Here is a 57,671-nt window from a genome sequence, read left to right as displayed (position 1 = left end):
AGCCAACCGTTATCGCAAATACAGAAGGATCCAGAACAACACCATCTGTTGTAGCATTCACAAAGACAGGTGAGCGTCTGGTAGGTGAGCCTGCAAAACGTCAGGCAGTAACAAACGCAGAGAAAACAATCTCTTCCATCAAGAGAGAGATGGGTACAGATTACCGTGTAACAATTGATGATAAGAAATATTCCCCACAGGAAATTTCCGCTATGATTCTTCAGAAACTGAAAAAAGATGCTGAAGGATACCTTGGAGAGTCTGTTACAGAAGCAGTTATCACTGTTCCGGCATATTTCAATGATGCTCAGCGTCAGGCAACCAAGGATGCTGGTAAGATTGCAGGCCTTGATGTAAAACGTATTATCAACGAGCCTACAGCAGCAGCTCTTGCATATGGTCTTGACAATGAGAAAGAGCAGAAGATCATGGTTTATGATCTTGGTGGTGGTACATTCGATGTTTCCATTATTGAGATTGGTGATGGAGTTATCGAAGTTCTGGCAACAGCTGGTAACAACCGTCTTGGTGGTGATGACTTTGACCAGAGAATTACAGACTATATGCTTTCTGAGTTCAAGAGAACAGAGGGCGTTGACTTAAGCAACGATAAGATGGCTCTTCAGAGACTGAAAGAAGCTGCTGAGAAAGCTAAGAAAGAGCTTTCTTCCGCAACAACAACCAATATCAACCTGCCATTCATCACAGCAACAGCTGAAGGACCGAAGCATTTTGATATGAACCTTACAAGAGCTAAATTTGACGAACTTACACACGATCTTGTTGAGAAAACAGCAGAGCCGGTTCGCCGTGCACTTTCTGATGCAGGACTTACTGCTTCTGATCTTGGACAGGTGCTTCTGGTTGGTGGTTCTACACGTATCCCGGCTGTACAGGATAAAGTAAGACAGTTGACTGGCAAAGAGCCAAGCAAGGCCCTGAACCCGGATGAGTGTGTTGCACTTGGTGCTTCTATCCAGGGGGGTAAGCTTTCCGGTGAGGCTGGTGCAGGTGACATCCTTCTTCTTGATGTTACTCCACTTTCCCTGTCCATCGAGACAATGGGTGGTATTGCAACACGTCTGATCGAGAGAAATACAACAATCCCGACCAAGAAGAGCCAGATTTTCTCCACAGCAGCTGATAATCAGACCGCTGTAGATATCAATGTATTACAGGGTGAGCGTCAGTTCGCGAAAGACAACAAGTCCCTTGGACAGTTCCGTCTGGATGGAATCCCGCCAGCACGTCGTGGTGTTCCGCAGATCGAGGTTACATTCGATATTGATGCCAACGGTATCGTAAATGTATCTGCTAAGGATCTTGGAACAGGTAAAGAGCAGCACATTACAATCACAGCTGGTTCTAACATGTCCGAGTCTGATATTGACAAGGCTGTTAAAGAAGCTGCTGAGTTCGAAGCTCAGGATAAGAAACGTAAAGAGGCAATTGATACAAAGAACAATGCAGACTCCATGGTATTCCAGGTTGAGAATGCACTGAAAGAAGCAGGCGATAAACTGGATGCAAATGACAAAGCTTCCGTAGAGGCTGACTTAAATGCATTAAAAGATATCCTTGTTAAATATGCAAATACAGATGAGATCGGAGATGCTCAGGTCGCTGAGATCAAAGCTGCTCAGGAGAAGATGATGGAAAGTGCTCAGAAGCTTTTCGCAAAGATGTATGAAGCACAGAACCCACAGGGTGGTGCTGGTCAGGCAGGCCCTGGACCGGACATGGGAGGAGCTTCCCAGGGCGGTAACGAGGCTGGTTACGGCGATGATGTTGTAGATGCTGACTACAAAGAGGTTTAATTGAATAATAAGTTCCAATATTTCGGAACATGAAACTACAGCCCGGTCATGATTCATGACCGGGCAGTGGTGGTGAAAGACATATTACAGGAAATGCGCCGCTGGCGTCTTCCATAAGATAACCAAATACAAAAAGTTAGGAAAAGAAAGAAATCATGGCTGATAAAAGAGATTACTATGAAGTCTTAGGCGTTGATAAGAGCGCCGATGACGCTACATTAAAAAAAGCATATCGTCAGCTTGCCAAGAAGTATCATCCCGACGTAAATCCGGGAGATAAGGAAGCTGAAGCGAAATTCAAAGAGGCAACAGAGGCTTATAGCGTCTTAAGTGACCCGGACAAGAGAAGACAGTATGATCAGTTTGGTCATGCCGCTTTTGAAAACGGCGGCGGTGGCGGAGCAGGCGGTTTCGGCGGCTTTGATTTCTCCGGCGCAGACATGGGGGATATCTTCGGAGATATTTTCGGAGATCTGTTTGGAGGCGGCGGAAGCCGCAGACGTGCCAATAATGGACCTATGAAGGGGGCAAACCTGCGTGCACGCGTGAACATCACCTTTGAGGATGCTGTATTTGGCTGTGAGAAAGAACTTGAGATTACTCTGAAAGAGGAATGTACTTCCTGTCACGGTTCTGGAGCTAAGGCTGGTACCTCACCGGTTACCTGTCCGAAATGTAATGGTGAAGGACAGATCGTTTACACCCAGCAGTCCATGTTTGGCATGGTTCGTAACGTTCAGGTGTGTCCGGATTGTCATGGGACAGGTAAGATCATCAAAGATAAATGCCCGGATTGCCGTGGTACCGGATACATTTCCAATCGCAAGAAAATTAAGGTATCTATTCCGGCTGGTATTGACAATGGTCAGAGTATCCGTATCCGTGATAAAGGTGAGCCTGGCACAAATGGAGGTCCGAGAGGCGATCTGCTGGTAGAAGTAAATGTAGCACGCCATCCGATTTTCCAGAGACAGGATATGAATATTTACTCTACTGCACCGATTACTTATGCACAGGCAGCGCTTGGCGGCGAAGTCAAACTGAATACAGTAGATGGAGAAGTTCTCTATGAAGTGAAACCAGGAACTCAGACAGATACCAGAATCCGTCTGAAGGGCAAAGGTGTTCCGTCCCTTCGAAACAAGAATGTTCGTGGTGATCACTACGTAACTCTGGTTGTTCAGGTACCAACCAACCTGAATGAGGACGCGAAAGAAGCTCTCCGCAAATTTGACGAGGCATGCGGCAATCGTCCTGCAGGCAGTGCCGGCGATAGCACAGAAAAGTCCGAAAAGAAGAAAAAAAGCTTCATGGACAAATTAAAAGAGACCTTTGAAGAGTAAAAAATCAGTTTTTCCATAAAAGAATAAAGAAAAGGGGAGATATCCTCTTTTCTTTTTTTGTTACTTATTGTATATTAAAGGATAGCCGCAACGTTACTGTCCGTGCTGCTGGTCAGAAAATGAGCAGTAACATCGCAAGAGTCCGGAAAGGAGTTTTGCCTTGAAAACAAAGAAAAGAGATTTGTTAAACCGATATATTCCCCTGTGGTCTATTGTACCTCTTGTGACCATCATGGCAGTGAATTGTCTGATTTACTGGGGAAGCAGTGCGCTTACAGCTGGCAGGTATCACTTTGATTTTACGATGGCATTTGACAGGGAAGTTCCTTTACTGCCTGTATTTGTGTGGTTTTATATTCTGGCATTTCCATTCTGGGCTGTGGGGTATTTGCTGGCGGCAAGGCGTGGTAAGGATATGTTTTACCGGTTTGTTGCCACAGATCTGACCATACATTTTATTTGCTTTATCTGCTTTATTTTAATACCGACCACCAATATAAGACCGGAGATCCCAGGAAATACCCTTTCGGAAAAGATTCTCGCTCTGGTATATTCCCTGGATGGCGGGAACAGTCCTTCTAATTTGTTTCCCTCTATCCACTGCTATGTGAGCTGGATGTGCTGGAAAGGTGTGGAAGGCTCAGAGAAGGTGCCGAAATGGTATCAGAGATTTTCTCTGGTATTTGCAATTCTGATCATTATCTCTACCCAGGTGCTGAAGCAGCATTACATTGTGGATGCAGCAGCGGCGTTGCTTCTGGTAGAGTTTTTCTGGAGATTTTATCAGAAAGGGCAGCGACATAAGTGGGTTGTGCATGTTTTTGCACATAAAAAGAAGTAACATGGACATAAAAAAACAGTAATTGGTCAGGTGAATTGAAAAATCAGAATAAAGTAACAGATAACAACCGTTTCGAAAGATGTTAAAAAATACCATATTGTGATTATGAAGAAACAGCTTTCAATAAAAAAGATTGGAGAAATAGTATGAAGTGGAATCGCTTTACCATCAAAACAAAAACAGAAGCAGAAGACGTTATCATCTCTGCCCTTGCAGATGTTGGAGTTGAGGGCGTAGAGATTCAGGACAAACAGCCCCTTACCGAGACAGATAAAGAGCAGATGTTTGTGGATATTATGCCGGAAGGTCCAGCGGATGATGGAATCGCCTATCTGAATTTTTATCTGGAAGAGGACACAGAAACTGCGCCTGTTCTCGAGAGAGTACGTGCTGTCCTTGAAGAAGTACGCGGATACATGGATATCGGCGAAGGCACCATCACAGAATCCCAGACAGAGGACAAAGACTGGATCAATAACTGGAAGGAATATTTCCATCAGTTCTATGTAGATGACATTCTTATTGTTCCATCCTGGGAAGAAGTGAAGGAAGAAGATAAAGATAAGATGATCCTTCACATTGATCCAGGTACAGCTTTTGGAACTGGTATGCACGAGACAACCCAGCTGGTAATTCGTCAGCTGAAGAAATTTGTGACAAAAGACACCCAGATGCTGGATGTTGGAACCGGAAGCGGTATTCTTGGAATTGTAGCTTTGAAGCTGGGCGCTGCTCATGTTGTGGGAACTGACCTTGATCCCTGTGCAATTCCGGCAGTGGCAGACAATAAAGAGGCTAACGATATTAAGGATGAGACTTTTGACATGCTCATTGGAAACATCATTGATGATAAAGAAGTTCAAGACACGGTTGGATATGAGAAATATGACATTGTAACGGCTAATATCCTGGCAGATGTACTGGTGCCTCTCACACCGGTTATCGTAAATCAGATGAAAAAGGGTGCTTACTATATCACCTCTGGAATCCTGGATGTGAAAGAAGAAGTAGTGGTAAAGGCAGTGAAAGACGCCGGGCTTCAGCTGGTTGAGGTAACCCATCAGGGAGAATGGGTATCTGTCACAGCCAGAAAGGAATAATTATGCAGCGCTTTTTTGTGGAGTCTTATCAGGTCCTGGAGGAAGAACACAGGATCACTCTTACAGGTCCGGATCTGAACCATATGAAAAATGTTCTGCGCATGCGCATTGGTGAGGACGTTTGGATCAGCGATGGCAGTGAGAAGGAATATCACTGTACCATAGAAGAATTTCAGGAGGACAGCGCAGTTCTTCATATCCTTTATGCCCAGGAATCCCAGTATGAGCTCCCAAGCCGGATTTATTTGTTCCAGGGACTTCCTAAAGGGGATAAAATGGAACTGATCATTCAGAAGGCTGTGGAGCTTGGCGCTTACGCTGTTGTTCCAGTTGAAACAAGGAGATGTGTGGTGAAGCTGGACGCAAAGAAAGCGCAGAAGAAGGTTACCAGATGGCAGCAGATTTCCGAGAGCGCAGCTAAGCAGTCTAAGCGTATGCTAATCCCGGAAGTGAAAAATGTAATGAACTGGAAAGAAGCACTTGCCTTTGCAAAAGGACTGGATGTGGTTCTGATTCCTTATGAGCTTGCCCAAGGTATGAAAGAGACCCGGGAAATCCTGGCGGCAATTCAGCCTGGACAATCTGTGGGGATTTTTATTGGCCCGGAAGGCGGTTTTGAGGAGGAAGAAGTGAGAGATGCCATGGAAGCCGGAGGGAAACCGGTGACCCTGGGAAAAAGAATCCTGCGCACAGAGACAGCAGGTATGACCATGCTGTCTATTCTGATGTATACGCTTGAGTCTGTTTAAAAATATTTTAGCAATCTGCAAGACGTGCCAGAGTCTGTTTGAAGAATCATTTCTGCAATCTGCACGCCCCACTTTGCGGTATACTTCACCTGAATTCGGCTGCCGCAGCTCGCTGCTGCGCCCTTATCCGGGTAAAGGCTTCCGCAAATTGTGACGCACATCTTGCAGAAAGTCTTTTTTTAACATGCTCTGGAAAAAAGAGGAAAAGTAAGAAATGGAAGCATATTTTGATAACTCCGCTACCACAAGATGTTATCCTGAGGTGGCAGAGATTGTAGTAAAAACAATGACAGAGGATTTTGGAAACCCTTCTGCAATGCATTTAAAAGGTGTGGAAGCGGAAAAGTATGTCCGTGAAGCTGCACAGACACTTGCCAAAATTCTCAAGGTAAATGAAAAAGAGATCATTTTTACCTCTGGCGGAACAGAGTCAAATAATCTGGCCTTGTTTGGCGGAGCGGATGCAAATAAAAGAAGCGGAAACCATATTATCACCACCTCAGTGGAGCATGCAGCTGTAGGACAGCCCGCAGAGCGCCTGGAACAGATGGGATATGAGGTGACGATAGTACCTGTAGATCACAGGGGTGTGGTTCAGTTGGAGGCGTTAGAAAAGGCTTTGCGCCCAGATACGATTCTGGTATCTACTATGTATGTAAACAATGAGGTTGGTGCCGTGATGCCAGTAGAAGAGATTGCAAAACTGGTTCATGAGAAAAGCCCGAAGGCTCTGTATCATGTAGATGCGATCCAGGCATTTGGAAAATACCGTATTTATCCCAAAAAGGCAGGAATTGATATGCTCTCTGTGAGCAGCCATAAGATTCACGGACCTAAGGGTGTAGGATTTTTATATATCAATGAGAAAGCCAGGATTCAGCCTCAGATCTTAGGCGGCGGCCAGCAGGCCGGTATGCGGTCCGGTACAGATAATGTACCTGGAATTGCAGGACTGGGTGTTGCTGCAAAGATGGTCTACACGGATTTTGATAAGAAAATTGAGCATATGTATCAGCTGAAGGAACGCCTTGCAGAAGGTTTTCTGAAACTTCCTGATGTTCGTCTCAACGGAATGGAGATAAGAGAAGGTGCACCTCAGATCTTAAGCGCCAGCTTTCTGGGCGTGAGAAGCGAAGTGCTGCTTCATACTCTGGAAGAAAAAGGCATTTATGTTTCAGCCGGAAGCGCCTGCTCCAGCCACAAAAGAAAAGCTGCCGGAACCTTAAGTGCAATGGGAATGGAAGCAGCCCAAAGAGAAAGTACGCTGAGATTCAGTTTTTCAGAGGAAAATACATTTGAAGAAGTGGATTATGCATTGGAAGTGATCGGGCAGGTACTGCCTATGCTTCGGAGATATTCCAGACACTGATGCAGTGAGGAAAAGAAGAATGAAATGCAGCGCCGGGGAAAGTCCGGCAGCCGCATAACATAAAGAAACAGGAGGAAATGAAATGATATTTCACGCATTTTTAATAAAATACGCAGAAATAGCCATCAAGGGTAAAAATCGATATCTGTTTGAAGATGCCCTTGTGAAGCAGATGAATATTGCTCTTTCTAAGATAGAGGGCGATTACCGCGTTGTGAAGGAGCAGGGCCGTGTTTATGTATTCTGCCCAGAGGAATACGATTTTGAGGAGGCTGTAGCTGCATTAAAAACAGTATTCGGTATTGTTTACATCTGTCCGGTTGTGATTTACGAAGACAAAGGATTTGAGCAGATGCGCGCTGACGTTGTAGAGTACATGAAGAATGTACATCCGGATTATCACGGCACCTTCAAGGTATATACAAGACGTGCAAAGAAGTCCTATCCGGTAAATTCCATGGAAGTAAGTGCAAGAATCGGTGAAAGCATTCTGGATGCTTTTCCGGAGGCAAAGGTGGATGTACATCAGCCTGAACTTACTGTTTCTGTTGAGATCCGTGAGAAAATTTATGTATATTCCAAGAGCATTAAGGGACCTGGCGGAATGCCGGTTGGAACTAATGGAAAGGCAATGTTGCTTCTTTCCGGCGGAATTGACAGCCCGGTGGCAGGATATATGATCGCAAAGCGAGGCGTTAAGATTGAAGCCGTTTATTTCCATGCTCCGCCATATACCAGCGAGCGTGCGAAACAGAAGGTTGTGGACCTGGCGAAGCTGGTGGCAAAATACAGTGGACCGATCAAGCTTCATGTAGTAAATTTCACAGATATTCAGCTGTACATTTACGATCAGTGTCCACATGATGAGCTTACTATCATTATGCGTCGTTATATGATGAGAATTGCAGAGCATTTTGCAAAGAAGGATAACTGTCTTGGACTTATTACCGGTGAAAGCATTGGACAGGTTGCAAGCCAGACCTTGCAGAGTCTTGCAGCGACGAATGAAGTGTGCACATTACCGGTATACCGTCCGGTGATTGGGTTTGATAAACAGGAAATTGTAGAGCGTTCTTGGGAGATTGGAACTTATGACACTTCTGTTCTTCCATATGAAGATTGCTGTACTATTTTCGTCGCAAAGCATCCGGTTACAAAGCCGAATCTGAATGTGATCCGCAAGTCAGAGGAGAAGCTGGCTGAGAAAATTGATGAACTGATGGAAGCGGCACTTAGCACTGCAGAAGTGATTGAGATCCAGTAAAAAAGTCGAAAAGCACTCAGAAACTGCATGAAATCATCGAAAAAAAAAGAGGAACTGTGAACAGTTCCTCTGACAATCGAATATTTAATTATTCAACTGTATATTTGTCGATGATTTCCATAACGCTGTCAAGAGCAGCTCCGTCAGCATGGATATTGAGGTCGATCGGTTTGGATAAATCCAGGCTGAAGATACCCATGATAGATTTAGCGTCAATCACATATCTTCCGGATACCAGGTCGAAGTCGCAGTCAAATTTGCTGATCTCGTTTACAAATGCTTTCACTTTATCAATAGAGTTAAGTGAGATTTTTGCTGTTTTCATTGTGATATAACCTCCCTTGGATTGTTAGTAGTTTGCTTTACAGTACTCATATTACCTGTAGGCAGGATAAAAGTCAAGGTGAAAAAAGAGAAAAAATGGCAGCAGAATTAGTGAAAATGTATAAAAAATTTACAACATTACTGTGTACTGGTAATATTCCGCGGGATGCTTTTCGTGAATGAAATTTACAGAAGATCCGGGAAGTGCGGCACGAAATCACGTATTTGCATGAATTCTGTGCACCGCGGAGAAATTATCCTGCATGGTGTGGACAGTACTAGTTTTGGAGGAAAAAATGAAAAAAAAGGTTGCATTACACAATCTTGGATGTAAAGTAAACTCTTATGAGCTGGAAGCTATGCAGCAGCTTCTGGAACAGGCAGGGTATGAAATTGTACCTTTTGAACCAGGTGCTGATGTTTACGTAATAAATACCTGTACGGTAACAAATATTGCAGACCGTAAGTCCCGTCAGATGCTTCACAAGGCGAAAAAGATGAACCCGGATGCGGTGGTAGTAGCAACAGGATGTTATGTACAGACTGACGAGGGAAAACTGGAAACGGACGAAGCAGTAGATCTGGTACTTGGAAATAACCAGAAAAAAAATATTGTGGAAGTTCTGGCTGAATTTGAAAAAGAACACCAGCGTCAGGCTCATATTATTAAGATTAACCAGACAAAGGAATATGAAGAACTGGAAATCAGCCGTACAGCTGAGCATGTACGTGCTTATATTAAGGTGCAGGATGGCTGCAACCAGTTTTGCACCTATTGTATCATTCCCTACGCAAGAGGCCGCGTGCGAAGCAGGGAAAAAGAGAATATTTTAAATGAAGTGCACAAGCTGGCCAAAGCTGGCTACAAAGAAGTGGTGCTTACAGGAATTCATCTCAGTTCCTATGGAGTGGATTTTCCTGAGGACAAAAAAGAAACTTTGCTTTCTCTTATTCAGGCAGTAAATGAAGTGGAAGGAATTCAGAGAATCCGCCTTGGCTCCCTGGAACCGGGAATCGTCACAGAAGAATTTGCAAAAGAACTGTCTTCTATGTCAAAAGTCTGCCCTCATTTTCATCTTTCCCTGCAGAGCGGATGCGATACGACTTTGGAGAGAATGAACAGACGATACAGAAGCGCGGAGTATAAAGCAAGATGTGAACTTCTTCGCAATTATTTCGGAAATCCGGCGCTGACAACAGATGTGATTGTAGGCTTTCCAATGGAAACAGAAGAGGATTTCCAGGCCTCTTATGATTTTGTGAAAGATATTCATTTTTATGAAACCCACATTTTTAAATATTCCCGTCGCCATGGAACTAAGGCTGCGGCTATGCCCGGGCAGCTGACAGAGGCAGAAAAAGCTGTGAGAAGTGACAAAATGCTGGAGCTGCACCAGAAGCGTGCTGCAGAATATGAGATTTCTCTTCTTGGAAAGACTCTGGAGGTACTTCTGGAGGAGGAAGTGGAGATTGATGGAAAAGCGTATTATCTGGGACATTCCAGAGAATATGTGAAAGTGGCGGTGCTGAAAACGGAGGAATACGGTGTAAATGATATTCTGGCGGTGAAAGTGGAAAAAACTTTGCAGCCACATATTCTGCAGGGAGAAGAAATACAGGTTCTGTAGGGCGTGGCCAGTAACATAATTATTACTGTTCACTGGTAACGTTCCGCGAGATGTTTTTTGTGAACAAAGTTCACAGAAAACCCGCGAATCTCAGCGCGAAGCGGGTTACTGGGCAGGTCGTGACCAGTAACCACACAATTGCGGAAATGACAGGCAATGCAAAATTAGGATTGTAATTTACACGTAATTATATTAAAATAAAAAAGAAATAATCGTAAGGACGTGAGAAAAATGGCAGAAAATAATCTGGGAAGTACACAATATTTCAGAACAAAACCAGATCAGGAGCTTGAAGTAAAAGAAATCCTGGACCTGGTTTACAACGCAATGGAAGAAAAAGGCTATAATCCTGTGAATCAGATCGTAGGTTATATTATGTCCGGTGATCCGACTTATATCACCAGCCATAAGGGTGCCAGAAGCATGATCATGAAGGTTGAGCGTGACGAACTTGTTGAGGAATTGCTGACCGAGTATATTAAGAACAGATCCTGGGAATACTGATTATGAGATTAATGGGATTAGACTACGGTTCCAAGACGGTGGGCGTTGCCGTCAGTGATCCACTGGGACTTACCGCACAAGGTGTGGAGACTGTCTGGCGCAAGCAGGAGAATAAGCTTCGCCAGACGATGGCACGGATTGAAGAACTGATTTCGGAGTATCAGGTAGAGCGTATTGTACTTGGATATCCGAAGAACATGAATAATACTGTAGGCGAGCGGGCGGTGAAATCTCTTGAGTTTAAAGAAAAGCTGGAGAAGAGGACTGGCCTGCCTGTTGTGATGTGGGATGAACGACTGACTACGGCAGAAGCGGAGCGTACTTTGATGGAGACCGGTGTCAGACGTGAGAACAGGAAGCAGTTTCTCGATCAGATGGCTGCGGTTTTGATCTTACAGGGATACTTAGACCGAATGAATATGAATAAGGACGAAAATAATGGAGAAAATTAAATTTCAATCTGAGGATGGGATTATAGAATTTTTTGTGGAAGAACAGACTACAGTTGCAGGAATCACTTATCTTCTGGTTTCCGATTCACAGGACGATGAGGCAAATGCCTATATTATGAAAGATGTTTCAGAAGAGGGAAGCGAAGAAGCCAGCTATGAGATGGTAGAAGATGATGAAGAACTGGTGGCAATTTCCAAAGTATTTGAACAGATGTTGGACGACGTAGATCTTGAAATGTAATAATTTGCTGGGCAGATCGTGAACAGTGATGCGAAATCATGCTTTGCATGTTATTTTGTGCATCGTGAAGCGTGTAACTGTGAAGTTACTGAACAGTTACCAGCCGAAACAAAATAAAGTCGCTTTATCCTGGTAGCGTGAGTTTGGAGGATAAAGTGCGCAAAATGGAGGATAGATTGATTGAAGACGGAAAATGAAATGAACAACAACGGGCAAAGGACTCCGGCAGCCGGAAACGGAACAAGAAAACCAAATTTCAGACATAAAAATTACAGATATAAGGCACAGCCGAAAAAGGAAGGAAAAGATGGTCAGAAACAAGGACAGGATAAGCAGACTAAGGGGAATTATAAACCTCAGTTCCGCGGTCAGGGCAAGCCTGCCTTAAAGAGACCACGTAAAACTAACAATGGCTCCAAGCTGAAGATCATTCCACTTGGTGGTCTGGAGCAGATTGGAATGAATATTACAGCTTTTGAGTATGAAGACAGTATAGTGGTAGTAGACTGCGGACTTGCTTTTCCAGAAGATGATATGCCGGGAATCGATCTTGTAATTCCGGATATTACCTACCTGAAAGAGAATATTTCCAAGGTGAAAGGATTTGTGATCACCCATGGTCATGAGGATCATATTGGTGCGCTTCCATATGTACTGAAGGAAGTAAATGCACCGATCTACTCCACCAAACTGACTCTTGCGCTGATCAGCAACAAGCTGAAAGAGCATAATCTGACTAAGACTACCAAGTTAAAAGAAGTAAAACACGGTCAGGTGATCAATCTTGGTGATTTTGCTATTGAATTTATTAAGACGAACCATAGTATCCAGGATGCATCTGCACTGGCTATTTATTCTCCTGTGGGAATCGTGGTACACACAGGTGACTTCAAGGTGGACTATACCCCTGTATTTGGAGATGCCATTGATCTGCAGAGATTTGCGGAAATCGGACGAAAAGGCGTTCTTGCCCTTATGTGTGATTCTACAAATGCGGAACGTCCGGGCTTTACCATGTCTGAGCGCACAGTTGGTCATGTTTTTGACAATCTTTTTAATGAATATAAGACTGCAAGAATCATTATCGCAACGTTTGCTTCCAATGTAGACCGTGTACAGCAGATCATCAATACCGCATACCGCTTTGGACGTAAAGTGGCAGTAGAAGGCCGCAGTATGGTAAATGTTATTACCACTGCCGCAGAACTTGGCTATCTGCGTGTTCCTGACCAGACTCTGATCGAGATCGACCAGGTAAAGAACTATCCGGATGAGCAGCTTGTTCTGATCACTACAGGAAGTCAGGGCGAGTCCATGGCTGCTCTTTCCCGTATGGCTGCTAATATCCACAAGAAGATTACCATTAAACCTAATGATGCAATTATTTTCAGCTCTCATCCGATTCCAGGTAATGAGAAGGCTGTATCCAAGGTTATCAACGAGCTTTCCATGAAAGGTGCAAAGGTTATTTTCCAGGATGCACATGTATCCGGACATGCCTGCCAGGAGGAGATTAAGCTGATCTACTCCCTTGTGAAGCCGAAATATGCAATTCCGGTACATGGTGAATATCGTCATCTGACTGCCCAGAAGCTTGTTGCAGAGGAACTTGGATATTCCAAGGACAATATTTTTATTCTGAAATCCGGAAATGTTCTGGAGATTGATGAGAATAGTGCGGCTGTTACTGGTTCCGTACACACAGGTGCAATTCTTGTAGACGGTCTTGGAGTCGGAGATGTTGGTAATATTGTACTTCGCGACAGACAGCATCTTTCCGAAGATGGTATTATGATTGTTGTCATGACATTAGAGAGACACAGCAATGTGGTACTGGCAGGACCGGATATTGTTTCCAGAGGTTTTGTGTATGTAAGAGAGTCAGAAGACCTTATGGATCATGCAAGAGAAGTGGTGGAGCTGGCTCTTGACGGATGTCTGGATAAAGGTATCACAGACTGGAGTAAGATTAAGGCAGCAGTGAAGGATGCACTCAGCGACTACGTATGGAAACGTACCAAGAGAAGTCCGATGATCCTTCCAATCATTATGGAGGCATAAGCAGAGGCGCGATGAACGAGATAAAAGACTGTATAGATGCACTTCTTGCAGCTGTACAGAACAGTGAAGAATATCAGGAATTTGAGAAATACAGAGATCTTCTGAAGGAGAACCCGGAGCTTATGGACCGTGTGAATGCATTCAGAGGAAACAATTTCAGACTACAGAATGAAGCAAACAGAGATGAGCTGTTCCGGGGAACGGAGCAGCTCAACAGAGAATCCAGGGAGCTGCGCAGAGATCCCCTTGTAAACGCATTTCTTGATGCGGAGCTTGCTCTTTGTAAACTTGTGCAGAAGATATGCAGGACACTTACAGAGGGAATCAATCTGGACATTCCTGAGTTATAAGGAGGAAACATGGGTAATACAAGAGATCAGGTGGGAAAAGCAGGGCTTTTTGTAGCTGGTGGAATTTTTCGTACTGCTTTTTACGTCTGTGTTGCAGTGCTGATTTTCTGGATTGGCAAGTCGGCCTATCAGTTTGGCTACAATGTTTTTAACCAGCAGGCAGTCAGCCCGGGAGCAGGTCAGGAAGTGACAGTTGTGATTCCGGAAGGCTCATCCACGTATGATGTAGCCAAGATCCTGAAAAGCAAGGGACTGATCGACGACAGTCTGGTGTTCTTTGCACAGGAGAAACTTTCTACATATAAGGGACAGATGCAGGCTGGAACTTATCTGTTAAGTACAGCTTACACTCCTACACGTATTATGGGTATTCTTGCTGGTGATGAGGAGCAGACTGGTGTTACGCAGGATAGTGCCACAGCAGCTGATACAGCGGCCCAAACAGATACTCAGACTACAGATGCAGGAACTGATACAGCTGATACCCAGAGTGCAGATGGTACAGCAGATACTCAGGCAGCTGATGGAACTGCAGGGGAAGGAGAGTCCGGACAGTGATCGTAGAGGAGAGAATGCGCACTTACATCAATTCTCTTGATATGGGGAATACTCCTTTTCTGGAGGAACTGGAAAAAGAAGCACTTGCAGGAAGGGTTCCCATTATCCGCAAGGAAATGCAGAGCTTTCTGAAAATGTTTCTTGCAGCAACCCGGCCGATGAAAATACTGGAGGTCGGAACGGCAGTAGGTTTTTCCACTCTGCTGATGTGCGAATATGGACCTGAGAATCTGAAAATAACAACAATTGAGAATTATGAAAAAAGGATCCCTATTGCCAGAGAGAATTTCAGGAAGGCAGGACGGGAATCCCAGATAGAGTTCCTTACCGGGGATGCAGGAGAGATCCTGAAAGAACTTACTGGAACTTATGATCTTATTTTTATGGATGCTGCCAAGGGGCAGTATATTAACTGGCTGCCGGATGTGCTTCAATTAATGCATAAGGGCAGCGTTCTTGTTTCTGATAATGTTCTTCAGGAAGGGGACATTATCGAATCCCATTATCTTGTAGAGAGGCGCAATCGTACCATTTATAAGCGCATGCGTCAGTATCTCTATGAACTGAAACACAATCCGCTTTTGGAGACCTCCATTCTTCCGTTGGGAGACGGGGCATCCATCAGTGTAAAGAAAGAGGAGTTATATGCGTAAACCAGAATTATTAGTTCCGGCAAGCAGTCTTGAAGTTCTGAAGATTGCCACGGTTTTCGGAGCAGACGCTGTTTATATCGGAGGAGAGGCTTTTGGTCTTCGAGCCAAGGCCCGCAATTTTTCAAAAGAAGAGATGGCTCAGGGAATTGCATTTGCTCATGAGCATGGTGTAAAAGTCTATGTGACAGTGAATATTCTTGCGCATAATTATGATCTGGCTGGTGTAAGAGAGTACCTGAAAGAGCTTAAGGAGTTAAAACCGGACGCCCTGATCATCGCTGACCCTGGTATTTTCACCTATGCCAAGGAAATCTGTCCGGAGATTGAGCGTCATATCAGTACCCAGGCAAATAATACAAACTACGAGACTTATCGCTTCTGGTACAAGCTTGGAGCGAAGCGTGTGGTAACTGCCCGTGAGCTTTCTTTAGAAGAGATTCGCCAGATCCGTGCCAATATTCCAGATGATATGGAGATTGAGACTTTCATTCACGGAGCGATGTGTATTTCCTATTCCGGACGCTGTCTTCTCAGCAATTTCCTGGTAGGAAGAGATGCCAATCAGGGATCCTGTACACATCCGTGCCGTTGGAAATATTCCATTGTGGAAGAATCAAGACCCGGGGAGTATATGCCGGTTTATGAGAATGAGCGTGGTACTTACATTTTCAATTCCAAGGATCTTTGCATGATCGAGCACATGGATGACATTCTCACAAGCGGAATCGACAGTTTGAAGATTGAGGGTCGTATGAAGACAGCTCTTTATGTAGCAACTGTTGCACGTACTTACCGCAAGGCTATTGATGATTACCTGGAAGATCCGGCCAAATATCAGGCAAACATGTCCTGGTATCAGGAGCAGATCGCAGGCTGCACTTACCGTAAATTTACAACTGGCTTCTTTTATGGCAAACCAAGCGAGGAAGCACAGATCTATGACAATAATACCTATGAGAAGGGATATACCTATCTGGGATTTGCAGAAGCTGTAGATGAGAGAGGCTATGTGCAGATTACACAGAGAAATAAGTTTACAGTAGGAGAGATGATCGAGATCATGAAACCGGATGGAACCAATCTTCTGGTTCCTGTAAAAGCTATCTATGATGAGGAGGGCAATTCCGTAGAAAGCGCTCCCCATCCTCAGCAGAAGCTGTTTGTAGATCTTGGCGGTGGTGCAGAAGTTTATGATATTCTCCGCCGTAGTGAAGCATAAGTCTGAGAGCAATTCAGAAAATAATCATTACTGTTCACTGGTAACGTTCCGCGAGGTGTTTTTTGTGAACAAAGTTCACAGAAAACCCGAGAATTGCGGCGCGAAATCATGCGAATGCATGATTTCTGTGCATCGCGAAGCGCGTTACTGGTCACGGAGTGAACAGTAACAAATAAGCACAGGGGTAAAACTCGCAGAGCGTGTTTTACCCGTTTTCAGGAAAAAGCGTCCGCAATTTTTGCAGGGCGTTTTTTTCAATTCTGGATACATAGGAGCGGCTGATGTGAAGGTGCCTGGCGATTTCCCGCTGCGTCTGTTCCTTTTGCCCAAAGAGACCGAAGCGGCAGCAGATCACCTCATATTCTTTGGAAGACAGTACAGACTTCATGGAATCCAGTACATGACGGATATCTTCTCTGGTGGAATATTCTTCCACAACGTCCACTGCCGGTCCTTCCATTACATCCAGAAGACTGATCTCATTGCCTTCTTTGTCTGTACCAATGGGTTCATACAGCGAGATTTCCCGGGAATGCTTCTTGCGGGATCGGAATAACATAAGCAGTTCATTGTTGATACACTTTCCTGCATATGTGGACAGCCGGGCTGTTTTTGTGGAATCAAATGTGGAGATGGCTTTCATCAATCCAATGGTGCCAATGGAAATCAGATCGTCCAGTTCTACATCTGTTCCCTGATATTTTTTTACTACATGGGCAACAAGCCGCAGATTACGTTCTATGAGAATATTTTTTGCTTCCATATCGCCCCTTTGGTACTGCTGAAGATAATACTGTTCCTCGGCCATTGTCAAAGGTTTTAAAAATGTCTTCAAATCGCTACCTCAAAGGGGATTTCTATATAGTCTATGAAAAATACAGGCTTTAAGTGCCTGGCTGCCTTTTTTTACTGCGGAAAAAATCGCGGCAGGATTCTTTTTATATTTTACATTGAAATAAAGGGTGAAAATCATTATAATAATGTCAGAGTAACTGCCTGGAGCGTGTTTGAAAAAGGCTCTGGTTCGAAAGAGGCAGTGACAGCGAGTAACAGGATTACTGTTCAACGGCAATGTTCTGAGAAGCGTGTTGCTGTGAAGGTTGTGGACAGTAACAAGAACACGAAAGACGTAAGGTGAATGATTTTGAAAAAAAAGATCGAACAGCTTTTAAACGGAAAGTTTGAATATGAACAGCCCCAGCTCCTTTTTTCCAAGGAGAAGATTTCCCTGACCATGAAAGCAGGGGAGACGAAGAGAGGGGAAGTGTACGTTGGAACAGAGGATAATCAGAAGATCCGCGGTTATGTTACTTCTTCCAGCCGCCGGGTGGTGCCGGGAATGGACCATATTTCCGGAACTACTGTGCGCCTCCCGCTTGGAATTGATACGGTAGGACTTGCCCCCGGAGAAAATCTGAAGGGATGGCTGTGTTTTACTACAAATATTGGAGAGGCCCGTCTTCCTTTTGAAATTGAGATCGAGAAAGAGGAAATTCGCAGTTTTTCAGGTGTGGTAGGGAATCTGGATGAATTTGTAAAAGTTGCACGGGATGATTTTAAAGAGGCATTCCGTATTTTTAAAGACGCCAGCTTCGTCAGAATTCTGGAAAATGAGGATCAAAAGATCCAGACACTTTATTATGGTCTGTCCAGACAACCGGTGACGTATCAGCATTTGGAAGAATTTCTCATTGCCGCAGGCAAGAAGGAAAAAGTAACCATAAGTGCCAGAGAGGTGGGCAAAGAATACTATGAGCTGAAAGACTCTTTGAAAGAATCTTTTTACATTCAGAGAAGCGGATGGGGACATCTGCGCCTTGATGTGGAAGCTGTTGGAGATTTTCTGGAAGTTCCCCGCAAGGTGGTAACAGACGAAGATTTTATTGGAAGCCATTATGAAGTGGAATATCTGGTGCACAAGGAGAAATTAAGACAAGGCAATCAGTTTGGCAAAATTATAGTAAAAAGCCCTTATCAGGAGATTACTTATACCGTTGTTGCATCCACAAGTGGTAAACTGGATGTAGATATCCGCCTGACTCAGGAGAAGAGTAAACTGGATCTTCAAAAAGACTGTCTGGCCTACCTGTGCTATGAGACTGCTGTGGCAAGCTGTCTTGCGGGAAAGGAGAATCCAGGTGTCAACAGCTGGATGGATTTTTCCACCTGGAGTGCAAGCAGCCACTATATTCTGAACCAGCTTCACCAGTCCGGATGTGATTATCCGGAATACCAGATGTATGAGGCCTTTCTTCTTTACATGGAGAACCATCATGAGGAAGCAAGAGTTCTTCTGGAAAGCTATCAGGATAAATCCTATACAAGAGATGATCTGGAGTTTGCTGGAATTTATCTGTATCTGTGCACGCTTACCGGTTTATATAAGGACAAGGTTCACGCCCTGTCCAGAATCCGCAATTTTTACATGCAAAAAAGTGACAGTTTTCCGCTTTTATGGATCCTGCTGAAGCTGGATCCTGCATACAAGGAGACTCCGTCCAAGGCATTATTTGTGCTGGAAGAGCAGTTTGGCAAGGGCTGCAGGAGTCCGTTCCTCTATCTGGAAGCATGGAAGATCATCTGCAAGGACATGACTCTTCTTCACAGGCTGAACAGCTTCTGGGGGCAGGTATTCCGCTTCGCGGCAAGAAGAAACCTTCTTACAGAGGAGCTGGTAATGCGCCTTGCATATCTTTCCGGATATGAGAAAGATTATAACGAAAGTATTTATCAGGCATTGGCAAAGGGCTATGAACAGTATTCTTCAGAGGATACCCTGGAAGCCATCTGCAAATATGTGATGAAGGGAAACCCAAGAAAGACCGAATATTTCCGCTGGTTTTCCCTGGCAGTGGAGCATGGGCTGCGTCTTACAAGACTTTATGAGTATTATGTGGAGACTATGGACACTTCCAGACGGATTGAGCTTCCAAAGGCTCTTCTCATGTATTTTACTTACAACAGCGATTCCCTTGGAGATTCCAAGCGGGCATTTATTTATTCCTGCATTATTGCAAATAAGGAAAAAGAGCCGGCAGCATACCAGCGCTATATGTCAGGTATGCGGGATTTCGCCAGGAAAAAACTGGCTGAGGGCAAAATGAATGAGAGCTATGCTGTCTTATATCAGGAGTTTCTGATGGAGCCTCGCACAAAAGAGGCGGCAGATTCCATTGCGCAGAAAATGTTTACCCACCGCCTTTATTTTGATGATAAAAAAGTCCGCTATGTGATCGTTCGTCACAGTCAGATGGAATCAGAGGAGACTTATACCTGTGTTCAAGGCGTAGCTTATCCAAGAATTTATACAGAAGATGCTGCTATCCTTTTTCAGGATGACAAGCAGCGCAGATACAGTGCTACTGTAGATTACAGCTTGAAGAAGACCATGGATGAGGATGGGGCAGTGAGAAAAGTTCTTGCCCTTGGCGTGGACGAGCCAGGTGTGCTTCTTCATTATTGCGAAAGCCATGAACTGGACAAAGATAATCTGGATATTTTTCAAAGACTGGTCAAATCCGATGCTTTTTGCATGGAGTATAAGCAGAAGGTACGTCGCAGGATTCTGGATTATTATGCAGAGCATGTATTTGGCGAAGATCTGGATCAATATTTAAAGCAGATGGATTATCGGGAATACGCCCGTGTGGACAGGCAGAAGCTTCTGGTGGTCCTTATAAGCCGCGGCCTTTTTTCCCAGGCACAGGCCATTGTGGAGGAATTCGGCTATGAGGGCGTGGACATGCGAAGCCTTCTGAAACTGGTGAGCCGCATGATCGTGCGCTGCGACATGCTGGAAGATGAGGAACTTCTGGCTTTGGCATCTGATGTTTACAGAAATGGATTTTATGATGAGGTGATCCTCACATATCTTATGAAATATCGTTTTGGACCTGTGGATGAAATGTTTTCCATCTGGAAAAGTGCTGTGGGATTTGAAATGGATACCTATGATCTGGAGGAAAAAATCCTTCAGCTTCTTATGTTTACCACGGATTACCGCAAGGAGGGAGAGCATGTTCTGGAATCCTACATTCGCCATTCCGGAAGGGAGTGGATCGTAAGCGGATATCTGACCCATGTTTCCTATGGCATTTTTGTAAAAGAATACACCATGAGTCCTTTTGTGAAAAACTGTCTGTTGAATGCATATATGCAGAAATGGATGGTAAATGAAGTCTGCTATCTGGCTTTGTTTAAAGAGCTTTCCAGGGAAAAGAGCAGAAAAGAGGCTCTTCTTACCATAGAAAAAGAGCTTCTGAAAATGTGCATGGACAAAGAAATGGTATTTTCTTTCTTCCACAGACTTCCACCGGAAATTCTGAGCCTGTATCAGATGGATGATAAAACATGTGTGGAATATCACACCAGCCCGGAGGCGAAGGTAACCCTTGTATATGCTTTGGATACCGGACTTGGACGTGCGCTGGAATATAAGACAGAGCCTCTTAAGAATGTATATGAGGGTATTTTTACCAAGCCGTTTACCATGTTTTACGGGGAAATTTTGCATTATTATTTTTCAGAGGAATGTAATGGACAGACCAAAAGAACGCCAGAGCGGGTACTTGGAATGAGTAAGGTGGAAGGTACACCATTCAGCAAGTACCAGATGATTAATCAGATTTTGTCTGCGCGGAAACTGGACAAGCATCATGAGGTGAAACAGGGACTGAAGCAGTATTTCCGCCAGGAACAGTATGTAAAAGAAATGTTTGTCATTACAGAAGAGGACTGAATATATGAATGAAATTCGTGATTTGATCATAGGAATTGATTTTGGAAAAGATTATTCCCAGATCTGCTATTATGACCGGAAAGGGGAGGAGCCCTGCTCTGTGTCCATGAAGGTTGGTGCTCAGGAGTTTGAAGCACCTACCTGTATTTGCAGGCGCGGAGAGCATAAAGAGTACACCATTGGTCTTGAGGCAGTTTATTTTGCCCGGGAAAAAGGGGGACAGATGGTGGATGACCTGTATGGAATCTGTAAGAAAGAAGACAGTGTGCAGATTCTGGGAGAGCAGGTGGAGCCATGGGAGCTGCTTCAGGTTTTTCTGGAGGGTATGCTGAAATTTCTGGGAGTTGCAGATCTTGTAAAAAACACAAAATGTCTGGTGATCACAAGTCCTGAGCTTGAGGACCCCCAGGTGAAAAATATGGAAAAAGCCTGCCAGGCCATTGGTTTTTCGAAGAATCAGTACATGCTGATAGACCATGGAGAGAGCTTTTATTATTATTCCCTTACCCAGAAAAGAGAGACCTGGAACCGGAGTATCGGCTGGTATTCTTTTCACCAGGATGAAGTGAAGTTTCAGCAGCTGACTATGGACAGCAGCACAAGGCCGGTGCTGGTACGCCTTGAGGAGCCGAAGAAGACGGTCCTCCCATCTCTTACAGCACCTGAGGAAGAGGGAGAGAAGGCCGTGGAAGCCAGAGATGAGGCTTTCCGTGATTTTATTAAGGAGACTCTTGGAACCGGTCTTTTTTCCAGCATTCAGATCACAGGATATGGATTCAGCCCGGATTGGGCGAAAATATCCATTGGAAGCCTTTGCATGCAGCGAAGAAAGGTTTATTATGGAAATAACCTTTTTGCAAAAGGTGCATGTGCAGCTGGAAAGGAGCGCCTTGAGGATAAGATCCTGAAGGGGTACCGTTATATGAGTCCTGCTCTTGTGCTGAAAGATGTGGGAATGGAAATGCGGGTGATGGGTGCACCGGCATATTACCCGCTTATTGAGGCTGGTAAGAACTGGTATGAGTGTAAAGCTGGCTGTGAGCTGATCCTGGATGATATAACAGAGCTCGTTTTTGTTGTTGGAACCTTCGGCGAGAAGCACAAGAAGAAAGTAATTATGGGACTGCCCGGACTTCCTGAGCGTCCCAATAAGACTACAAGACTGTCTCTGGCCCTTGCATATGTGTCACAGAAGAAATGCCGCGTTGTTGTAAAAGATCTTGGATTTGGAGAAATGTTCCCTTCCAGCGGCAAGGTCTGGGACGAACTGGTAGAGTGGTAAAGGAGGCTGGAAATGAGCGGTTATATTTTATGTCAGACAAAAAAGGCGGACAAGCCGTTTTTTGTGGAGAGTATCAATACCAATATTTACTCACTGGAGGAGCTTTGCTACTTTCTGTACCACAATCTTTATCTGGTGGATTCTTCTGTTATAAATGAAAATCTCTGTATCTGGATCAGCGAGGAACTGGATCTGCCAAGGCTGGCAGCCAAGCTACGTCCTCATCTTGGTAAATTTGCCAGTGCGGAGGATGTGCTTTATCCGGTATTTAAGGAGATCAATTATCTTACTTACGATGAGCTGAAGGCATTGAATGTAAAGCTTGCCAAGCTGGATCAGGAGGCACCTCTTCTTCGAAAAAAGAGAAAAGGGGATGCCCTGGTAGCAAATAAGATGTATGTAAGTGCCATCAAGGTGTATCAGCAGCTTCTGAAAAAAGAAGGGCTGGAGCAGATTAGACCGGGGCTGACCATGAGTGTGTGGCATAATCTTGGATGTGCGTACAGTTATCTTTTTCAGATGGAGAAGGCAATGGAGTGTTTCTGGGAGGCGTTTCTTACCCAGAGCGATCCTAAGGAACTGGTTTGTTACCTGCTTGCCTACCGCAGCGTGAAGAAGCCGCAGGAGTATGAGAACAGGCTGAAGGAGCTGAATGTATCGGATGAAGTGAAGGATACTTTAAAAAAGGCATTGGATGAGTTTGCGCAGAAAAAGGAGGTCAGCATAAGACCAGGGAAGGCGGATGAAATGCTGGAGAAGCTGACTGGAGAGTATCATAGGAGCACAGGTTCGTGATGAACCTGTGCTTTTTCTAAAAAACTATATTGACAGAATTACTTTCGTATGCTACCATACAACCATGCTTTAATATGGTAGAGTGAAAACGCACTAAAATAATGAGAATGAGATTTCAGGAGGATAGATATTATGAAAAAAAGAATGCTTGCAATTATGATGAGTGCCTTGATGGCAGCAGGTATCTGCTCTGGTGTGACTGTTTATGCAGATGCAGACAGCAAGACCCTGACTGTTGGATTTGATGCAGAGTATCCGCCTTTTGGTTATATGGATGAGAGCGGCGAATATGTTGGTTTTGACCTGGATGTGGCACAGAAGGTATGTGATAATCTTGGATGGGAGCTTGTAAAGAAACCAATTAACTGGGATTCCAAGGATATGGAGCTGAATTCAGGAAATATTGACTGTATCTGGAATGGTTTTACTATCAATGGACGTGAGGATGATTATACATGGTCTGATCCATATCTGAATAACGAGCAGGTTATGGTAGTCGCTTCCGATTCCGGAATTGAGACACTGGCAGATCTGGCAGGGAAGAATGTTGTAGTACAGGCTGCATCTGCAGCACTTGATGCTTTGAACAGCGAGGATAACAAAGAACTGACAGACAGCTTTGCATCCCTTACAGAGAATCCGGATTACAATACCGCATTTATGAACATTGATTCCGGTGCAGCTGACGCTGTTGCAGTAGATATCGGAGTTGCCAAATATCAGCTGGCTCAGAGAGAAGAGGGGAAATATAAGATCCTGGACGAGCCAATCCAGAGCGAGCAGTACGGTATTGGCTTTGCCAAGGGAAACGAAGAGTTTCGTGATACCGTATGGGCTGAGGTTATGAAGCTGTATGACGAGGGCGAGATTGATAAACTGGCTGAGCAGTATGGCGTGGCTGACATGCTTTGCCTGGGAGATGAGGAAGCAGCAGATAAGACAGAAGAGAGCACAGATGCGGCAGAAGAAAATGCAGATTCTGATGAGGCAGCTGATGCAGATACTGCTGAGGATGAGGCTGAATAATTCACATAGAATATAAACAAGAATATATGTAAAAAAGAGGGTACCTGGCGCACCCTCTTTTCTTAGCGAGAAGGGGTCTGCTCCAAAAGAAGGAGCTTGATTCGCAGAATGTGAATTATAGAATGAAATGAAACGTGAAATGCGATCCCTTAGAACACAAGTATCAACAGGAGGAACACAGTAACTATGAGTTTTAGTGTAATGTTAAGCCAGCTTGCAAAGGGAATGACCGTAACTACGGAAATTTTCTTTGTAACCCTTATATTTTCCCTGCCACTTGGCCTTCTGGTCTGTTGGGGTAAAATGTCCAAAATAAAGATAATCAGATGGATCGTTTCTGCTTATATCTCCATTATGCGCGGAACACCTCTTATGCTGCAGCTGATGGTAGTATATTTCGGACCATATTTTATTTTTGGAATCCGAATTTCCATGGGTTACAGCCTGATCGCTGTATTTATTGCTTTTGCAATTAATTATGCCGCTTATTTTGCAGAAATCTACCGTGGTGGAATTGAATCCATGCCAGTAGGTCAGTATGAAGCAGCCAGAATCCTTGGCTACTCAAAAGCACAGACCTTCTTCCGCATCATTCTTCCCCAGGTATTTAAACGGATTTTGCCATCTATTACCAACGAAGTAATCACTCTGGTAAAGGATACTTCATTGGCGTTTGTTGTAGCGGTAGCTGAAATGTTCACTTTGGCGAAACAGATTGCCAGCTCTCAGACCACGATGGTGCCGTTTGTGGTAGCGGCTGTATTTTATTATGTATTTAACCTGCTGGTAGCAGTGATTATGGATAAAGTAGAGAAAAAACTGAACTATTACCGCTAATAATTTATCATCAACCTGCAGTGAATATACATTGTAAAACTGTGTGCGGGTAACCAGAAGGAGTCACTATATGAAATTATTTGAAATGAAACACATAAAGAAAAGTTTCGGAGCCCTGGACGTTCTCCGTGACATTTCCCTGGAAGTAGACAAGGGCGAGGTTCTTAGTATTATCGGTCCCTCCGGCTCTGGTAAGTCTACATTGCTTCGCTGTGCCACTGGTCTGGAGACACCAGACGGCGGCGAAATCATCAAAAACGGAAAAATCGGATTGGTTTTTCAGAATTTTAACCTTTTTCCCCATTTTTCCGTGATTAAAAATATTACAGACGCTCCAATTAAGGTACAAAAGAGAGATAAAAAAGAGGTTTATGCGCAGGCAAGGGAGCTTCTTAAGAAAATGGGGCTTTCGGATAAGGAAAATTATTATCCCTACCAGCTTTCCGGCGGACAGCAGCAGCGAGTTTCCATCGCCAGAGCCTTATGCATGAATCCGGATATCCTTTTCTTTGACGAGCCAACCTCTGCTTTGGATCCGGAACTTACCGGTGAAATTCTGAAGGTAATCAAAGATCTGGCAGCCGAGCATATTACCATGGTGATTGTTACCCATGAGATGAGCTTCGCCCGTGATATCTCCGACCAGATTATCTTTATGGATGACGGTCTGATCGCAGTGGAAGGCACTCCGGAAGAGGTATTTTCATCAGAACATGTAAGAATGAAGGAATTCCTTGGGAAATTCCATCAGGGGCTTGTTTAAAATCGTAAGATTTTACCATTTTTTGTAAGATTTCTTTAAATGTGAAAGCACCACCTTTTAACTAAATAGGATATGTCAAAAAAACGGAAGGTTGTATCTGGAATACACCTTCCGTTTTGCGTTATCTTATTAGCAGAGAAGGAGGTATGCTATATGAGCGTGAAAAAGTCAGAAACTGCATTGGAAGAGAGGATTGGAAGAAAAAAATTACGTGGAATCAAATATTTGCTTCTGGCAGTTCCATTTTTAATTTATGTATTTGCATTTTCCTATGTTCCGCTGGTTGGATGGATTTATTCCGTGTTTGATTACAAAATTGGACAGAAATTTCTGGATTTTGGCAGCATGGTTTTTGTAGGACTAGGTAATTTCCAGAAGTTGTTTACAGAACGGTCAGAGGTACTGCGTGTATTGAGAAATACATTGGCGCTTAGCGCACTGGGGCTGCTGGCAACCCCTGTTCCGGTAGTGTTTGCAATTATGTTCAATGAAATAAAAAATTCTAAATTTAAAAAAATTGTTCAGACAGCAACCACACTGCCAAACTTTATCAGCTGGATCATTGTTTATGGTGTTGCTTTTGCTTTCTTTTCTGTAAATGGATTTGTAAGTGTTCTGATGCAGAAAATTGGCATTCAGCCGCCTGTTATGGGAATTCTTGGTGATGTGGATCACACCTGGGTTCTGCAGTGGATTCTGGGAATCTGGAAAAGCTTCGGATGGTCAGCAATTATCTATATTGCAGCGATTACAGGAATTGATTCAGAACTATATGATGCAGCAAAGGTAGACGGAGCCAATAAGATCCAGTCTATTTTGCATATTACAATTCCAGGGATCATGCCTACCTATGTGGTAATGTTCCTTCTTGCAGTAAGTAATATTCTTTCAAACGGATTTGACCAGTATTTTATGTTTTACAACCCTATGGTAGCGGATAAAATTGAAGTGCTTGATTATTATGTATATAAGGTTGGATTTTATATAAATGATTATTCCTATTCCATTACCCTGGGAATGCTGAAGTCAATACTTGGAATTGTATTATTATTTACTGCAAACGCATTGTCGAAAAAAATCAGAGGCGAATCGATTGTATAACTGGAGGTGAGAAGAATGAAAAAAACAAGTTCAAAAATTAAAACATCACCACAGGAGAAATTTCTTCATGTATTAAATGTATTTTTTCTGTTGATTGCAGTATTTCTCTGTGTGTATCCGTTTTATTACATGGTTATTTATTCCCTGTCTGACAGTACAAGGGCATCCCTGGAGGGAATTTATTTCCTGCCAAAGGGCTTCACATTGGATGCATATAAGATGATCCTGAAAAAATCAGGATTCGGACATGCTTTCCTGATTTCAGGAGCCAGAACAGTCATCCAGACAATCCTGTGTCTGTTTGGTTCCTCCCTGTTTGCATATCTGGTAACGAAAAAAGATATGATTGGAAGAAAATTTGTATACAGGTTTGTAGTTATTACCATGTATTTAAGTGCCGGTCTGGTTCCCTATTACATAACCATGAAAGCATACCATTTGAACAACACTTTCTGGCTGTATATTATTCCGGGAATTGTAAACGCATATTATGTCATACTGATCAAAACATTTATAGAACAGATTCCGCAGTCTCTTCAGGAGTCTGCGGAACTTGACGGAGCAGGCTTTTTCAAGATTTATACGAGCATAATTCTGCCTCTGAGCAAACCTATATTGGCGACAGTAGCAGTGTATGCCTCAGTTGGAGCCTGGAATTCCTGGCAGGATAACTACCTTCTGGTGCAGAATCCCAACCTGCAGACAGTACAGCTGATCCTTTATAACTGCATCAATCAGGCACAGATGCTGGCAGACAGTATGAGAAGCGGACAGGTTGGAAATGCAGCTGCTATTTCATTATCAGCAGACAGTGTACGTATGGCAACCACGATTATTACAGTTATTCCTGTTATGCTGGTATACCCTTTCCTGCAGAAATATTTTGTAAAAGGGGTTATGCTTGGAGCTGTTAAAGGATGATATGGGAAAAATTGAACGGAGGATTTAACTATGGCAGTATTGGCACAGAAACCACCGATGGGGTGGAATTCCTGGAACACTTTTGGTGCTCATATAAATGAGCAGTTGATCATGGAAATGGCAGATACTATGGTGGCAGAAGGCTACAAGGAGGCTGGATATGAGTATGTGATCATAGATGACTGCTGGTCCCTGAAGGAGCGTGTGGATGGAAAATTAGTGGCAGATCCGGAACTGTTTCCACATGGAATGAAAGCTCTTGCAGATTATATCCACGGCAAAGGTTTGAAATTCGGCATGTACTCCTGCGCCGGTACGAAAACCTGTGCAGGATACCCGGGAAGCTATGGTCATGAAGCAGAAGATGCAAAGCAGTTTGCCCAATGGGACGTGGATTACCTGAAATATGATTTCTGCTACTTTCCGGTCTGTGCAGATGCAAAAAATGCATATCTTACTATGGCAATGGCTCTTCGAAGCTCGGGAAAGGATATTTTATTTGCAGCCTGTAACTGGGGAAAATATGATCCGTCGGGCTGGATGCGGTCAAGAGGGGCACATACCTACCGCTCTACAGGTGATATTTTTGATGTACCGAAAAGTTATAAAGATATTTTTAAAAGCCAGGTAGAGAATATTGAAGGAAATGCACCGGACTGCTACAACGATATGGATATGCTGATCACAGGAATGCATGGAAGCGGCAATGTAGGGCTTAATGGATGTATAGACCAGCAGTATCTTCAGCATTTTGCAATGTGGTCATTCCTTGGCTCTCCTTTGATCATGGGAGCAGATCTTCGAAAAATTGACAAGACTAATAAAGACATTCTTTTAAACAAAGGGCTGATTGCCATTAATCAGGATGAAGAGTATCGCCCTGCATTTCTTGTGGACAATATGGGCGATAAGCGGTATATTCTGGCAAAGCTTCTGTCCGGAAACAGAATTGCCCTTGCATTTTTTAATCTGGAATACGAAAGTGATTATTTGAATACTATGGAAATTTCCTTTTGCGATCTTGGAATTCACTCTGGAACCGGAATAAAAATGAAATTTACAAATGCAGTTACCGGGGAAAGCATTGGTGTTTACCAGGATGCCTTTTCTACACAGGTATTGCCAGATGAGTGCAAGATTATAATTGCAGAGATGATCTTACCGGAAAAAGAGTGAAAACAGGATGAATATGGAAATGACAGATACTAAAAATACTTCCGTCATATGTTGTGTGAAGTGCAACCGTCCAGTGAGTCATGATGAAATTGGTCTTTATAAGAGGATATTTAACCGGGGAGCGGAGACGTTCTGGTGCATTCACTGTATCAGTGAGTATCTTGACTGTCCTGTTCCAAAGCTGGAAAAGAAAATAGCGGAATTTCGTGATATGGGGTGTACACTTTTTACAGAATAATTGTTGTGATACACAGGATTGCTTTAGAGAATATTAAAAAAATAAGCTATAAGCTGTATGAAGTTGGTAAGACCTAAGCTATGAGCGGTTTTAGACTTCGTATGTACTCATGATGTTTGATCTTGTCTCATTGGAAGTGAATGATCATTAGGACAACAAGGAATACGTTTATTTTCGCCAAAGGTATTTCCTGTCAGTTGTTCACTATAAAGCTGGCACGAATCAAATGCTGCATCACCAAGAAAGGTTTGTCATTTTCAAATTTTTCCTGGCAATCTGTAAAAATATCTGCCAAAGAAAGCTGTTTATATGGTATCATAGATGTCAGAATAACTCCTTTCTTGGTGTATGGTTTATAGTTTTTCGACAACTCTATCATACCATATCCAGTGAGGGGTTATTTGTTTTTTTGTAGTAAAAAATGCCGTGTTTATGCGGCTTGTGGCGTTTCGCAAACGCCTAAAAGAATAAACAAAAGAAGGGAATAAAAATATGAAAGCAGATTTTAAGCATATCCTATATGGCGGGGATTACAACCCGAACCAATGGCCGGAAGCAGTCTGGAAAGAAGATATGGAACTTTTCGATAAAGCTCGGATAAACAGCGCAACAGTCAATGTATTTTCCTGGGCAAAGCTCCAGCCGTCAGAAGAACGGTATGATTTTGAGGAACTGGACAAGGTCATTGAAATGCTGGGAAAAAACCATAAAGACATTGTCCTTGCAACTTCAACCGCGGCAATGCCGGCCTGGATGTTTCGGAAATATCCGGAGGTGGCAAGGACGGACTATGCGGGAAGGCACCACAAGTTTGGACAGAGGCAAAATGCATGCCCAAATAGCCCTGTTTACCAGAGATACGCGGCAAAACTGGCTCAAAAGCTTGCAAAAAGGTATGGACATCTGGACAGTGTGGTGTGCTGGCACATAAATAATGAATATAGCGGTGAGTGTTACTGTGAAAATTGCGAAAAAGCCTTCCGTGTCTGGCTTCGGAAAAAGTACGGGACGCTGAAAGCACTGAATGAGGCATGGAATACAGAATTTTGGGGGCACACCCTCTATGACTGGGAGGAAATTGTGCTGCCAAACGCTCTTGGCGAAGGTCTCGAGTGGTGCAGCGGCACAGCGTTCGCCGGTATTTCCATTGACTATGCCCGTTTTAATTCGGATAGTATGCTGGAAAATTTCAAGATGGAGCGGAACGCTATCCGCAGCGTGGATCAAAAGACTCCGGTTACAACAAATCTAATGGGAACGTTTAAGCAGCTGGATTATTTCAAATGGGCAAAGGAGATGGACGTCGTATCCTGGGATAACTATCCATCTTATGATACGCCGGTAAGTCTGACGGCGATGCAGCATGACCTCATGCGGGGCTTAAAGCAGCAGCCCTTCATGCTGATGGAGCAGACACCAAGCCAGCAGAATTGGCAACCTTACAATTCATTGAAAAAACCGGGGCAGATGAGGGCACAGAGCTATCAGGCGATCGCACATGGGGCGGATACGATACAATTTTTCCAGCTCCGCCGCAGTGTTGGCGGATGTGAAAAATTCCATGGAGCAGTCATTGCCCATGCAGGAACAGATAATACCAGGGTGTTCCGTGAGGTCACACAACTAGGGACAGAGTTAGAAGAGCTGGGAGATCAGATCCTGGGGACAGCAAATCCGGCTGATGTCGGGATATTGTTTGACTGGGATAATTATTGGGCATTGGAATTTACAAGCGGACCCCATAAAGATTTAAAATATGTGGATCAGATTCATAGGCATTATAAGTTCTTTTATGAAAAAAACATAGCTGTTGACATGATCCCAAGGGATGCAGATTTTTCAAAATATAAGCTGATCGTTGCGCCGGTGCTTTATATGGTTCATCAGGGTGTCAAGGAAGCGCTTGAAGCCTTCGTAAAGAAAGGTGGTGTATTAGTGACCGGCTTTATGAGCGGTATCGTAGGTGAATCAGACAATGTATATCTTGGCGGTTATCCAGGACCCCTCAGGGACTTGGCTGGAATTTGGGTGGAGGAGATTGACGCATTGGCTCCAGAGCAGAAAAATTCTGTAAAATTTAAAGATGGTACAGAGTTTACCAGCACAATGCTATGTGACTTGATTCATCTGGAAGGGGCCGAGAGCATGGCTGATTACAGCAGCAATTTTTATGCGGGTACACCTGCTGTCACCAAAAACAGTTATGGAAAAGGTACTGTTTATTATTTGGGGACTCAGCCAGAGGACTGTGCGTTTACAAGGATGATGGACTGCATAGTTAAGGAAGCAGCAGTCAAAAGCTTAGTAGATGAGCGGACATCCCTTGAAGTGACAGTACGGAAAACCAAGGAAAATACCTTTTATTTCCTAATAAATTTCAGTAAGGAAGAGACTGTGGTTCCTCAGTGTTTTGCAGGAATGCAAAACCTTTTGACGGGGGAAACGGTGTCCAGACAGGAAATTTTGAAACCTTTTGAGGTAGAGATCATAAAGAAATAGCCTGTATCTGAGGTTTCTAATAGGGATAAAAACGCAGGTTTGTCATTTTAAAATTTTTCCTGGCAATCTGCAAAAATATCTGCCAAAGAAAGCTGTTTATATGGTAACATAGATGTTAGAATAACTCCTTTCTTGGTGTATGGTTTATAGTTTCTCGACAACTCTATTATACCGTATCCAGTGAGGGGTTATTTGTTTTTTTGGGTAGTAAAAAAATGCCGTGTTTATGCGGCTTGTGGCGTTCCGCAAACGCCTATTTGAAAAAAAATAAAGGGAGAGAAAAGATGATTTACAGAACCGAACATCCAAAACCACAGTTTATGCGTGAAAATTGGTTGAATTTAAATGGAAGCTGGGATTTTGAAATTGATCATGGCGGAAGTGGGGAAGCACAGGAGCTTTACAAGCCGGAAGCGTATTTTTCAAAAAAAATCCAGGTGCCTTTTTGCCCGGAAAGTAAGTTGTCCGGGATTGGCTACACGGATTTCATGAATTCTGTATGGTATCGGAGAGAAATTGAAATTACAGAAGCCCAGTTATCAAATCTTGTGATTCTGCATTGCGGCGCGGCAGATTATTTTACCACAATATATGTGAACGGACAGAAATGTGGCACTCATAAAGGGGGATATGTTTCTTTCTCTGTGGATATTACAAGGTATCTTTTTGCCGGAAAAAATGTGATCACAATTCATGTGGAAGATGACACCCGGTCCCGCCTGATTCCGTCCGGAAAACAGAGCACCCATTATGAGTCTTACAGCTGTTATTATACCAGAACAACAGGTATCTGGCAGACCGTATGGCTGGAATTTGTTCCTGAAGCACACATTATAAAAACAAAATATTATGGGGACATAAACAATGGAACAATTACTGTTTTTGCAGAGCTTCAGGGAGCAGGAACCTTTGCGGTAAAAGCGTCCTACAAGGGAAAGGCAATGGGAGAGGCTACAGTGAGCTCAGATGGCGGAACAGCAGTGGCAGTGGTGAAGCTGGCAGAAAAGCATTTATGGCAGGTTGGAAAGGGAGATCTTTATGACCTTGCCTTAAGCTATGGAGAAGATCAGGTGACAAGCTATTTTGGACTGCGCTCCATACAGCTTACAGACAAAAAGTTTCTGCTCAACGGAAAATCAGTATTTCAGCGTCTCATTCTGGATCAGGGCTTTTATCCGGATGGAATTTACACAGCACCTTCTGATGAAGAGCTGGAAAAGGATATTAAACGATCCCTGGCAATGGGATTTAACGGCGCCCGCCTTCACGAAAAAGTATTTGAAGAGCGTTTCCTGTATCACTGTGACAGACTTGGTTATATCGTCTGGGGAGAGTATCCCAACTGGGGACTGGATCACTCCTATGCAGACAGCATTTACGGAATCCTTCCGGAGTGGCTGGAAGAGATTGACCGCGATTTTAACCATCCTGCGATTATTGGATGGTGTCCGTTTAATGAAACCTGGGATGAAAAAGGAAGAAAACAGTTTGATGAGCTTCTTGCCACAGTTTATAAGGCAACGAAAGCAGCGGATCCAACCAGGCCCTGTATTGATACCAGCGGAAATTACCATGTCCTCACCGATATTTATGATTTGCATGATTATGAACAGGATCCGGAGATTTTTGCAGAGCATTACAAAGAGGTTGGAAAATCAAACAGGCTTGATTTCCGCGCGGCATTTGAAGAACGGCAGACATATAATGGAAAAATTCCCTTCTTTGTCAGCGAATATGGCGGCATTGGCTGGTCTTTGAGCAAGGATGCCTGGGGATATGGAAATACGCCGGATTCACCGGAAGCATACATGAAACGTCTGAAAGAGCTTACAGATGTTTTACTGGATAATGAGAACATGTTTGCACTTTGCTATACGCAGCTTACAGATGTGGAACAGGAACAAAACGGACTGTATACGTATGACAGACAGCCGAAATTTAATCCGGAAATTATTCATGCTATTTTTTCAAGAAAAGCTGCCATTGAAGATTAAGAGTAAAAACGTTCAAGCCTTACAGAAATAAATATATGAATATGACAGGAGAATACATAAAATGAGAAAATGGACACGTGTTGGATTTCAACCCAATCTTCCATTAGAGGAAAAAAGACGTGTGACGGAATGTAAGGAGCATATCAGACTTTCAAAGGAAGCTGCAAAAGAAGGTATGGTGCTGTTGAAAAATGAGAAAAAGCTTCTGCCTCTTGCAGAAGGAACCAGACTTGCACTGTTTGGAAAAGGAAGTTTTGATTATGTAAAAGGCGGTGGAGGAAGTGGTGATGTTGCGGTTTCCTATGTGCATAACCTTTATGATGGGTTTAAAATGCAAGGAAATGCAGTTATGCTTTATGAACCCCTGGCAGAATTTTACAGAGAAAATGTTCAGGAACAGTATAGGCAAGGTGCAATGCCAGGTATGACAATAGAACCTGAACTTCCAAAAGGACTTGCTGACGGTGCAAAAGCATTTGCAGATGTGGCAATTGTTGTAATAAGCCGTTTTTCATCAGAAGGCTGGGATCGCTCCAGCCTTGATAGTCAGTTAAGCGAAATGTCAAGGGAAGAGCTGGAAGATAACTACATGGCAAAACTGATTGCGAAAGCCTTTCCAGAGGGAGATTATTTTCTGACAGAGAATGAAAAGGCAATGTTGAACATGGTGAAAGAACGGTTTGACCGTATTGCAGTGGTTCTGAATGTCGGTGGAATTGTAGATGTTTCCTGGATAAAAAATGATGACCGGATTTCAGCCGCTCTTCTTGGCTGGCAGGGGGGAATGGAAGGAGGGCTGGCCATGGCAGAGCTTCTTCTGGGAAAAGGAAATCCGTCTGGCAAGCTGACTGATACATTTGCAGCTTCCTTAGATGATTATCCATCAACTGAAAATTTTCATGAATCCTGTGACTATGTAAATTATACAGAAGATATTTATGTGGGATACCGTTATTTTGAGACGATTCCAGGTGCAAAGGAAAAGGTTATATATCCCTTTGGATATGGGCTTTCCTATACTGATTTCAGAGTGCATACAGATTCTGTATGGGAAACTTCAAAACAGATTTTTGCAGAAGTTCACGTGACCAATACCGGGAACATGGCAGGAAAAGAAGTGGTACAGCTTTACTTTAACGGACCACAGGGTCTTCTTGGTAATCCGGCACTCCGGCTTGCTGCTTTTGAAAAAACCCGTCTGCTTCAGCCTGGAGAAACACAGGTAGTTTATCTGTCATTTGAAAAAGCGGACATGGCTTCCTATGATGATCTCGGGAAAATTCAGAAGTCAGCCTATATTCTGGAAAAAGGAATTTACAGATTTTACATTGGAATCTCTGTAAGGGATACAGAAGAAGCCGCTTATACATTCGAGCTTACAGAAAATATAATTGTAAAACAGCTATCAGCGCATTTGGTTCCAACAAGTCTGAAAGAGCGTATGCTTTCTGATGGTACCTTTGAAATGCTTCCTCAGTATGAATGCAATGATATGAATGAATGTGCATTTGAAAAACTGAAAACGGAAGAAGAGGATTGTATTGTGCCAGAAGTGCGCTGGTGTTCCCGTCGAAAATGGTTTGATAATTGTGGAAGAAAACAGTTCATTGATGTAGCTGAAGGAAAGCTTTCATTGGATGAGTTTATGGCACAGTTAAGTGATAAGGAACTGCTTCATCTTCTCGGCGGACAGCCAAATACAGGTGTTGCAAATACATTCGGATTAGGAAATCTTCCTGAGTACGGGGTCCCTTCAGTAATGACTGCAGATGGACCAGCAGGACTACGCCTTAATATCGGATGTACTGTGAATACAACAGCCTGGCCATGTGCAACGCTTCTGGCATGTACCTGGAATCCGGCACTTGTATGGCAGGTCGGAAAGGCAGGCGCGAAGGAGGTAAAGGAAAATAATCTTGCTGTATGGCTGACACCAGCTGTAAACATTCACAGAAACCCTATGTGTGGAAGAAATTTTGAATATTATTCCGAGGATCCACTGATTGCTGGAAAAATGGGTGCCGCTATGGTAAAGGGGATTCAGTCACAGCATATTGCAGCATCTGTAAAGCATTTTACAGCAAACAACAAAGAAACAAACAGGAAAAACAGTGATTCCAGGGTATCGGAGCGTGCACTTCGTGAAATTTATCTGAAGGGCTTTGAGATTATTGTAAAAGAAGCACAGCCTTGGACGATCATGTCCTCTTACAATGCTGTTAACGGACACCGTACTTCAGAGAGCTATGAGCTTTTGACAGATATTTTGCGTGGTGAGTGGGGATTTCAGGGTATGGTTACAACAGACTGGTGGACATGTGGAGAGCATTATAAAGAAATAAAGGCTGGAAATGACCTTAAAATGGCAACAGGGTATCCGGAGCGTGTGAAAAAAGCTATGGAAATGGGATTGCTCGGTCGACAGGAACTGGAACAGAGTGCAAGACGCGTATTGGAGCTTATTTTGAAAATTGATTAATTTTGTATAAAAAATCAAAAAAATAACAGATAAAAACATGAAATTGTAATATTCATTGAGGTATTATATAATAGTATAGTGTCAAAATATTTTTTGCTACTGGCAATGTTGATATTTTCGCACAACCCCCTTGGTCAGGTGATTGGCTGGCAGTGTTCCACGAACAGATCATTTGACGCAGGGGGTATTTGTGTTAAAAAATGTATGGGTGGGAATGAGAGCAAATGACAAGACGAAAAATTCTTATTGTGGAAGATGAAGTGCTGGTAAGATGTGGATTAAGGTCCATGGTGAACTGGGAAAAACTGGGGCTGGATGTAATTGGAGATGCTTCCAATGGAAAAGAAGCCCTGGAAATATACGAGAAAGAAAAACCGGATATTGTTATGACAGATATTAAAATGCCGGTTATGGACGGACTGGAACTGATCGAAAAAATACGGGAACAGGATCAGAGCACCAGGATTGTCCTACTGACCTGTTATGAAGAATTTTCTTATCTGATGAGAGCTATGAAGCTAGGGGTGTCTGATTATATTTTAAAACTAAAAATGAAACCTGATGAGATTGAAAAAGCAATGGAGAAGGTATGTAAAGAACTGGAACAGAAGAATCCCGATTCCGAAAATGAAACAAAAGCAGTGCAGGATAAATCAGATTTATTCGGGCAGTATGTTTTTTATCACCAGATTAATGAAAATACTTTTCGGGAACAGTTAAAAAAGCTTGATTTTCAGGTTTCGGAAAAATCATACCGAATCTGCAGGATGGAAATTGCAAATTATAAAGAGGTATGTGAAAAAACAAAAGACGAACAAGGAGCTTTGATCCAATTCCTGATCTTTAATATGACAGAGGAAATACTGGGAAAATATAAAAATGGAGAACTGATCCGGGAGAATGAAAAAAATTATCTTCTTTTAATTGAAGAAACGGAAGAGGATAACCAGAAAACGAAAACGATCCTGAAGGAAATTGCCCGGGTATTGCGGGAACATATTATGGCGCAGGTCTGCTGGAAAATCAGCGGTGTGGGACGTTCCTGGACAGAGCTTTCCGACAGGTACCAGGAATGTAAGAAGAATGAAACAGAAAAACAGAAAGAAGATCAGAAAGCACAGAACTTGAAACAGTTAAGTATTGAAATCTATAAAGCAAAAGAGTACATAGACCAGCATCTGGCAGACAAGCTTACCTTGAACCAGGTTGCGGAAATTGTATGTTTAAGTCCTAACTATTTCAGCAGCATGTGGAAAAAGGAAATGCAGGTAGGCTTCGTGGATTATATTACAGAACAGAGAGTAGAGAAGGCCAAGGAGCTGTTTGCCACAACCGATCTTAGAACCCATGAAGTAGCAGAACTCACTGGCTTTGGGGACGACAGCTATTTCAGCAAGATATTTCGGAAGGTTTCCGGAAAGAATCCAGGCAGCTTCAGAAAGCGGAATATTTTATGAAAAAAGATGATACAGTAAAAATTCCATTTTATAAAAGTGTTTTTGGAAAAATGATAATAGCAGTATCCCTTAGCTTTCTGCTTGTGATCATTATAAGCTTTATAGGTCTTTATATGGGAGTGAAGGGAGCCTTAAGAACACGTACAGAAACGGAACTTCTAAGATCTTATAAGCAGCTGGAACAGAACCTGGATACATTTGGAAGAGAAGTTGACCAGGTTGCCCTTCGTGTTTTAAATGGTTCCGATCTGGCAAGCCTGGTAGTATCCCATGGCTCTCAAACTAGCATGATAGAGCAAAGAATTGATTTTTTCAGCATGACAGACACGATTCTGGCAGAGTACAGCTTTATTGATTCCATTGTTTTTTATAATGCGGAAGATGTAACCTTATTTGCTGACGGAAACTGGAACATTACCTCTGAAAACAGTGAGAAAAGGGGGAAATTCTACACAGAGAGACTGAAGAACCGGAACGCAGTTCCACAGAAAAAACCAATCTGGTATGGCGGCTATAACAGCAGTGATTTTGTGGAAAATGACAGGGATAACCAGAAACTGTTGAATTATGTAAGCGTGTGTAGGCCTATTTTCCGGGGAGAAAAATATGGCTGGCTTGTGTTGAATGTGGATCTGGAACATTTTGTAAGCTATTACAATTCAATTTCAGAAGATGGAGGCTGGTCAGAGGAAACCTATATGATCGACCAGTTTGGAAGGACTGTTTCAGAAACAAATGTATATGAGATAGGGGATGAAAAAGAAAATTTAATGCTGCAGCCAGAAGCTGCCCCAAAAATATTTGAATCCGGTAAAAATCTGATCCTGTGTTATCCGGTGGGCTTTTGTAATTGGACATTGGTAAATGAAACTCCAATATCTGAAATATTAGGAGACATCCGGGATGTCCAGGAAATTTTTATTCTGGCAATTGTCGCTTCGGTAACCATTTCCATTTTGTTTCTTGTATTCTGGGTGAAATATATGACAACGCCCTTTGTAAAGGTGATAGATGCGCTGAAAATGGTACAGAACGGGCAGTTTGGCATTGTTTTGGAGCAAGACCACGAGAATGGGGATGAGTTCTCTCTTCTGGTGAACAGCTATAATAAAATGACACTGGAAATATCAAATCTGATCCACAAAAATGTGGAAAATGAAAAATCAAAAAGAGATGCACAGATACGGGCACTGAAGTCCCAGATCAATCCTCATTTTTTGTACAATACGCTGAATACGGTGAAATGGATGGCAATTGTGAAAGGTGAAAATGATATTGTAGACTGCATGGATGCACTGGCTGAAATGGTCCAACCGATTTTCCGGGACACACGTAACAAGTGGTCAGTGGAGGAAGAGCTGGCTTATATCAAAAATTACTGCAAGATCATGAATTACAGATATGGTGAAAAAACAGTGCTAGGTATAGAAGCAGACAGTGCGCTTATGTCTGCTATGGTACCGAAATTCATTTTGCAGCCGCTTGTGGAGAATTCTTTTTTTCATGGTCTGGCAGAAAAAGAAATGCAGGAGCATAAAAAATTCCAGATATACGTAAAAGGGAAAAGAAAAGAGTATAAAACCAGGGACTGCCTGGAATTATGCGTATATGACAATGGAATTGGAATAAGCAGGGAAAACTGTGAGAAGCTCCGTGCAAGTCTGAATATGGAGGATGACGGCAGACATATTGGGCTCAGAAACATATATCAGAGAATCAAGCTTCTTTATGACATGGAAAACGGAGTGGAAATTGGCAGTGATAATGAGAACGGTTTCCAGGTACTGGTCCGGATTCCTTATGAAGAAGAAAAATGGTAAAATAGTTATAAAAATCGTGGCTTTTTTCCATAAACCAGGAATGTGACGGGGATAAGATGTGCATAGAATTATGCCAAAAATCGGAAGGTTGTTTCTGGAAGATGTGTTCTGTTTTTGGTATCCTTTTTACAGAAACAAAACACGGCGCAACACCAAAAAAGAAAACAGGAGGTAGGAAATGAGAAGGAATTTATGGAAAAAGGTTACATCTGCAACTTTATGTGCTGCGATGGTTGGGGGAATTATGGTAAGCAACGGAGCCCTGGCAGTGCAGGCTGAGGCTGGAGAAGAAAAGGAAGTAATTACTCTCAGAGTCATGGGAGAAACCGGAATGGACGGTATTTCCACAGATGATGCGGTAGGACGCTATATTAAGGAAAAACTGGGAATCGTACTGGAATATACAAATGTAAGTACAGATCGATTAAAAGTGATGGCTTCCGGTGGAGATCTTCCGGATATTGTAGAACTTCATAACGGAGATATTGATGTTAAAAATCTGATCGATGCAGGATCGTTATGGGCCATGGATGACTGGCTTGCAGAAAATGGAGATAATCTGAAAGAAAAACTTCCGGATGCATTAAAGTATTCAAAAGATATTATTGGCGGAGGAAGTACTTATTTTATTCCGACAAATGTTCAGACAGAGAATAAAGATCTGCCAAATAAGAATGGCTTTGTAGGATTTTTTACAAGATGGGATTATTATAAGGAATTAGGATATCCGGATGTCAGCACTGAAGACAAATATCTGGATGTCTTAAAACAGATGGTAGATGCACATCCGACGACAGCAGACGGCAAGAAGGTTTATGCATTGTCTGGCTGGTCTGACTGGGGAATCTGGCCTTATATGATCAGTTACCCATTTGATATGGGCTATACAAATTCAGGAAATAATCAGTTCATAAACAATGAAACCGGTGAATTTGAAGATATGTTTACGGTAGAAGACGGACCATTGTGGAAAGCTCTTTCCTTCTATAACAAGGCTTATCGGATGGGCATTATGGATCCGGAAGCATTTACCATGAAAAACAGTCAGTATGATGACAAAATTAAAAACGGAGAGGTTCTGGTATGTAATTATAACTGGACACAGCCGGATAAAAACATCTGCGGTGAAGATGCAGCAATGTATATGATTCCTGGTACTTTCCCATATGCAATGCAAATTTATCCATATGCAAATCCGTTAGGATATCAGGCTGCAAACGCTCTTGTAATCAGTGCAAACTGTGAATATCCGGAACGTGCAATGGAACTGATTGAATTTATGACCTCTGATGAAGGTGCAAGACTGGTACGTACAGGAGTTCCTGGCGAAGACTGGGATGTTGTGGATGGAGAGCCGGAACTGATTGGAAAGCGCCTTGAAAACTTTACCAGCAATGATAAAGAGTATTCTGGCTATACGACTGACGGAGTACAGGGAATTGGCAAGTATAAATGGTTATCACCTTTATGGGAAACCAATCAGTGTGCAGATGGAGAACCGGTAGATTTAACTCTTTCTAAGAAATATGTTTTATCTAGTGTTTCAGAGATTGATAAGGATTTCTGCAATTATTATACTGACGGAAAAGCACAGTATCCGGGAGAAGTTTATAAACAGCTGGTTGATGAAGGAAAATTAAAAACAAATAATGAAGATCCTACAGTTGGTCTGGCAGCAACTTTAATGCAGCCTATATCTGATGAAGCTACAAGAATTGGCAACAAGGCATTCGAGTATGTACAGGCAAATATTGCAAAAATTATTACCTGCGAGGATGATGATGCTTTTGCAGCTCAGAGAGAAAAGATGATCAGTGATATCAATGCAATGGGATATGATCAGGTATTGGAAGAAGTTCAGGCAAACTTTGAGGATGCAAAGGCAGCAGCAGAAACATTTAAATAAACATAGTCATAAAAATCTAAGAGCCGTGAAAGTTTTCACGGCTCTTTTTAACCAAATAAAGGAGAATATAATGAAAATGAAATACAACGGAATTGCAGACGCAGCAGCGCGTTTTGTAGAAAAAGAGCAGTTGAAAAACAGAAGCTTATGGAAACTGACAGCAGATCAGTTTGCCGGCTGCCCGGATGATGGAGATCTTGGCTGGAGAGGGGAATACTGGGGGAAGCTTATGCGTGGTGCATGTGAGACCTACCTTTATACCCGGGATGAAGAATTATATGAAATTCTCACAGAGTCTGTGAATCAGCTCCTTTTTTATCAGGATGGGGAAGGTAGAATCTCCACATACAGCAAAGAAGCAGAATTCCAGGGATGGGATATGTGGGGCAGAAAATATGTACTTATGGGGCTGATCAGTTATTATAATATCTGCAGAGAAGAAGAGAAAAAAAGAAAAGTGATCCAGTCAGCAGAAAGACATCTGGATTATATTATGGCGCATGTAGGAAAGGAATCTGGAAAAAAGAAGATTACAGAAACTTCTGATATCTGGCAGGGAATCAATTCCAGCTCTATTCTGGAGCCGGTGGTTCTGCTGTACCGCATTGTGCATGAAAAAAAATATCTGGATTTTGCAGCTTATATTGTAGATTGCGGTGGAGCCCGGGAATTTAACATTTTTGAAGCTGCTTACCAGAATGAATTGTATCCTTATGAATATCCGGTTGTAAAAGCATATGAGCTAATGTCCTGCTTTGAAGGTCTGCTGGAATATTCCCTTGTTGTCAAAGAAGAAAAATGGCAGATTGCTGTAAAAAATTTTGTAGAGAAGCTTCTGGAATCAGAGAGAACGGTAGTGGGAGGTCTTGGCTGCAAAAACGAATTGCTGGATCATGGAAGTCTTATGCAGAGTGGTACAAAATATGACGGAATCATGCTGGAAACCTGCGTATCAGTTACCTGGATGAGGTTGCTGCGCAGAATGTACTATTTTACAGGAGATATCAAATATATTGATGAAATTGAGAGAACGGCATTTAATGTACTTTATGGTTCTGTTAATTTTGAAAAGGCAGTCTGTGGAGAGGAAACCCGTTTTGATGAACCCTATTACAGGCAGGTGTATGACCGTTATACGGCAGACAAAGATGGCTGTATTCCCGCATTTGACAGTTATAGTCCATTAAGCTCCAATATACGTGGCCGTGCAGTGGGAGGATTTAAGGCAATGGAGGAAAACCAGGCTTTTTGCGGCTGCTGCATTGCAATCGGAGCAGCTGGAACAGCGCTTGTCCCGCTTCTTGGAACAGAAGTGCAAGACAGGCTGGTAAGAATGAATCTGTATATGCCGGGAAAACTTGAGTTTCTGATTGACAGTGTTCCCGTACAAATGGAAATAAAAACAAAGTATCCGGTAAATGGGGAAATTCGCATGAAACTGAGCATGACTCAGGAGGTCTGGTTCGAAACAGAGCTTCGAATTCCTGAATTTTCCAGGACATGCAGGCTGACAGTGCGAACGGCAGAAAATAATGAAGATGCCGCTCTTCCGGAAGCAGAGAAATATTTTTCCTTAAAGCGGACCTGGAAAGATGGAGATGAGATTGTATTAAATCTGGATATGAACCCCAGAATCCTGTGGGGAATGGAGAATCCGGAGGATGCCGACAGTGCCAAAAGAATGGCTGTGCTATATGGTCCGCTGGTTCTGGCAAGAGAAAAGCGCCTGGAGGAAAAAGAAGGGACGATTATGGACTGCCGGAAAGAAGAAGCACTGAACGGACCTTTGAAAATTGAGAATACAAGAAAAGCGCTATCCAATACCTTGAAAAAGAAGTATCAGTGTCTGTTTGACGTCACCATAGGGGAAGAGACCTTCCTGATGGTGGATTATGCGTCTGCCGGAAAAACCTGGAGACGGGATACGGAAATGGAAGTATGGCTACAGACGAAATAAATGTGCGGCAGAAAATCTGTAAGATAAAGGACAAAAAAGAAATTTTTTGGAATTCAGAGTGTGAAATTGTGAACACGAAATTCCATCAGGGGCTTGCTTAAAATCTTTGGATGTTATATAATCCCCTTGTATGTGGAAAAAAACAGTTGATCCGCAAAGTAAATGATAAAAACTTACTTAGAAACAGGAGAGAAAGAATGAGTACAGACAGATATACAAGCCCTTTGTCTGAGCGTTATGCCAGCAAGGAAATGCAGTACATTTTTTCACAGGATATGAAATTCCGCACCTGGAGAAGACTCTGGATCGCTCTGGCAGAGACTGAGAAGGAGCTTGGACTGAACATCACCCAGGAACAGATTGATGAACTGAAAGCTCATGCAGACGATATCAATTATGATGTTGCCAAGGCCCGTGAGAAAGAAGTACGTCACGATGTTATGTCCCATGTATATGCTTACGGTGTGCAGTGCCCGAAAGCAAAGGGAATCATCCACCTGGGAGCAACATCCTGTTATGTAGGAGATAATACAGACATTATTGTTATGACAGAAGCTCTGAAGCTGGTTCAGAAGAAACTGGTAAACGTAATTGCAGAGCTTTCCAAGTTCGCTGACAAATATAAAGATCAGCCTACACTTGCATTTACCCATTTCCAGCCTGCACAGCCAACTACCGTTGGAAAGCGTGCCACACTGTGGACACAGGAATTCATGATGGATCTTGAAGATCTGGAATATGTTCTTGGCACCATTAAGCTTCTTGGTTCTAAAGGTACTACAGGTACACAGGCAAGCTTTCTGGAACTGTTTGAAGGAGACCAGGAGACCATCGACAAGATCGATCCGATGATCGCTGCCAAGATGGGATTCAAGGAATGCTATCCGGTATCCGGACAGACCTATTCTCGTAAAGTTGATACCCGTGTTGTCAATGTTCTGGCAGGAATTGCAGCAAGTGCACACAAGATGTCAAACGATATCCGTCTTCTTCAGCATCTGAAAGAAGTAGAGGAGCCATTTGAGAAATCCCAGATCGGATCTTCCGCTATGGCTTATAAGAGAAACCCGATGAGAAGTGAGCGTATTGCTTCCCTTTCCAGATATGTGATGGTAGATGCCCTGAATCCAGCCATCACCTCTGCTACCCAGTGGTTTGAGAGAACCCTGGATGACTCCGCCAACAAGCGTCTTTCCGTACCGGAAGGCTTCCTTGCAATTGACGGAATCCTGGATCTGTGCCTGAATGTTGTAGATGGCCTTGTGGTTTATCCGAAGGTTATCGAGAAACACATGATGGCTGAGCTGCCATTTATGGCAACTGAGAACATTATGATGGACGCAGTAAAAGCAGGTGGAGACCGTCAGGAGCTTCATGAGCGCATCCGTGAGCTTTCCATGGAAGCAGGCAGGAATGTTAAGGTAGAAGGTAAGGACAACAACCTTCTTGAGCTGATCGCAGCAGATCCGGCATTTAACCTGACCCTGGAAGAGCTTCAGAAGACCATGGATCCGAAGAAATATGTGGGACGTGCCAAAGAGCAGACCGAAAGCTTTATTGCAAAAGTTGTAAATCCGGTTCTGGATTCCCACAAGGAAATGCTTGGAATGACAGCTGAGATTAATGTATGATAAAAGGTTGTTGTTTTCTTTTTTAATGAAATTCAGATCAGACACAGGAGGAATTTGAGTTATGATCAAAGCAGTAGTTGGAGCAAACTGGGGAGATGAAGGTAAGGGTAAAATTACCGACATGCTCGCTGAGAAAGCTGATATTATCGTTAGATTCCAGGGTGGTGCAAATGCGGGACATACTATTGTAAACGACTATGGTAAATTCGCACTTCACACTTTGCCGTCAGGTGTATTTTATGGACACACCACAAGTGTGATCGGCAACGGTGTTGCACTGAATATCCCTGTATTTTTCAAAGAATACAATGAGGTTGTAAGCAAAGGTGTTCCGGCACCGAAGATTCTGATCTCTGACAGAGCACAGATGGTTATGCCGTACCACATTCTGTTTGACCAGTATGAGGAAGAGCGTCTGGGAGGCAAATCTTTCGGTTCTACTAAATCCGGTATCGCACCTTTCTATTCTGACAAATATGCAAAAATCGGTTTTCAGGTAAATGAGCTTTTTGACGAGGATCGCCTGAAGGAGAAACTGGCAAGCGTTTGTGAAACTAAGAACGTTCTTCTTGAGCACTTATACCACAAACCGCTTCTGAACGTTGATGAGCTTTTTGCAGAGCTGATGGAATACAAGAAAATGGTTGCACCATATGTATGCGACGTTTCCTTGTATCTGAATAATGCACTGAAAGAGGGCAAGGAGATCCTTCTTGAGGGACAGCTTGGAACTTTGAAAGACCCTGACCATGGTATTTACCCAATGGTTACCTCTTCTTCCACACTGGCAGCATATGGTGCAATCGGAGCAGGTGTGCCTCCATATGAGATCCAGAAGATTGTTGTTGTAAGCAAGGCTTATTCCAGCGCGGTAGGTGCCGGTGCATTTGTTTCCGAGATTTTCGGAGAAGAGGCTGACGAGCTTAGAAGACGTGGTGGTGATGGCGGAGAATACGGCGCTACCACAGGACGTCCGAGACGTATGGGATGGTATGACTGTGTTGCTTCCAAATACGGCTGCCGTCTTCAGGGTGCTACAGATGTTGCATTTACAGTACTTGACGTACTTGGCTATCTGGATGAGATCCCGGTTTGTGTTGCTTACGATATCGACGGAGAGATTACCACAGACTTCCCGACCACAGCCAGACTTGAGAAAGCAAAACCGGTGATCGAGAAGCTTCCTGGATGGAAATGTGATATCCGTGGAATCAAGAACTATGAGGATCTTCCGGAGAATTGCAGAAAATACATTGAATTCATCGAAGAGAAGATCGGATACCCGATTACCATGGTTTCCAACGGACCAGGAAGAAACGATATTATTTACAGAAATAAATGATTGGGAAAAAAGCGGCTGCATATCAGACGCTTGTAAGTAAGAATACATTACTGGTTACAGAGTGACTGGTAATTGAAATGTGACTGCGCCGGAGATTCTCTCCGGCGTAAGCTGTATCAGAGAAAAAAGGAAATAAGAATGAAAAATTTTAAAAGAATCGCTGCTGTTTTCGGAGTGGTAGTCTTACTGGCAGTTTGCTGTCTGCCTATGATCTTTGCTTTTGGCAGCGGCGACAACGCACAGGGGAATTTTAAGGCGGCAGTGGGCACTGTAATTCTGGTGCCTGTTCTGGCCTATGTATTTTTGATGGTTTATAAACTTCTGAAGAAAGAGAATAAGGAGGCAGAGGGCGAAGTGAAAAATATTATTTTTGATGTGGGACAGGTTCTGGTTTCCTATGATTGGGAAAGCTATCTGAAAGCGTTCCACTTTTCGGCAGAAGAAGAGAAGCTGATTGCTGAGAAGGTTTTTAAGAGCCAGATCTGGAATGAGCGTGACCGTGGCCTGTTTCCTGAAGAAGAATACCGGAAACAGTTTATCGCAGCACTTCCGGCCGAGTACGAAGCGGATGTAAAGCGTGTGATCGAAGAATCAGGAAAAACAATTGGAATTAAGGATTACGCCGAAACCTGGACCAGCTATCTGAAAAGCCAGGGCTATCATCTGTACATTCTGTCAAACTACAGCCAATTCATGCTGGATCAGACAAGACCAGGTAAAATGCCTTTTCTGAAAAATATGGATGGTGTGATTTTCTCCTGTGAGGTTCAGCAGATCAAACCGGAGGCTGATATTTATGAGACACTTCTTTCCAGATTCGGTTTAAAACCGGAGGAGAGCGTTTTCCTGGATGACCGCCCGGAGAACTGCGAGGCTGCAAGAAAGCTTGGTATTCATGCCATTGAATTCCATGATCTGAAGCAGGCGGCAAAGGAACTGGAGAAGCTTGGAGTAAAATAGAAAAAAACAGCAAAACAGGAAAGTTAACGCCCCGGCTTCAGCTAGTACTTCAGAAGCCGGGGCGTTTCGGGGAGGATATAAGTTAATCTCGCTTATCTTTTGTATTGCATCATCATTGAAGGGGGTTCAATGAATTTGTTGGTTCATTTTACTGAACACTCATAGTATGAACCTGTTGCAGTCTTTTTATACATATGTTACAGAAAAATAGTATGAATTTTATGAAAAATCTGCAAGAAAATTTTGGAGAAAAAATAAGATTTGTGTTTTTCAGCAAAAGATGGTATAATAATTTTCAGCTGTAAAACGGCATAATTACGAAATTTTGTTGAAAAGAGGAATAAGAAATGAGCGACAAGACCATTTTAGAGCAGTGGCGTGCCATTGCCTATGACCAGCAGGCAGATCGTAATAAACTTCAGCAGTTCTGGGCAAAATATTTTAACATTGAGAAGAACATTTATGCACAGCTTCTTGAGAATCCGGACGAAGTAGTTACTGGTACAGTTAAAGAGCTGGCTGAGAAATATAATCAGGAAGTGCTCACCATGGTTGGTTTCCTTGATGGAATCAATGACAGCCTTAAGGTTCAGAATCCGATCGAGACTATGGATGAGAATACTACCGTAAGTCTTTGTTTTGACAAAGAGCTTCTTTACAAGAACATGGTAGACGCTAAGGCTGACTGGCTTTACAATCTTCCACAGTGGGACGAGATCTTTACCCCGGAGAAACGTAAAGAGCTTTATCTTGAGCAGAAGAAATCCGGTACTGTTGTAAAGGCACACAAGATCGGACGTAACGATCCGTGTCCATGCGGAAGCGGAAAGAAATATAAATTCTGCTGCGGAAGAAATAAATAAGAGAATGTGAATACTGACCGGGATCCGGTGGATTCCGGCTGTGGGGACGGATTGCAATGGTGGATAACTGCCAGGCAATCCGTTTCGTGTATATTTATAGGAAAATTAGTTGATTTATGAGTTCTACAAGTATGAATCAGTTTGCTTTGTGCGAGTAATGAGTGAAACACGCAGAGTGGATTTGAATTTAGAAAGAGAGAAAAGAATTTGAGTTTATTTTGTTTTTGCGCCGGAATTTTAAGCCTGGCTTATTATGTGCTGATCGTGGTATATGCTGGCATTACAGCTGATTTTGCCTGGTTCTGGGTACTTCTTACAGTGTTTTTTGAGGGTGGCGCCGTGCTGTTCCGCTATGGAAGAAATCATCCGGGAGCTTTCCCTGGATGGCTGGGAACGGTGATCATGGTAGCAGTGTTGGTCGGAATTATCTGTTTTGGATTTATCTGCAGCTGTGTGATTTCCGGAATGAAGTCTTCCGGGAAAAAGAACCTGGATTATGTAGTTGTGTTAGGCGCTCATGTAAAAGGAGATGTACCATCCAAGGCCCTGGAGCTTCGTCTGAAGGCGGCACTGAAATATGCCAGGGAGAATGAAGATACCACGCTGATCCTTTCCGGCGGACAGGGCTTGGGGGAGGATATTACGGAAGCAAAATGTATGGAGAATTATCTGACAGCGCATGGTATTTCACAGGAGCGGCTGGTGTTGGAAGAGAAGTCTACAAGCACGAAAGAAAATCTGAAATTTTCCGATGAGCTTACCGGGTGCAGTAAGAAAAATACGGGAATATTGTCAAATAATTTTCATGTGTACCGGGCAGTAAAATTGGCGGAAAAGCTGGGATATAAACATCCTTATGGAATTGCGGCGGTATCAGATCCTATTATGCAGGTGCATTATGTGGTGCGGGAAGTAGCAGCACTTGTAAAAGAAAAACTTCGGGGAAATATCTAATTTTTTATCATCTTTATTTTGCAGATTATTGACAAACCCAAAACCCAAGGCTATAATGGGACACAGTGATAAGAAAACACGTTGACGAGAAGAGTAAACTGTGGAATGTTTCAGAGAGAGGCAGGCGGCTGGAAATGCCTTATCAGGAAACAGTTGAAAACTACCTCCGAGTGGCCCTAATCCGGTCCGGTGATTCCGTTACCATCAAATAAGTGGCCTGGTTTACAGATACGTATGCTATGGCAAGCAGGGTGGAACCGCGAGTATATTCGTCCCTTACAGTGTGAGAGCATTGTAAGGGGCTTTTGTTTTTCACGAGCAATGAGTTAAAGTCCACGTTTGTGTGTGACCTTGGAGACTGCAGCTCGTCTCGTCCCTGCATGGGAGTACAGAAAATGTTTGGTTTTCAGTGCTCAGTCAAACGTTACCATACGTTTTTCGTATCAGACAGTTTCCTGCCGGATACAGTTTCAGAAAAAGAAAAGGAGACACGAATCATGATTATCACATTAAAAGACGGTTCTAAAAAAGAATACGCAGAAGCAAAATCCGTTATCGACATTGCGGCTGATATCAGCGAAGGCCTTGCAAGAGTTGCATGTGCAGGAGAGGTTGACGGAGAAGTTGTTGACCTTAGACATGTAGTTGACAAGGACTGCGAGTTAAGCATCCTGACATTTGAGGATGAGGGTGGAAAAGGCGCTTTCCGTCACACCACATCCCACATTATGGCACAGGCAATCAAGAGACTGTACCCGGATGTAAAGCTTGCAATCGGACCATCTATTGCAGACGGATTTTATTATGATATTGACAGCGAGAACCCGATCACTACAGAGGATCTTGCAAAGATCGAAGTTGAGATGAAGAAAGTGGTAAAGGAAGCACTTCCGATTACCCGTTTTACCAAATCCAGAGAAGAAGCAATCGCATTCTTCAAAGAGAAAAATGAGCCATATAAAGTGGAGCTTATCGAAGATCTTCCAGAAGATGCTGAGATCAGCTTTTATCAGCAGGGTGAGTTTGTTGACCTTTGTGCAGGACCTCACCTTATGACAACCAAACCGGTAAAAGCATTCAAGCTTACCAGCATTGCAGGTGCTTACTGGAGAGGAAGTGAGAAGAATAAAATGCTTACCAGAATCTACGGAACTTCTTTCACAAAGAAAGCAGATCTGGACGAATATATTACCCGTATGGAAGAGGCTAAGAAACGTGACCACAGAAAGCTTGGTAAAGAGCTTGGTCTGTTCATGATGAGCGACGAAGGTCCTGGATTCCCGTTCTTCCTTCCTAAGGGAATGGTTCTGAAGAATACTCTTCTTGATTACTGGAGAGAAATCCATCAGAAAGCAGGATATGTTGAGATTTCCACACCGATCATGCTGGCACGTCATCTTTGGGAGACATCCGGACACTGGGATCATTACAAAGAAAATATGTATACAACTGTAATTGACGATCAGGATTTTGCAATCAAGCCAATGAACTGTCCGGGAGGTATTCTTGTATACCAGTCAGAACCACGTTCTTACCGTGATCTGCCGCTTCGTATGGGTGAGCTTGGTCTGGTACATCGTCATGAAAAATCCGGACAGCTTCACGGACTTATGCGTGTACGTTGCTTTACACAGGATGATGCCCATATCTTTATGATGCCGGAGCAGATCCGTGAGGAGATCAAAGGGGTTGCAAAACTGATTGACGAGGTATATCAGCTGTTTGGTTTCAAATATCACGTAGAGCTTTCTACACGTCCGGAAGATTCCATGGGAAGTGATGAGGACTGGGAGATGGCTACAGACGCTCTTCGCGGAGCTCTTGACGACCTCGGGCTTAATTATGTAGTAAATGAGGGAGACGGAGCGTTCTACGGACCGAAGATTGACTTTCATCTTGAGGACTCCATCGGAAGAACCTGGCAGTGTGGTACTATCCAGCTTGATTTCCAGCTTCCGCTCCGTTTTAATTGTGAATATGTTGGTGCTGACGGCGAGAAACATCGTCCGATCATGATCCACCGTGTTGCCTTTGGATCCATCGAGCGTTTTATCGGTATTTTGATCGAGCATTTTGCAGGTGCATTCCCAACATGGCTTGCTCCTGTACAGGTGAAGGTGCTTCCGATTTCTGATAAATATATGGATTATGCAGAAAAGGTTGTAAACGAGCTGAAAGAGGCTGGTATTCGTGTCGAAATTGATACCCGTGCTGAGAAAATCGGTTACAAGATCCGTGAGGCAAGACTTCAGAAGATTCCTTATATGCTGGTTGTTGGTGCCAAAGAAGAGGAAGAGGGCAAAGTTTCTGTAAGAAGCCGTTTCCTGGGAGATGAAGGTGCGAAGGATCTTGGAGAGTTCATTACTTCTATCAAAGCTGAGATCAAGAGCAGAGAGAACCGTAAGGTAGAGGTTCAGGAAGAGCGGAAATAAGCCGGATTTTCCGAAAAAGTTTTAAGTGAATAAATAGGAACGTGATTTCCATATAAAAGAAAGGCGCTGCTGTGAGATGCGGCGCCTTTCTTGAAAATATTAACATTGTTATAAAATATAGCTGGATTAGGTGAAAAATATATAATCTTGTGAATTATAGCAGATGAATGCATTATTCGGAAAAGTATTTCGCCTTAATTTCCTCCACTGGCATTTCTTTTCCTGTCCACAGACGGAACGCTTCAGCCCCCTGGTAAAGCAGCATATACATACCGTTGAAGGTGCGGCAGCCAGCCTCTCTTGCTTCGCGCAAGAATCGTGTCTCACGGGGATTGTAGACCACATCTGACACGATCAGATCCGGATGATAAAGACTGGTATCTTCAATAATGGACCCTTCTGTATCAGGAGCCATCCCCACTGAGGTGGCATTGAGAAGAAGCGCACTCTCGGAGATAGCCTGTGCCAGTTCTTCTTTATCCTTGTTTTCGTGAAGAATGGCCTGGCAGGGAAGAGTGGCGTTGATATTTTCCACCAGCTTCTGTGTGCGGTTCCAGAAACGACTGGTCTCACGGGCAAAAATATGGATTTTTTTTACCCCGTCAAGGGCAGCCTGTGCACAGATGGCAGTAGCTGCACCACCGGCCCCCATGATGGTGATGGTTTTTCCGATCACATCATATCCTGCATCTCTGACAGCCTGCATGTATCCTACACCGTCAGTGTTATAGCCGGTAAGGCGTCCATTGTCATTGACTACGGTGTTCACAGCGCCGATCAGTCGGGCAGCAGGGGAAAGCTCGTCCAGAAGCTCCACGATCTTGTTTTTGTTTGGCATGGTAAGGTTGAAGCCACGGATTCCGCAAGTTTTCAGTCCCATGACAGCAGTTTCCAGATTTTCCTCGTTTACATTGAAGCAAAGATAAGTGTAATCAAGATCAAGAAGATGGAATGCTTCATTGTGCATAAGTGGTGAAATACTGTGTGCCACCGGACTTCCAAGAAGTGCGGTAAGCTGTGTGTGACCGGTAATTGGGATCATAAGGTACCTCCTGAAGTTTCTATTATTTTGAAAGTCCAAGGCAATAGCAGTGACTGATCCGGGGTAGAGCGTGTTTGAAAAATCATTCCCGCAATCTGCACGCCCCACTTTGCGGTATATTTCACCCGAATTCGGTTGCCGTAGCCCGCTACGGCGCCCTCATCCGAGCGAAATCTCCCACAAATTGTGACGCACATCTTGCAGAAAGCCTTTTTCAAACACGCTCTAGTATGAACAGCCTTAAGATATTGGAACATGAACTTTCATTTAGTTTAAAACTGGAAATCATTAAAGTATTACTAAGTATATATTATTCTATGAGAAAGGAGATGTCAAGAAATGACAAAACCTATTCAGATAAAGAACCTGACCATTGGAGCAGGAATCCCGAAAATCTGCGTTCCTCTTACTGGAACTACCAGAGAAAAAATCTGCCAGGAAGCAGAGGATGCGAAAAAAGCGGCTGCAGATCTGGTGGAATGGCGTGCAGATTTCTTTGAAGAACTGATGAATCCGGAAGCCTGCCAGAATGTGCTTGAAGCGTTGGCAGAAATTCTTGGTGAAACACCACTGCTTTTTACAATCCGGACAAGTGAGGAAGGCGGAAATATTACCATTTCTCTGGAGGATTACGCTGCCTGCAATATAAATATTGCAAAAGGCAAAAAGGCAGACCTGGTTGATGTGGAAATTATGAGTAATTCGGAAGAGAAGAAAAAGCTGGTGGCAGAGCTTCAAAAAGAAGGAGTCAAAGTGATCGCTTCTTCCCATGATTTCCACAAAACAGACAGCCAGGAGGTTCTTTTAAACCGCTTCCGCGAAATGGAAAAATCAGGCGCTGATATTTTGAAAATGGCGGTAATGCCTCATGGTTTCGAAGACGTGGCAGCAATTATGGAGGCAACAAATGCTATGAGACAGGAGTGCGAAAAGCCTTTGGTATCCATGGCAATGGGAAGTATTGGTTCTATTACCCGAATTTCCGGAGAGAACTTCGGCTCTGGCATTACCTTTGGAACAGTTGACGCCGCATCTGCACCGGGACAGTTTCCGATTGGAGAACTGAGAAGTCTTCTGGATGCTTTACATGAGAAAAATGAAGAAGACGAATTAAAGCAGTAGAATTAATTTTGCACGAAGCATGAAAAAATGAATTGCTTTAATTGAAAATAATATTGACAGAATTAATTTAGAACAAAATAACGAAAAATGACAGATCATGCTGTCGATTTGGGGCGAGAAATTCTTAGGATTTCCCGCCCCTTTTTGACAAAATCTGCGCCCTCTGTGACCGTATAATGGGTTCACTTACCAAAGTGAAGGATTGACGTTACCGCAAAAGGTAACGGACGACAGGCCACAGGGGGCTTTTTATGTATTATGACGTATACATAGACATCGTCTTTCTGACGAATCTTTTAATGGATTACGTTCTTCTTCGCATTGTAGGAAAGCTTTTCCTGCGAAAAAGAAATCGTGGAAGGATTTTGCTGGCGGCAGCCGTTGGCGCTCTGTTTTCCTGCCTCATTTTATATGTACTGCCGGATATGATTTTTCCTGCAAAGGTACTGCTCCATGGAGGATGTGCCTGGGGCATGCTGGTTCTTGGACTGGATCTTAAGAAAAACGGACTTCTGGTAAAAGCACTGGTGACTGTTTACCTGATGGCTTTTTTCATGGGAGGCCTTATGGAAGCGGCACCTGTAAAAAAGACGACACCCATACGCTTTTTGATTGTTGCCGCAGGAGCCTACATGGGACTTAGTGCACTGATCTATCTTAGCGATTCTTTCCGTGCCAGATGGAAAAATATTTATCCAGTTACCCTGTCCTATCGGGGAAATGTACAACCGTTTTTCGGGCTTTGGGATACAGGAAATTTTCTTGTAGACCCCATCAGCCAGAAGGAGGTATTTATTATAAAACCGGAGGTTCTGGAAGCATTGCTTCCGCAGGAAAATGCAGACAGGCTGAAACACCTTAAGGAGAACCCAGGGGAGCTGGAAGGTACAGAGCCGGCTGACTTGCATCCGCACTTTTTGCCCTATAAGACAATCGGGGAGGAAGGCGTACTGCTGGCAGTGGTGTTAGATGACCTTTGTATTCACACTCCCAGGGAGGTGATTCATGTGGCAAATCCGGTGCTGGCGCTGGCCGTGGAACCCTCTGCTTTGGGAAAAGAGTACCAGGTACTGTTGAATTCCAGAATTTTGCATTAGGAGGGGGACTTATTCATGAACAGATCAGCAAGTGCAGCGTATTATCCATTTCAGGTAATGCCCAGATTCCTGCTCGGCAGACAGGGAGAGGTTTATTATATTGGTGGAAGTGATATTCTGCCGCCGCCACTGGAAACACAAAGAGAAGCGAGGATCCTTGAAAAACTGGGTACACCAGAGGAGAAAGAAGCTAAGTCTACCTTGATCGAGCACAATCTCAGGCTGGTGGTCTATATAGCCAAAAAGTTTGATAATACAGGTGTGAGTGTGGAGGATCTGATCTCCATTGGTACGATTGGGCTGATCAAGGCAATCAATACTTTTAACCCGGTAAAAAATATTAAGCTGGCTACGTATGCATCCAGATGTATTGAAAACGAAATTCTTATGTATCTCAGACGCAATAGTAAGACGAAAATGGAGGTTTCCATAGATGAGCCTCTGAATGTGGACTGGGACGGAAACGAGCTTTTGCTTTCCGATATTTTGGGAACGGATGATGATGTGATCTCCCAGAGGCTGGAGAACGAGGTGGAGATCAAGCTTCTTGGAAAAGCAATTTCCAAGCTTTCTCCAAGGGAGCAGACGATTATCAAACTGCGGTTCGGGCTTGGAAGACAGGAGGGAAGGGAAAAAACACAGAAAGAAGTGGCGGACCTTCTGGGAATTTCACAGTCTTATATTTCCAGGTTGGAAAAAAGGATCATGAAGAGATTGAAGAAGGAAATTGTGAAGTATGAGTAAAAGTGAATAGCTGCAAGTTGAGGCTTTGCATGGTCTGCTTCTGTTGTTCATACTGTCCAGCCTTTCAAATATTTGTGGCTTCTTTGTCCATGTAAGCATGGCTTGGAGGGAATCTTTATCAAAATAACAAAATGGCGCAAGCAGGCTATGGGTTGATTTGGAAATTATACTTAGCGAAAAGAAGGACAGAATATGGGTGTGTATTGGAATAATAACGGCAAAAATGGGAATTCTACAATAGACATAGAGGATAGTTTTATTATTTCATATGTAAAGAAATGAATTTACAGTAAAGGAGACACGCTTATGAATGCCGATGTAGAATTTCTAAACTATGTGTATCAGAATTCCCAGATGGGTATAGACACCTTGGAGCAGCTGCTTGAGATCACGGAAGACGAAAAATTGCAGACATGTCTGGAAAAGCAGATTGAGGGCTATCGGAAGTTTCATAACGAAGCCAGGGATATTCTGAATCGGAACGGATATGACGAAAAAGGTCTTGGCACCTTTGAAAAAATCCGCACCTACCTTATGGTTAACCTCCAGACCATGGCCGATGACTCCACCTCCCACATCGCCAAAATGCTGATCCAGGGCAGCAGCATGGGAATTACCGAAGCCGTGAAAAAGCTTCATCAGTACGAAAATGACGTGGAGAAAGACATCAAAAAACTGATGGAACGGCTGCAGGAATTCGAAGAGGAGAATGTGGAGAAGCTGAAGGAATTTCTGTAGGAAATAAGGCGGCGGGGGAGATGCTTCCAGATGAGGAATGTATTTATCCTCCGCCAGTTTTGCGCAAGGATATTATGAAATTACAATTATTCATAGAAAAAATTAGTTTAAGAATTTTGAGCTATATAGTTGTCTAGATATTCCTGTGCCTGGTTTTCAGAAAACTGAAATTTCGTCATTAGTTTTTGAACAATGGCATCTGAAGAGAGGTTAAATTCCAAACACATTTCAATAGTTGCCTGGATTTTTCCATTCCGTTCTCCGTCTTCATAACCCTCTTCCCGAAACATACGCAAGGTTTTCTCTTCATCATATTCATAAATACTCATAGCTTTCGCCTCCGCTCGGTTCTTTAGTAAAAAATCCCGCAGGATGTTTTCATGGATACATTCGGTAATTGCCTTCTCAACTGCGTCAGTCAGTGGCATTTCAGCAGAATAGGTACGAATGCGAGCAACATATTCGGAGTAATCACGAAGGGTATGACAGGCATTCATTAATTCCTGGTTATGCCCCTTATTGATGTTAAGCATAACCGCTTTCAATTCCAACGCTGGTTGGTCGGTTGTTGGATGAAATAACTCTGAAAGAAGAAATTCTGTCCTGTCTGGCTGCGACTTCACACCATTATAAAAGATTACGAAGGAAGGCAGCGGAATCTGCACTTTCTTGGAACCATATATGTTCATGTCTTTCGTATAGGCTGAATAAATATCTGTTATGTACATGAGAAAGCGTAAAGGCAGGTTGGGATTTACCGTGGACTGTTGTTCATAAAGTGCCAGGCGCATATCAATAATAAAGGAAAGATCATTTTCCATTGTCATGTAGATTGCGTTATCCAATGTAGTAATTGTTAGCATTGCAGGATCATCATAATGAGTTCCGTTAATTGCATTGTAAAGTTTCAGTAATTCTGATTTGTCATTAAAAATCATCTTGTAGAGTCGATCCTTGTAAATACGGTTTACAGGTAAAGATACATTGTTCATAGAAGACCTCCTTATAAAGATGGTGGAAGGCCTCTTAATGTAAATCTCTACATTTTGGTCAGAAACCTTCCTGCTGCTATATGGGAAAAGCATGAGATTTCTGAAGCGGCAGAGCGCCGAAGATACCAGAGATGATATTAAATAGACTTACTGAAATGAAATGCTTTGTTATAGTATAGCTCATGGCGGGCTAAAATGCAAGAAAAAGAGTTCGACATGATTCGACAAATAATTTGAACAAAAAAATATAAACTTTTTTGTAAAAAGTGCTTGACGATTCCTTGCGGCAGTG

The 57,671-nt window shown here is 43.2% G+C and carries 51 protein-coding genes and 1 other annotated feature (1 of these 52 running past the window's edge); of the genes, 45 read left to right on the top strand and 6 right to left on the bottom strand.

Annotated elements, in window-relative coordinates; all coding sequences use genetic code 11:
* From dnaK to LIZ66_RS06465, 5 genes are all read left to right on the top strand, one after another.
* Positions 1-1,817, top strand: the 3' portion of a protein-coding gene (dnaK, locus tag LIZ66_RS06485) for a molecular chaperone DnaK (protein WP_226837681.1). The gene continues 67 nt to the left of window position 1, outside the view; only the last 1,817 of its 1,884 coding nucleotides appear in the window; its start codon lies off the left edge, out of view; the stop codon is at positions 1,815-1,817.
* Positions 1,818-1,972: 155 nt separating this feature from the next.
* The gene (dnaJ, locus tag LIZ66_RS06480) at positions 1,973-3,160 is read left to right on the top strand and encodes a molecular chaperone DnaJ (protein WP_195409404.1); all 1,188 of its coding nucleotides are present in this window, start codon (positions 1,973-1,975) and stop codon (positions 3,158-3,160) included.
* 160 nt (positions 3,161-3,320) lie between these two features.
* Positions 3,321-4,001: a phosphatase PAP2 family protein gene (locus LIZ66_RS06475; protein ID WP_226815525.1), complete on the top strand. Its 681-nt coding sequence runs from the start codon at positions 3,321-3,323 to the stop codon at positions 3,999-4,001.
* A 146-nt stretch (positions 4,002-4,147) separates the two neighbouring features.
* Positions 4,148-5,101 (top strand): 50S ribosomal protein L11 methyltransferase, encoded by a 954-nt coding sequence (gene prmA / locus LIZ66_RS06470; RefSeq protein ID WP_173716406.1) that lies wholly within the window; start codon positions 4,148-4,150, stop codon positions 5,099-5,101.
* A 2-nt stretch (positions 5,102-5,103) separates the two neighbouring features.
* Positions 5,104-5,850 carry a 16S rRNA (uracil(1498)-N(3))-methyltransferase gene (locus LIZ66_RS06465; RefSeq protein ID WP_226837680.1) on the top strand — a complete coding sequence of 249 codons (747 nt, stop codon included), beginning with the start codon at positions 5,104-5,106 and terminating at the stop codon, positions 5,848-5,850.
* Here LIZ66_RS06465 and LIZ66_RS19135 read toward each other — a convergent pair.
* Positions 5,847-6,011: a DUF6783 domain-containing protein gene (locus LIZ66_RS19135; protein WP_306797072.1), complete on the bottom strand. Its 165-nt coding sequence runs from the start codon at positions 6,009-6,011 to the stop codon at positions 5,847-5,849. The genes LIZ66_RS06465 and LIZ66_RS19135 overlap by 4 nt on opposite strands.
* On the opposite strand from LIZ66_RS19135, the gene LIZ66_RS19130 reads away from it, so the two are divergent.
* The 3 genes from LIZ66_RS19130 to thiI all read left to right on the top strand — a co-directional run bounded on the left by LIZ66_RS19130 (position 5,940) and on the right by thiI (position 8,483).
* Complete coding sequence (locus LIZ66_RS19130) at positions 5,940-6,128, top strand: DUF6783 domain-containing protein (RefSeq protein WP_306797074.1); 189 nt, start codon at positions 5,940-5,942, stop codon at positions 6,126-6,128. The genes LIZ66_RS19135 and LIZ66_RS19130 overlap by 72 nt on opposite strands.
* Positions 6,065-7,219: a cysteine desulfurase family protein gene (locus LIZ66_RS06460; protein WP_173716408.1), complete on the top strand. Its 1,155-nt coding sequence runs from the start codon at positions 6,065-6,067 to the stop codon at positions 7,217-7,219. Before LIZ66_RS19130 ends, LIZ66_RS06460 begins: the two co-directional genes overlap by 64 nt.
* A gap of 82 nt (positions 7,220-7,301) precedes the next feature.
* Entirely contained in the window at positions 7,302-8,483 is a 1,182-nt protein-coding gene (gene thiI, locus LIZ66_RS06455) for a tRNA uracil 4-sulfurtransferase ThiI (RefSeq protein ID WP_195379283.1), read from the top strand.
* Between the two features lie 88 nt (positions 8,484-8,571).
* On the opposite strand, the gene LIZ66_RS06450 is transcribed toward thiI, so the two are convergent.
* Positions 8,572-8,808, bottom strand: coding sequence for an HPr family phosphocarrier protein (locus LIZ66_RS06450; protein ID WP_021925019.1), 237 nt, complete (start codon positions 8,806-8,808; stop codon positions 8,572-8,574).
* A 295-nt stretch (positions 8,809-9,103) separates the two neighbouring features.
* Here LIZ66_RS06450 and mtaB point away from each other — a divergent pair, with 295 nt between their 5' ends.
* The 9 genes from mtaB to LIZ66_RS06405 all read left to right on the top strand — a co-directional run bounded on the left by mtaB (position 9,104) and on the right by LIZ66_RS06405 (position 16,473).
* A complete protein-coding gene (mtaB, locus tag LIZ66_RS06445) occupies positions 9,104-10,435 on the top strand; it encodes a tRNA (N(6)-L-threonylcarbamoyladenosine(37)-C(2))-methylthiotransferase MtaB (RefSeq protein WP_118578550.1) in 1,332 nt (443 codons plus the stop codon).
* Positions 10,436-10,666: 231 nt separating this feature from the next.
* Positions 10,667-10,939 (top strand): IreB family regulatory phosphoprotein, encoded by a 273-nt coding sequence (locus LIZ66_RS06440; RefSeq protein WP_021925017.1) that lies wholly within the window; start codon positions 10,667-10,669, stop codon positions 10,937-10,939.
* Positions 10,940-10,941: 2 nt separating this feature from the next.
* The gene (gene ruvX, locus LIZ66_RS06435; RefSeq protein ID WP_118578548.1) at positions 10,942-11,391 is read left to right on the top strand and encodes a Holliday junction resolvase RuvX; all 450 of its coding nucleotides are present in this window, start codon (positions 10,942-10,944) and stop codon (positions 11,389-11,391) included.
* Positions 11,378-11,632, top strand: coding sequence for a DUF1292 domain-containing protein (locus LIZ66_RS06430; protein WP_118578546.1), 255 nt, complete (start codon positions 11,378-11,380; stop codon positions 11,630-11,632). The genes ruvX and LIZ66_RS06430 overlap by 14 nt, the downstream gene beginning before the upstream one ends.
* Before the next feature lie 198 nt (positions 11,633-11,830).
* Positions 11,831-13,693: a ribonuclease J gene (locus LIZ66_RS06425; protein WP_226815527.1), complete on the top strand. Its 1,863-nt coding sequence runs from the start codon at positions 11,831-11,833 to the stop codon at positions 13,691-13,693.
* 11 nt (positions 13,694-13,704) lie between these two features.
* Entirely contained in the window at positions 13,705-14,043 is a 339-nt protein-coding gene (locus tag LIZ66_RS06420; protein ID WP_195477047.1) for a YlbF/YmcA family competence regulator, read from the top strand.
* A gap of 9 nt (positions 14,044-14,052) precedes the next feature.
* Positions 14,053-14,601 (top strand): endolytic transglycosylase MltG, encoded by a 549-nt coding sequence (locus LIZ66_RS06415; protein ID WP_118578542.1) that lies wholly within the window; start codon positions 14,053-14,055, stop codon positions 14,599-14,601.
* Complete coding sequence (locus tag LIZ66_RS06410) at positions 14,598-15,254, top strand: O-methyltransferase (protein WP_195477050.1); 657 nt, start codon at positions 14,598-14,600, stop codon at positions 15,252-15,254. The genes LIZ66_RS06415 and LIZ66_RS06410 overlap by 4 nt, the downstream gene beginning before the upstream one ends.
* Positions 15,247-16,473 (top strand): peptidase U32 family protein, encoded by a 1,227-nt coding sequence (locus LIZ66_RS06405; protein WP_195477053.1) that lies wholly within the window; start codon positions 15,247-15,249, stop codon positions 16,471-16,473. The genes LIZ66_RS06410 and LIZ66_RS06405 overlap by 8 nt, the downstream gene beginning before the upstream one ends.
* A gap of 205 nt (positions 16,474-16,678) precedes the next feature.
* Here the strand turns inward: LIZ66_RS06405 and sigK are convergent, their stop codons facing one another.
* Complete coding sequence (gene sigK, locus LIZ66_RS06400) at positions 16,679-17,308, bottom strand: RNA polymerase sporulation sigma factor SigK (protein ID WP_148461293.1); 630 nt, start codon at positions 17,306-17,308, stop codon at positions 16,679-16,681.
* A gap of 309 nt (positions 17,309-17,617) precedes the next feature.
* Between sigK and LIZ66_RS06395 the strand changes: the two genes are divergently transcribed.
* The 23 genes from LIZ66_RS06395 (at position 17,618) to thrS (ending at position 51,644) form a co-directional block, all read left to right on the top strand.
* On the top strand, positions 17,618-21,211 hold the full coding sequence (locus LIZ66_RS06395; RefSeq protein WP_227200686.1) for a DUF5717 family protein: 3,594 nt from the start codon (positions 17,618-17,620) through the stop codon (positions 21,209-21,211).
* A gap of 4 nt (positions 21,212-21,215) precedes the next feature.
* A complete protein-coding gene (locus LIZ66_RS06390; protein ID WP_148461294.1) occupies positions 21,216-22,493 on the top strand; it encodes a DUF5716 family protein in 1,278 nt (425 codons plus the stop codon).
* 12 nt (positions 22,494-22,505) lie between these two features.
* Complete coding sequence (locus LIZ66_RS06385; protein ID WP_148461295.1) at positions 22,506-23,288, top strand: hypothetical protein; 783 nt, start codon at positions 22,506-22,508, stop codon at positions 23,286-23,288.
* A 132-nt stretch (positions 23,289-23,420) separates the two neighbouring features.
* Positions 23,421-24,314: an amino acid ABC transporter substrate-binding protein gene (locus LIZ66_RS06380; protein ID WP_227200685.1), complete on the top strand. Its 894-nt coding sequence runs from the start codon at positions 23,421-23,423 to the stop codon at positions 24,312-24,314.
* Between the two features lie 186 nt (positions 24,315-24,500).
* Entirely contained in the window at positions 24,501-25,151 is a 651-nt protein-coding gene (locus LIZ66_RS06375) for an amino acid ABC transporter permease (RefSeq protein WP_173716412.1), read from the top strand.
* 70 nt (positions 25,152-25,221) lie between these two features.
* Complete coding sequence (locus LIZ66_RS06370; RefSeq protein WP_227200684.1) at positions 25,222-25,914, top strand: amino acid ABC transporter ATP-binding protein; 693 nt, start codon at positions 25,222-25,224, stop codon at positions 25,912-25,914.
* A 153-nt stretch (positions 25,915-26,067) separates the two neighbouring features.
* Positions 26,068-27,015: an ABC transporter permease subunit gene (locus LIZ66_RS06365; protein ID WP_227200683.1), complete on the top strand. Its 948-nt coding sequence runs from the start codon at positions 26,068-26,070 to the stop codon at positions 27,013-27,015.
* Between the two features lie 15 nt (positions 27,016-27,030).
* The gene (locus tag LIZ66_RS06360) at positions 27,031-27,936 is read left to right on the top strand and encodes a carbohydrate ABC transporter permease (RefSeq protein ID WP_148461300.1); all 906 of its coding nucleotides are present in this window, start codon (positions 27,031-27,033) and stop codon (positions 27,934-27,936) included.
* A 30-nt stretch (positions 27,937-27,966) separates the two neighbouring features.
* Positions 27,967-29,112, top strand: a complete 1,146-nt coding sequence (locus LIZ66_RS06355; RefSeq protein WP_227200682.1) for a glycoside hydrolase family 27 protein — start codon at positions 27,967-27,969, stop codon at positions 29,110-29,112.
* Between the two features lie 19 nt (positions 29,113-29,131).
* On the top strand, positions 29,132-29,350 hold the full coding sequence (locus LIZ66_RS06350) for a hypothetical protein (protein ID WP_148461302.1): 219 nt from the start codon (positions 29,132-29,134) through the stop codon (positions 29,348-29,350).
* A gap of 492 nt (positions 29,351-29,842) precedes the next feature.
* Positions 29,843-31,849 (top strand): beta-galactosidase, encoded by a 2,007-nt coding sequence (locus LIZ66_RS06345; protein ID WP_173719357.1) that lies wholly within the window; start codon positions 29,843-29,845, stop codon positions 31,847-31,849.
* Between the two features lie 284 nt (positions 31,850-32,133).
* A complete protein-coding gene (locus tag LIZ66_RS06340; RefSeq protein ID WP_227200681.1) occupies positions 32,134-33,843 on the top strand; it encodes a glycoside hydrolase family 2 protein in 1,710 nt (569 codons plus the stop codon).
* A 61-nt stretch (positions 33,844-33,904) separates the two neighbouring features.
* Complete coding sequence (locus LIZ66_RS06335; protein ID WP_227200680.1) at positions 33,905-36,322, top strand: glycoside hydrolase family 3 protein; 2,418 nt, start codon at positions 33,905-33,907, stop codon at positions 36,320-36,322.
* Positions 36,323-36,546: 224 nt separating this feature from the next.
* Positions 36,547-37,779, top strand: a complete 1,233-nt coding sequence (locus LIZ66_RS06330) for a response regulator transcription factor (RefSeq protein WP_227200679.1) — start codon at positions 36,547-36,549, stop codon at positions 37,777-37,779.
* Positions 37,776-39,599 carry a sensor histidine kinase gene (locus tag LIZ66_RS06325; RefSeq protein WP_227200678.1) on the top strand — a complete coding sequence of 608 codons (1,824 nt, stop codon included), beginning with the start codon at positions 37,776-37,778 and terminating at the stop codon, positions 39,597-39,599. Before LIZ66_RS06330 ends, LIZ66_RS06325 begins: the two co-directional genes overlap by 4 nt.
* A 178-nt stretch (positions 39,600-39,777) precedes the next feature.
* Entirely contained in the window at positions 39,778-41,505 is a 1,728-nt protein-coding gene (locus LIZ66_RS06320) for an extracellular solute-binding protein (RefSeq protein WP_227200677.1), read from the top strand.
* 70 nt (positions 41,506-41,575) lie between these two features.
* Positions 41,576-43,462 (top strand): beta-L-arabinofuranosidase domain-containing protein, encoded by a 1,887-nt coding sequence (locus LIZ66_RS06315; RefSeq protein ID WP_330663572.1) that lies wholly within the window; start codon positions 41,576-41,578, stop codon positions 43,460-43,462.
* A 197-nt stretch (positions 43,463-43,659) separates the two neighbouring features.
* Positions 43,660-45,093 carry an adenylosuccinate lyase gene (gene purB, locus LIZ66_RS06310; RefSeq protein ID WP_118578518.1) on the top strand — a complete coding sequence of 478 codons (1,434 nt, stop codon included), beginning with the start codon at positions 43,660-43,662 and terminating at the stop codon, positions 45,091-45,093.
* A gap of 61 nt (positions 45,094-45,154) precedes the next feature.
* Complete coding sequence (locus LIZ66_RS06305) at positions 45,155-46,435, top strand: adenylosuccinate synthase (protein WP_118578517.1); 1,281 nt, start codon at positions 45,155-45,157, stop codon at positions 46,433-46,435.
* 138 nt (positions 46,436-46,573) lie between these two features.
* Entirely contained in the window at positions 46,574-47,395 is an 822-nt protein-coding gene (locus LIZ66_RS06300; RefSeq protein ID WP_227200675.1) for an HAD family hydrolase, read from the top strand.
* A gap of 347 nt (positions 47,396-47,742) precedes the next feature.
* A complete protein-coding gene (locus LIZ66_RS06295) occupies positions 47,743-48,258 on the top strand; it encodes an SEC-C metal-binding domain-containing protein (protein ID WP_227200674.1) in 516 nt (171 codons plus the stop codon).
* 207 nt (positions 48,259-48,465) lie between these two features.
* Positions 48,466-49,212 carry a YdcF family protein gene (locus LIZ66_RS06290; RefSeq protein ID WP_227200673.1) on the top strand — a complete coding sequence of 249 codons (747 nt, stop codon included), beginning with the start codon at positions 48,466-48,468 and terminating at the stop codon, positions 49,210-49,212.
* A gap of 72 nt (positions 49,213-49,284) precedes the next feature.
* Positions 49,285-49,492: a binding site (T-box leader), on the top strand.
* A gap of 217 nt (positions 49,493-49,709) precedes the next feature.
* Positions 49,710-51,644, top strand: coding sequence for a threonine--tRNA ligase (thrS, locus tag LIZ66_RS06285; protein ID WP_227200672.1), 1,935 nt, complete (start codon positions 49,710-49,712; stop codon positions 51,642-51,644).
* Between the two features lie 172 nt (positions 51,645-51,816).
* Here the strand turns inward: thrS and LIZ66_RS06280 are convergent, their stop codons facing one another.
* Both LIZ66_RS06280 and LIZ66_RS19125 read right to left on the bottom strand, forming a co-directional pair.
* A complete protein-coding gene (locus LIZ66_RS06280; RefSeq protein WP_227200671.1) occupies positions 51,817-52,686 on the bottom strand; it encodes a shikimate dehydrogenase in 870 nt (289 codons plus the stop codon).
* Entirely contained in the window at positions 52,683-52,883 is a 201-nt protein-coding gene (locus tag LIZ66_RS19125; protein WP_306467801.1) for a DUF6783 domain-containing protein, read from the bottom strand. Before LIZ66_RS19125 ends, LIZ66_RS06280 begins: the two co-directional genes overlap by 4 nt.
* On the opposite strand from LIZ66_RS19125, the gene LIZ66_RS19120 reads away from it, so the two are divergent.
* From LIZ66_RS19120 to LIZ66_RS06260, 5 genes are all read left to right on the top strand, one after another.
* The gene (locus LIZ66_RS19120) at positions 52,803-53,186 is read left to right on the top strand and encodes a DUF6783 domain-containing protein (RefSeq protein ID WP_308768393.1); all 384 of its coding nucleotides are present in this window, start codon (positions 52,803-52,805) and stop codon (positions 53,184-53,186) included. The two genes, LIZ66_RS19125 and LIZ66_RS19120, sit on opposite strands and share 81 nt — an antisense overlap.
* Positions 53,071-53,808: a type I 3-dehydroquinate dehydratase gene (gene aroD / locus LIZ66_RS06275; RefSeq protein ID WP_308768392.1), complete on the top strand. Its 738-nt coding sequence runs from the start codon at positions 53,071-53,073 to the stop codon at positions 53,806-53,808. The genes LIZ66_RS19120 and aroD overlap by 116 nt, the downstream gene beginning before the upstream one ends.
* A gap of 251 nt (positions 53,809-54,059) precedes the next feature.
* Complete coding sequence (locus LIZ66_RS06270) at positions 54,060-54,905, top strand: sigma-E processing peptidase SpoIIGA (protein ID WP_227200669.1); 846 nt, start codon at positions 54,060-54,062, stop codon at positions 54,903-54,905.
* Positions 54,906-54,962: 57 nt separating this feature from the next.
* The gene (gene sigE / locus LIZ66_RS06265) at positions 54,963-55,649 is read left to right on the top strand and encodes an RNA polymerase sporulation sigma factor SigE (protein WP_173772878.1); all 687 of its coding nucleotides are present in this window, start codon (positions 54,963-54,965) and stop codon (positions 55,647-55,649) included.
* 306 nt (positions 55,650-55,955) lie between these two features.
* Positions 55,956-56,387, top strand: a complete 432-nt coding sequence (locus tag LIZ66_RS06260) for a hypothetical protein (protein ID WP_148463752.1) — start codon at positions 55,956-55,958, stop codon at positions 56,385-56,387.
* 107 nt (positions 56,388-56,494) lie between these two features.
* Here the strand turns inward: LIZ66_RS06260 and LIZ66_RS06255 are convergent, their stop codons facing one another.
* Positions 56,495-57,379 (bottom strand): hypothetical protein, encoded by an 885-nt coding sequence (locus LIZ66_RS06255; RefSeq protein WP_148463753.1) that lies wholly within the window; start codon positions 57,377-57,379, stop codon positions 56,495-56,497.
* Between the last annotated feature and the right edge of the window lie 292 nt (positions 57,380-57,671).

The organism is Blautia faecis (genome assembly GCF_020554845.1).
GTDB lineage: Bacteria > Bacillota > Clostridia > Lachnospirales > Lachnospiraceae > Blautia_A > Blautia_A faecis.
The sequence above is the reverse complement of the archived record's forward strand: the minus strand, read 5'-3'. Positions and strand labels throughout refer to the sequence as shown.

Excerpts from the sequence above, each read along its gene's own strand:
- dnaJ (WP_195409404.1), top strand. The coding sequence starts at position 1,973 with ATGGCTGATAAAAGAGATTACTATGAAGTCTTAGGCGTTGATAAGAGC.
- prmA (WP_173716406.1), top strand. The coding sequence starts at position 4,148 with ATGAAGTGGAATCGCTTTACCATCAAAACAAAAACAGAAGCAGAAGAC.
- LIZ66_RS06465 (WP_226837680.1), top strand. The coding sequence starts at position 5,104 with ATGCAGCGCTTTTTTGTGGAGTCTTATCAGGTCCTGGAGGAAGAACAC.
- LIZ66_RS19135 (WP_306797072.1), bottom strand. The coding sequence starts at position 6,011 with ATGTGCGTCACAATTTGCGGAAGCCTTTACCCGGATAAGGGCGCAGCA.
- LIZ66_RS06460 (WP_173716408.1), top strand. The coding sequence starts at position 6,065 with ATGGAAGCATATTTTGATAACTCCGCTACCACAAGATGTTATCCTGAG.
- thiI (WP_195379283.1), top strand. The coding sequence starts at position 7,302 with ATGATATTTCACGCATTTTTAATAAAATACGCAGAAATAGCCATCAAG.
- LIZ66_RS06450 (WP_021925019.1), bottom strand. The coding sequence starts at position 8,808 with ATGAAAACAGCAAAAATCTCACTTAACTCTATTGATAAAGTGAAAGCA.
- mtaB (WP_118578550.1), top strand. The coding sequence starts at position 9,104 with ATGAAAAAAAAGGTTGCATTACACAATCTTGGATGTAAAGTAAACTCT.
- LIZ66_RS06440 (WP_021925017.1), top strand. The coding sequence starts at position 10,667 with ATGGCAGAAAATAATCTGGGAAGTACACAATATTTCAGAACAAAACCA.
- ruvX (WP_118578548.1), top strand. The coding sequence starts at position 10,942 with ATGAGATTAATGGGATTAGACTACGGTTCCAAGACGGTGGGCGTTGCC.
- LIZ66_RS06430 (WP_118578546.1), top strand. The coding sequence starts at position 11,378 with ATGGAGAAAATTAAATTTCAATCTGAGGATGGGATTATAGAATTTTTT.
- LIZ66_RS06425 (WP_226815527.1), top strand. The coding sequence starts at position 11,831 with ATGAACAACAACGGGCAAAGGACTCCGGCAGCCGGAAACGGAACAAGA.
- LIZ66_RS06420 (WP_195477047.1), top strand. The coding sequence starts at position 13,705 with ATGAACGAGATAAAAGACTGTATAGATGCACTTCTTGCAGCTGTACAG.
- LIZ66_RS06415 (WP_118578542.1), top strand. The coding sequence starts at position 14,053 with ATGGGTAATACAAGAGATCAGGTGGGAAAAGCAGGGCTTTTTGTAGCT.
- LIZ66_RS06405 (WP_195477053.1), top strand. The coding sequence starts at position 15,247 with ATGCGTAAACCAGAATTATTAGTTCCGGCAAGCAGTCTTGAAGTTCTG.
- LIZ66_RS06390 (WP_148461294.1), top strand. The coding sequence starts at position 21,216 with ATGAATGAAATTCGTGATTTGATCATAGGAATTGATTTTGGAAAAGAT.
- LIZ66_RS06385 (WP_148461295.1), top strand. The coding sequence starts at position 22,506 with ATGAGCGGTTATATTTTATGTCAGACAAAAAAGGCGGACAAGCCGTTT.
- LIZ66_RS06380 (WP_227200685.1), top strand. The coding sequence starts at position 23,421 with ATGAAAAAAAGAATGCTTGCAATTATGATGAGTGCCTTGATGGCAGCA.
- LIZ66_RS06375 (WP_173716412.1), top strand. The coding sequence starts at position 24,501 with ATGAGTTTTAGTGTAATGTTAAGCCAGCTTGCAAAGGGAATGACCGTA.
- LIZ66_RS06370 (WP_227200684.1), top strand. The coding sequence starts at position 25,222 with ATGAAATTATTTGAAATGAAACACATAAAGAAAAGTTTCGGAGCCCTG.
- LIZ66_RS06365 (WP_227200683.1), top strand. The coding sequence starts at position 26,068 with ATGAGCGTGAAAAAGTCAGAAACTGCATTGGAAGAGAGGATTGGAAGA.
- LIZ66_RS06360 (WP_148461300.1), top strand. The coding sequence starts at position 27,031 with ATGAAAAAAACAAGTTCAAAAATTAAAACATCACCACAGGAGAAATTT.
- LIZ66_RS06355 (WP_227200682.1), top strand. The coding sequence starts at position 27,967 with ATGGCAGTATTGGCACAGAAACCACCGATGGGGTGGAATTCCTGGAAC.
- LIZ66_RS06350 (WP_148461302.1), top strand. The coding sequence starts at position 29,132 with ATGACAGATACTAAAAATACTTCCGTCATATGTTGTGTGAAGTGCAAC.
- LIZ66_RS06345 (WP_173719357.1), top strand. The coding sequence starts at position 29,843 with ATGAAAGCAGATTTTAAGCATATCCTATATGGCGGGGATTACAACCCG.
- LIZ66_RS06340 (WP_227200681.1), top strand. The coding sequence starts at position 32,134 with ATGATTTACAGAACCGAACATCCAAAACCACAGTTTATGCGTGAAAAT.
- LIZ66_RS06335 (WP_227200680.1), top strand. The coding sequence starts at position 33,905 with ATGAGAAAATGGACACGTGTTGGATTTCAACCCAATCTTCCATTAGAG.
- LIZ66_RS06330 (WP_227200679.1), top strand. The coding sequence starts at position 36,547 with ATGACAAGACGAAAAATTCTTATTGTGGAAGATGAAGTGCTGGTAAGA.
- LIZ66_RS06325 (WP_227200678.1), top strand. The coding sequence starts at position 37,776 with ATGAAAAAAGATGATACAGTAAAAATTCCATTTTATAAAAGTGTTTTT.
- LIZ66_RS06320 (WP_227200677.1), top strand. The coding sequence starts at position 39,778 with ATGAGAAGGAATTTATGGAAAAAGGTTACATCTGCAACTTTATGTGCT.
- LIZ66_RS06315 (WP_330663572.1), top strand. The coding sequence starts at position 41,576 with ATGAAAATGAAATACAACGGAATTGCAGACGCAGCAGCGCGTTTTGTA.
- purB (WP_118578518.1), top strand. The coding sequence starts at position 43,660 with ATGAGTACAGACAGATATACAAGCCCTTTGTCTGAGCGTTATGCCAGC.
- LIZ66_RS06305 (WP_118578517.1), top strand. The coding sequence starts at position 45,155 with ATGATCAAAGCAGTAGTTGGAGCAAACTGGGGAGATGAAGGTAAGGGT.
- LIZ66_RS06300 (WP_227200675.1), top strand. The coding sequence starts at position 46,574 with ATGAAAAATTTTAAAAGAATCGCTGCTGTTTTCGGAGTGGTAGTCTTA.
- LIZ66_RS06295 (WP_227200674.1), top strand. The coding sequence starts at position 47,743 with ATGAGCGACAAGACCATTTTAGAGCAGTGGCGTGCCATTGCCTATGAC.
- thrS (WP_227200672.1), top strand. The coding sequence starts at position 49,710 with ATGATTATCACATTAAAAGACGGTTCTAAAAAAGAATACGCAGAAGCA.
- LIZ66_RS06280 (WP_227200671.1), bottom strand. The coding sequence starts at position 52,686 with ATGATCCCAATTACCGGTCACACACAGCTTACCGCACTTCTTGGAAGT.
- LIZ66_RS19125 (WP_306467801.1), bottom strand. The coding sequence starts at position 52,883 with ATGTGCGTCACAATTTGTGGGAGATTTCGCTCGGATGAGGGCGCCGTA.
- LIZ66_RS06270 (WP_227200669.1), top strand. The coding sequence starts at position 54,060 with ATGTATTATGACGTATACATAGACATCGTCTTTCTGACGAATCTTTTA.
- sigE (WP_173772878.1), top strand. The coding sequence starts at position 54,963 with ATGCCCAGATTCCTGCTCGGCAGACAGGGAGAGGTTTATTATATTGGT.
- LIZ66_RS06260 (WP_148463752.1), top strand. The coding sequence starts at position 55,956 with ATGAATGCCGATGTAGAATTTCTAAACTATGTGTATCAGAATTCCCAG.
- LIZ66_RS06255 (WP_148463753.1), bottom strand. The coding sequence starts at position 57,379 with ATGAACAATGTATCTTTACCTGTAAACCGTATTTACAAGGATCGACTC.